The sequence below is a fragment of the Bacillus sp. ChL18 genome, assembly GCF_026241425.1.
GTDB lineage: Bacteria > Bacillota > Bacilli > Bacillales > Bacillaceae > Bacillus > Bacillus velezensis.
In genome coordinates, this window is sequence record NZ_JAPHWE010000004.1 from 1 (window position 1) to 57671 (window position 57671).

Annotated in this window: 53 protein-coding genes, 1 tRNA gene and 2 riboswitches (1 of these 56 running past the window's edge); of the genes, 41 read left to right on the top strand and 13 right to left on the bottom strand. The window is 45.4% G+C overall.

Annotation, left to right across the window (positions count from 1 at the left end; all coding sequences use genetic code 11):
* Nucleotides 1-47: 47 nt before the first annotated feature.
* The 6 genes from OQ477_RS18450 (at nt 48) to tsaD (ending at nt 3944) form a co-directional block, all read left to right on the top strand.
* Nucleotides 48-124, top strand: a tRNA-Asp gene (locus OQ477_RS18450).
* Between the two features lie 181 nt (nt 125-305).
* The gene (gene thiL / locus OQ477_RS18455; RefSeq protein ID WP_239033872.1) at nt 306-1283 is read left to right on the top strand and encodes a thiamine-phosphate kinase; all 978 of its coding nucleotides are present in this window, start codon (nt 306-308) and stop codon (nt 1281-1283) included.
* Nucleotides 1284-1298: 15 nt separating this feature from the next.
* Complete coding sequence (tsaE, locus tag OQ477_RS18460; protein ID WP_088461566.1) at nt 1299-1775, top strand: tRNA (adenosine(37)-N6)-threonylcarbamoyltransferase complex ATPase subunit type 1 TsaE; 477 nt, start codon at nt 1299-1301, stop codon at nt 1773-1775.
* On the top strand, nt 1756-2445 hold the full coding sequence (gene tsaB, locus OQ477_RS18465; protein ID WP_265973446.1) for a tRNA (adenosine(37)-N6)-threonylcarbamoyltransferase complex dimerization subunit type 1 TsaB: 690 nt from the start codon (nt 1756-1758) through the stop codon (nt 2443-2445). Before tsaE ends, tsaB begins: the two co-directional genes overlap by 20 nt.
* A 10-nt stretch (nt 2446-2455) precedes the next feature.
* Nucleotides 2456-2911, top strand: coding sequence for a ribosomal protein S18-alanine N-acetyltransferase (gene rimI / locus OQ477_RS18470; protein ID WP_003155993.1), 456 nt, complete (start codon nt 2456-2458; stop codon nt 2909-2911).
* Nucleotides 2904-3944 (top strand): tRNA (adenosine(37)-N6)-threonylcarbamoyltransferase complex transferase subunit TsaD, encoded by a 1041-nt coding sequence (gene tsaD, locus OQ477_RS18475; protein ID WP_007408855.1) that lies wholly within the window; start codon nt 2904-2906, stop codon nt 3942-3944. The genes rimI and tsaD overlap by 8 nt, the downstream gene beginning before the upstream one ends.
* 222 nt (nt 3945-4166) lie before the next feature.
* On the opposite strand, the gene OQ477_RS18480 is transcribed toward tsaD, so the two are convergent.
* Nucleotides 4167-6095: an ABC-F family ATP-binding cassette domain-containing protein gene (locus tag OQ477_RS18480; protein WP_020953910.1), complete on the bottom strand. Its 1929-nt coding sequence runs from the start codon at nt 6093-6095 to the stop codon at nt 4167-4169.
* A gap of 139 nt (nt 6096-6234) precedes the next feature.
* On the opposite strand from OQ477_RS18480, the gene moaC reads away from it, so the two are divergent.
* From moaC to tatC, 4 genes are read left to right on the top strand one after another with little or no spacing between them, the layout of a single operon-like run.
* Nucleotides 6235-6747, top strand: a complete 513-nt coding sequence (moaC, locus tag OQ477_RS18485; RefSeq protein ID WP_003155986.1) for a cyclic pyranopterin monophosphate synthase MoaC — start codon at nt 6235-6237, stop codon at nt 6745-6747.
* Nucleotides 6744-7391 carry a redox-sensing transcriptional repressor Rex gene (locus tag OQ477_RS18490; protein WP_265973447.1) on the top strand — a complete coding sequence of 216 codons (648 nt, stop codon included), beginning with the start codon at nt 6744-6746 and terminating at the stop codon, nt 7389-7391. The genes moaC and OQ477_RS18490 overlap by 4 nt, the downstream gene beginning before the upstream one ends.
* A gap of 18 nt (nt 7392-7409) precedes the next feature.
* Nucleotides 7410-7580 (top strand): twin-arginine translocase TatA/TatE family subunit, encoded by a 171-nt coding sequence (locus OQ477_RS18495; RefSeq protein ID WP_003155981.1) that lies wholly within the window; start codon nt 7410-7412, stop codon nt 7578-7580.
* Nucleotides 7581-7586: 6 nt separating this feature from the next.
* The gene (tatC, locus tag OQ477_RS18500) at nt 7587-8345 is read left to right on the top strand and encodes a twin-arginine translocase subunit TatC (RefSeq protein ID WP_007609791.1); all 759 of its coding nucleotides are present in this window, start codon (nt 7587-7589) and stop codon (nt 8343-8345) included.
* Nucleotides 8346-8383: 38 nt separating this feature from the next.
* On the opposite strand, the gene OQ477_RS18505 is transcribed toward tatC, so the two are convergent.
* Together OQ477_RS18505 and OQ477_RS18510 are read right to left on the bottom strand one after the other, a co-directional pair.
* Nucleotides 8384-8575 carry a YdiK family protein gene (locus OQ477_RS18505; RefSeq protein ID WP_003155975.1) on the bottom strand — a complete coding sequence of 64 codons (192 nt, stop codon included), beginning with the start codon at nt 8573-8575 and terminating at the stop codon, nt 8384-8386.
* Nucleotides 8572-9306, bottom strand: a complete 735-nt coding sequence (locus OQ477_RS18510) for a CPBP family intramembrane glutamic endopeptidase (protein ID WP_224181491.1) — start codon at nt 9304-9306, stop codon at nt 8572-8574. The genes OQ477_RS18505 and OQ477_RS18510 overlap by 4 nt, the downstream gene beginning before the upstream one ends.
* A 236-nt stretch (nt 9307-9542) precedes the next feature.
* Between OQ477_RS18510 and groES the strand changes: the two genes are divergently transcribed.
* The 3 genes from groES to OQ477_RS18525 all read left to right on the top strand — a co-directional run bounded on the left by groES (nt 9543) and on the right by OQ477_RS18525 (nt 15077).
* Complete coding sequence (gene groES, locus OQ477_RS18515) at nt 9543-9827, top strand: co-chaperone GroES (protein WP_003155970.1); 285 nt, start codon at nt 9543-9545, stop codon at nt 9825-9827.
* Between the two features lie 41 nt (nt 9828-9868).
* A complete protein-coding gene (groL, locus tag OQ477_RS18520) occupies nt 9869-11503 on the top strand; it encodes a chaperonin GroEL (protein ID WP_003155941.1) in 1635 nt (544 codons plus the stop codon).
* 577 nt (nt 11504-12080) lie between these two features.
* The gene (locus OQ477_RS18525; protein WP_265973548.1) at nt 12081-15077 is read left to right on the top strand and encodes a DEAD/DEAH box helicase; all 2997 of its coding nucleotides are present in this window, start codon (nt 12081-12083) and stop codon (nt 15075-15077) included.
* A gap of 169 nt (nt 15078-15246) precedes the next feature.
* Here the strand turns inward: OQ477_RS18525 and OQ477_RS18530 are convergent, their stop codons facing one another.
* The gene (locus OQ477_RS18530; protein ID WP_265973448.1) at nt 15247-17718 is read right to left on the bottom strand and encodes a tetratricopeptide repeat protein; all 2472 of its coding nucleotides are present in this window, start codon (nt 17716-17718) and stop codon (nt 15247-15249) included.
* A 201-nt stretch (nt 17719-17919) separates the two neighbouring features.
* Here OQ477_RS18530 and gutB point away from each other — a divergent pair, with 201 nt between their 5' ends.
* From gutB to OQ477_RS18570, 8 genes are all read left to right on the top strand, one after another.
* Nucleotides 17920-18981 carry a sorbitol dehydrogenase gene (gene gutB / locus OQ477_RS18535; RefSeq protein ID WP_045206910.1) on the top strand — a complete coding sequence of 354 codons (1062 nt, stop codon included), beginning with the start codon at nt 17920-17922 and terminating at the stop codon, nt 18979-18981.
* Between the two features lie 73 nt (nt 18982-19054).
* Nucleotides 19055-20431: an MFS transporter gene (locus OQ477_RS18540; RefSeq protein ID WP_265973449.1), complete on the top strand. Its 1377-nt coding sequence runs from the start codon at nt 19055-19057 to the stop codon at nt 20429-20431.
* Between the two features lie 101 nt (nt 20432-20532).
* Nucleotides 20533-21495, top strand: coding sequence for a carbohydrate kinase family protein (locus tag OQ477_RS18545; protein WP_265973450.1), 963 nt, complete (start codon nt 20533-20535; stop codon nt 21493-21495).
* 232 nt (nt 21496-21727) lie between these two features.
* Nucleotides 21728-22045, top strand: coding sequence for a YjdJ family protein (locus tag OQ477_RS18550; protein ID WP_038463695.1), 318 nt, complete (start codon nt 21728-21730; stop codon nt 22043-22045).
* 113 nt (nt 22046-22158) lie between these two features.
* Nucleotides 22159-22845 carry a PspA/IM30 family protein gene (locus OQ477_RS18555; RefSeq protein WP_007609806.1) on the top strand — a complete coding sequence of 229 codons (687 nt, stop codon included), beginning with the start codon at nt 22159-22161 and terminating at the stop codon, nt 22843-22845.
* 50 nt (nt 22846-22895) lie between these two features.
* Nucleotides 22896-23921 carry a TFIIB-type zinc ribbon-containing protein gene (locus tag OQ477_RS18560; protein WP_007609808.1) on the top strand — a complete coding sequence of 342 codons (1026 nt, stop codon included), beginning with the start codon at nt 22896-22898 and terminating at the stop codon, nt 23919-23921.
* Nucleotides 23921-24682 carry a TPM domain-containing protein gene (locus OQ477_RS18565; RefSeq protein WP_072588855.1) on the top strand — a complete coding sequence of 254 codons (762 nt, stop codon included), beginning with the start codon at nt 23921-23923 and terminating at the stop codon, nt 24680-24682. Before OQ477_RS18560 ends, OQ477_RS18565 begins: the two co-directional genes overlap by 1 nt.
* Nucleotides 24683-24708: 26 nt before the next feature.
* Complete coding sequence (locus OQ477_RS18570; protein WP_029973761.1) at nt 24709-25713, top strand: SPFH domain-containing protein; 1005 nt, start codon at nt 24709-24711, stop codon at nt 25711-25713.
* A 42-nt stretch (nt 25714-25755) separates the two neighbouring features.
* Here OQ477_RS18570 and OQ477_RS18575 read toward each other — a convergent pair whose 3' ends face one another.
* The 4 genes from OQ477_RS18575 to OQ477_RS18590 all read right to left on the bottom strand — a co-directional run bounded on the left by OQ477_RS18575 (nt 25756) and on the right by OQ477_RS18590 (nt 30545).
* Nucleotides 25756-27687, bottom strand: a complete 1932-nt coding sequence (locus tag OQ477_RS18575) for an acyltransferase family protein (RefSeq protein WP_265973451.1) — start codon at nt 27685-27687, stop codon at nt 25756-25758.
* Nucleotides 27688-27958: 271 nt separating this feature from the next.
* Complete coding sequence (gene rsiV / locus OQ477_RS18580) at nt 27959-28819, bottom strand: anti-sigma-V factor RsiV (protein WP_265973452.1); 861 nt, start codon at nt 28817-28819, stop codon at nt 27959-27961.
* Nucleotides 28819-29316, bottom strand: coding sequence for an RNA polymerase sigma factor (locus OQ477_RS18585; protein WP_003155802.1), 498 nt, complete (start codon nt 29314-29316; stop codon nt 28819-28821). Before OQ477_RS18585 ends, rsiV begins: the two co-directional genes overlap by 1 nt.
* Before the next feature lie 188 nt (nt 29317-29504).
* Nucleotides 29505-30545: a 2,3-butanediol dehydrogenase gene (locus OQ477_RS18590; protein ID WP_007408876.1), complete on the bottom strand. Its 1041-nt coding sequence runs from the start codon at nt 30543-30545 to the stop codon at nt 29505-29507.
* Nucleotides 30546-30908: 363 nt separating this feature from the next.
* On the opposite strand from OQ477_RS18590, the gene OQ477_RS18595 reads away from it, so the two are divergent.
* Entirely contained in the window at nt 30909-31277 is a 369-nt protein-coding gene (locus OQ477_RS18595; protein WP_014417081.1) for a septal ring lytic transglycosylase RlpA family protein, read from the top strand.
* Between the two features lie 65 nt (nt 31278-31342).
* A complete protein-coding gene (locus OQ477_RS18600) occupies nt 31343-32389 on the top strand; it encodes a TolB family protein (RefSeq protein ID WP_265973453.1) in 1047 nt (348 codons plus the stop codon).
* Between the two features lie 30 nt (nt 32390-32419).
* Here OQ477_RS18600 and OQ477_RS18605 read toward each other — a convergent pair whose 3' ends face one another.
* From OQ477_RS18605 to gabP, 4 genes are all read right to left on the bottom strand, one after another.
* Complete coding sequence (locus OQ477_RS18605; protein WP_003155794.1) at nt 32420-32578, bottom strand: hypothetical protein; 159 nt, start codon at nt 32576-32578, stop codon at nt 32420-32422.
* 98 nt (nt 32579-32676) lie between these two features.
* Nucleotides 32677-32886, bottom strand: coding sequence for a cold-shock protein (locus OQ477_RS18610; RefSeq protein WP_007408879.1), 210 nt, complete (start codon nt 32884-32886; stop codon nt 32677-32679).
* Between the two features lie 204 nt (nt 32887-33090).
* On the bottom strand, nt 33091-34629 hold the full coding sequence (gene cotA / locus OQ477_RS18615; protein ID WP_014417082.1) for an outer spore coat copper-dependent laccase CotA: 1539 nt from the start codon (nt 34627-34629) through the stop codon (nt 33091-33093).
* A 108-nt stretch (nt 34630-34737) separates the two neighbouring features.
* Nucleotides 34738-36123 carry a GABA permease gene (gene gabP / locus OQ477_RS18620; protein ID WP_088461576.1) on the bottom strand — a complete coding sequence of 462 codons (1386 nt, stop codon included), beginning with the start codon at nt 36121-36123 and terminating at the stop codon, nt 34738-34740.
* 333 nt (nt 36124-36456) lie between these two features.
* On the opposite strand from gabP, the gene OQ477_RS18625 reads away from it, so the two are divergent.
* From OQ477_RS18625 to guaA, 4 genes are all read left to right on the top strand, one after another.
* Nucleotides 36457-37419, top strand: a complete 963-nt coding sequence (locus OQ477_RS18625; RefSeq protein ID WP_265973454.1) for an AAA family ATPase — start codon at nt 36457-36459, stop codon at nt 37417-37419.
* Nucleotides 37419-38603, top strand: a complete 1185-nt coding sequence (locus OQ477_RS18630; protein ID WP_265973455.1) for a DUF58 domain-containing protein — start codon at nt 37419-37421, stop codon at nt 38601-38603. The genes OQ477_RS18625 and OQ477_RS18630 overlap by 1 nt, the downstream gene beginning before the upstream one ends.
* Before the next feature lie 18 nt (nt 38604-38621).
* Nucleotides 38622-40829, top strand: coding sequence for a DUF4129 domain-containing transglutaminase family protein (locus tag OQ477_RS18635; protein ID WP_265973456.1), 2208 nt, complete (start codon nt 38622-38624; stop codon nt 40827-40829).
* A gap of 163 nt (nt 40830-40992) precedes the next feature.
* Nucleotides 40993-42534 (top strand): glutamine-hydrolyzing GMP synthase, encoded by a 1542-nt coding sequence (gene guaA, locus OQ477_RS18640; RefSeq protein WP_007408887.1) that lies wholly within the window; start codon nt 40993-40995, stop codon nt 42532-42534.
* A gap of 87 nt (nt 42535-42621) precedes the next feature.
* Here the strand turns inward: guaA and OQ477_RS18645 are convergent, their stop codons facing one another.
* Entirely contained in the window at nt 42622-44367 is a 1746-nt protein-coding gene (locus tag OQ477_RS18645) for a retron Ec67 family RNA-directed DNA polymerase/endonuclease (RefSeq protein ID WP_265973457.1), read from the bottom strand.
* 542 nt (nt 44368-44909) lie between these two features.
* On the opposite strand from OQ477_RS18645, the gene OQ477_RS18650 reads away from it, so the two are divergent.
* The 14 genes from OQ477_RS18650 to purL all read left to right on the top strand — a co-directional run.
* Nucleotides 44910-45443, top strand: a complete 534-nt coding sequence (locus OQ477_RS18650) for a sigma-70 family RNA polymerase sigma factor (protein ID WP_265973458.1) — start codon at nt 44910-44912, stop codon at nt 45441-45443.
* Entirely contained in the window at nt 45425-46864 is a 1440-nt protein-coding gene (locus tag OQ477_RS18655) for a DUF4179 domain-containing protein (protein WP_265973459.1), read from the top strand. The genes OQ477_RS18650 and OQ477_RS18655 overlap by 19 nt, the downstream gene beginning before the upstream one ends.
* A 123-nt stretch (nt 46865-46987) precedes the next feature.
* Nucleotides 46988-47089, top strand: a riboswitch (purine riboswitch).
* A gap of 131 nt (nt 47090-47220) precedes the next feature.
* Nucleotides 47221-48543, top strand: coding sequence for an NCS2 family permease (locus OQ477_RS18660; protein WP_007408891.1), 1323 nt, complete (start codon nt 47221-47223; stop codon nt 48541-48543).
* Nucleotides 48544-48740: 197 nt separating this feature from the next.
* Nucleotides 48741-49523: a hypothetical protein gene (locus tag OQ477_RS18665; protein WP_105938011.1), complete on the top strand. Its 783-nt coding sequence runs from the start codon at nt 48741-48743 to the stop codon at nt 49521-49523.
* A 138-nt stretch (nt 49524-49661) separates the two neighbouring features.
* Nucleotides 49662-49835: a Fur-regulated basic protein FbpA gene (locus OQ477_RS18670; protein WP_265973460.1), complete on the top strand. Its 174-nt coding sequence runs from the start codon at nt 49662-49664 to the stop codon at nt 49833-49835.
* 121 nt (nt 49836-49956) lie between these two features.
* On the top strand, nt 49957-50511 hold the full coding sequence (locus OQ477_RS18675; protein WP_007609840.1) for a DUF2179 domain-containing protein: 555 nt from the start codon (nt 49957-49959) through the stop codon (nt 50509-50511).
* Nucleotides 50508-50705, top strand: a complete 198-nt coding sequence (locus OQ477_RS18680) for an NETI motif-containing protein (protein WP_007609843.1) — start codon at nt 50508-50510, stop codon at nt 50703-50705. Before OQ477_RS18675 ends, OQ477_RS18680 begins: the two co-directional genes overlap by 4 nt.
* Nucleotides 50706-50783: 78 nt before the next feature.
* Nucleotides 50784-50885, top strand: a riboswitch (purine riboswitch).
* A 132-nt stretch (nt 50886-51017) separates the two neighbouring features.
* On the top strand, nt 51018-51506 hold the full coding sequence (gene purE / locus OQ477_RS18685) for a 5-(carboxyamino)imidazole ribonucleotide mutase (protein WP_007609846.1): 489 nt from the start codon (nt 51018-51020) through the stop codon (nt 51504-51506).
* On the top strand, nt 51460-52641 hold the full coding sequence (purK, locus tag OQ477_RS18690) for a 5-(carboxyamino)imidazole ribonucleotide synthase (protein WP_050585493.1): 1182 nt from the start codon (nt 51460-51462) through the stop codon (nt 52639-52641). The genes purE and purK overlap by 47 nt, the downstream gene beginning before the upstream one ends.
* Complete coding sequence (gene purB, locus OQ477_RS18695) at nt 52641-53933, top strand: adenylosuccinate lyase (protein WP_007408896.1); 1293 nt, start codon at nt 52641-52643, stop codon at nt 53931-53933. The genes purK and purB overlap by 1 nt, the downstream gene beginning before the upstream one ends.
* A gap of 75 nt (nt 53934-54008) precedes the next feature.
* A complete protein-coding gene (gene purC, locus OQ477_RS18700; RefSeq protein WP_101670761.1) occupies nt 54009-54728 on the top strand; it encodes a phosphoribosylaminoimidazolesuccinocarboxamide synthase in 720 nt (239 codons plus the stop codon).
* Nucleotides 54728-54982 carry a phosphoribosylformylglycinamidine synthase subunit PurS gene (gene purS, locus OQ477_RS18705; RefSeq protein WP_003155758.1) on the top strand — a complete coding sequence of 85 codons (255 nt, stop codon included), beginning with the start codon at nt 54728-54730 and terminating at the stop codon, nt 54980-54982. The genes purC and purS overlap by 1 nt, the downstream gene beginning before the upstream one ends.
* Nucleotides 54979-55662, top strand: a complete 684-nt coding sequence (gene purQ / locus OQ477_RS18710) for a phosphoribosylformylglycinamidine synthase subunit PurQ (RefSeq protein ID WP_265973461.1) — start codon at nt 54979-54981, stop codon at nt 55660-55662. Before purS ends, purQ begins: the two co-directional genes overlap by 4 nt.
* On the top strand, nt 55646-57671 hold the 5' portion of the coding sequence (gene purL, locus OQ477_RS18715) for a phosphoribosylformylglycinamidine synthase subunit PurL (protein WP_265973462.1). It continues 203 nt past the right edge of the window; the window shows 2026 of its 2229 coding nt (coding positions 1-2026); it begins with the start codon at nt 55646-55648; its stop codon lies beyond the right edge, outside the window. Before purQ ends, purL begins: the two co-directional genes overlap by 17 nt.

A 57671-nucleotide genomic window follows, 5' to 3' on the forward strand; every position in this document is an offset into this window, starting at 1 on the left:
AACCCGAAGGTCGCAGGTTCAAATCCTGCCCCCGCAACCAAAAAAATGGTCCGGTAGTTCAGTTGGTTAGAATGCCTGCCTGTCACGCAGGAGGTCGCGGGTTCGAGTCCCGTCCGGACCGCCATTTTTATTGTAAACGAAACGATCATGTTTTCGTTTTTTTTGTGTTTTCTTTTAAATGCTGGCAGCTTGGTATCTAACCAAGCTTTCTTTATATCGTTAAAGTCTTGGATATTGAAACATAATCCGATACACTAGAAAGAGCTGTATTTCACAAGAGCGTCAGAAAGGGAGACGGGAGATATATGGATGAGTTTGATTTGATTCACAGTATTACGCCGCATTCGCATTATCATCCTTCTGTCGATGTAGGGATCGGTGATGATGGTGCGGTTTATACAGCGTCACCCCATATGCAGCAAATTGTCTGCCTTGATACAATGGTGGAGAATGTCCATTTTAAATTAGAGTATTCCTCTCCTCATGATATCGGTTATAAAGCGCTTGCTGTTAACATTAGTGACGTGGCGGCGATGGGAGGCATTCCGAAGTTTTATTTGGTGTCTCTAGCGGTTCCTTCTTGCTGGCAGAAAGCTGACGTCCAGGCAATGTATGAAGGAATGGCGGAACTGGCGAAACTATATCAAATGGATTTGATCGGGGGAGATACCGTCTCCGCTTCCGGTCAAGCTGTTATTACCGTTACTGTCATCGGAGAAATTGAGAAGGATCGCGCTTGTCTGCGAAGCTCGGCAAGACCCGGGGATGTTGTGTTTGTTACGGGGGATATCGGTTCGTCTGCAGCAGGACTGTCTCTTTTATTGGGAGAAACACTCCCTTCTGCTTTTCATACGAGTGATTATTTTATCCGAAAACATAAACGGCCCGTTCCGAGAGTTCAGGTCGGCCGCTTCTGCTCTCAGCTTCAGCGCGCGGCTCTGAATGATATCAGTGACGGATTGGCCAGTGAGCTGCATGAAATAGCTGCGGCAAGTTCAGTTACGATAGAAATTGAAGAACAACTTCTGCCGGTGCATCCGGATTTGCCTGAGGCAGATTCTGAGTGGAAAAAATGGGTGTTATTCGGCGGTGAAGATTTTGAATTGGTTGGAACGGTTTCTCAGCAAGAGTGGATTTCTCTGCTTGATTACTGCACTCAATCAGGCATTCCGATAGCGAAGATAGGGGCGGTGTCTGAACGGAAGGAAGCATGTGTTCTTTTGACAGCCAATGATCAGAGACAAATCGTCCTTGAGAAAAAAGGATACAATCATTTTAAATAAGACGGGTGACTCACTTTGAAGACATTACAATGGAGAACGAAAAACCCCGAAGAAACGAAAGCCGTAGCCAAGCTTGCCGCTTCTTTGGCAAAGCCGGGAGACATTTTGACACTGGAAGGCGACTTAGGCGCGGGAAAAACGACTTTTACAAAGGGTTTTGCCGAAGGACTGGGAATCACGAGAGTGGTAAACAGCCCGACTTTTACAATTATAAAAGAATACCATGACGGTTCGCTTCCTCTATATCATATGGATGTGTATCGTATGGAGGATGAAAGCGAAGACTTAGGGCTTGAAGAATATTTTGAGGGACAAGGCGTCTGTTTAATTGAATGGGCTCATTTAATTCAGGATCAGCTGCCTGCTGAACGGCTGCAGATCGTCATCACAAGAGCCGGTGATGAGGCAAGGGACATTACCTTTATGGCTTGCGGAACACGGTATGAAACGCTTTGTGAGGAGATAAATAAACATGACAATACTGGCAATTGATACGTCAAATTACACGCTGGGTGCCGCGCTCGTTCGTGACAAAACGGTGATGGCGGAGTATATTACATATTTAAAAAAGAATCATTCCGTGCGGGCCATGCCTGCTGTCAATTCATTGCTGAAGGATTGCAGCCTAACACCGCAGGACCTTACAAAAATAGCGGTGGCGAAAGGACCGGGATCGTACACAGGTGTCAGAATTGGTGTGACGCTGGCAAAAACATTGGCATGGTCGCTGAAGCTTCCGGTTTCCGCTGTCTCGAGTCTGGAGGTGCTGGCGGCTAACGGACGGCACTTTCAAGGACTGATCTGCCCGTTATTTGATGCCCGGCGCGGACAGGTATATACGGGACTTTATGAATATCAGGATGGCCGATTACAATCCGTTCTTCCTGATCAGAATGTCCTTTTGACTGATTGGCTCGGCATGCTGAAAGAAAAAGCGTCTCCGGTTTTATTTTTAGGACACGATACAGCCATTCATGAAGAAACCATTCTTCATGAGCTGACATCTCAAGCAGTGATTGGAACGGCTGCACAGCATAATCCGCGGCCGTCAGAGCTGGCGTTTTTAGGCTTGGAAAAAGAAGAAGCGGATGTCCACAGCCTTGTTCCGGATTATTTGCGTCTGGCAGAGGCTGAAGCGAAATGGATGGAATCTCAAAAATAGGGTGATAGGGATGAAAACGAAAACGGCGATTCGAAGCATGCGGCCGGAAGATATTGATCAAATTTATGAAATTGAAACAGCATCCTTTACTTCTCCGTGGACGAAGGATTCATTTTATCATGAGCTTTTGGAAAATCCGTATGCCCACTACCTTGTCATTGAAAAGGACGGCTGTCTGGCGGGGTATTGCGGAATCTGGATTATTATAGATGACGCGCAGATTACGAATATAGCCATTAAGCCGGAATATCGGGGCCAATCATTGGGAGAAGCGCTGTTTCGCTCTGCGATAGAATTGTGCAGAGAAAAAAAGGCAAGAAGGCTCTCTCTCGAAGTCAGGGTCTCAAATCATCCCGCCCAATCCTTATATAAAAAATTCGGTCTTCAGGCCGGAGGAATCAGAAAACAATACTATACAGATAACGGGGAAGATGCGTTATTAATGTGGGTGACATTACATGAGTGAAAAACAAGATATTTATGTATTAGGAATCGAAACAAGCTGTGATGAAACAGCGGCCTCAGTCGTAAAAAACGGGAATGAAATTATTTCAAACGTTGTCGCTTCTCAAATTGAAAGCCATAAACGTTTCGGCGGGGTCGTGCCTGAAATAGCGTCCAGACATCATGTGGAGCAGATTACCCTTGTGATTGAGGAAGCTCTTTCAAAAGCGGAGATGGGCTTTGATGATCTTGATGCGATTGCCGTAACGGAAGGACCCGGACTTGTCGGAGCCCTGTTAATCGGAGTCAATGCGGCAAAGGCTTTAAGCTTTGCCCATCAAATACCGCTAGTCGGCGTCCATCACATCGCGGGTCATATTTATGCAAACAGGCTGATAGGAGAGCTTCAATTCCCGGCGCTTGCTTTGGTTGTGTCAGGCGGACATACGGAATTGGTTTATATGAAAGAGCACGGTTCATTCGAGGTTATCGGTGAAACGCTGGATGATGCCGCAGGCGAAGCTTACGACAAAGTGGCAAGAACGATGGGGCTTCCTTATCCGGGAGGGCCGCAGATTGATAAGCTGGCTGCTGTGGGAACGGATTCCATTCCGCTTCCGCGTGCGTGGCTGGAAGAAGGGTCTTACAATTTCAGCTTCAGCGGCCTGAAGTCAGCCGTGATTAACACGCTTCATAACGCCTCGCAAAAAAATGAGGTGATTCCTCCGGAGGATCTTGCCGCAAGCTTTCAGCAGAGTGTCATTGATGTACTGACGGCAAAAACCTCTAAGGCCGCGAAAGAATACGGGGTTAAACAAGTGCTGCTGGCAGGGGGCGTAGCCGCTAACAAAGGGCTGAGAGCCGCACTGCAGCAGGAATTCAGCCATTCGGGAGATCCCGAGCTTATCATCCCGCCGCTTTCCTTATGCACGGACAATGCAGCGATGATTGCGGCTGCCGGAACCGTTGCTTTTGAAAAGGGGATTCGGGGCTCATATGATATGAACGGACAGCCCGGTTTGGAATTAACATCCTTTGATCGTCTCACGTTGTAAAACGTGAGGCTTTTTTTACTTATTAACAGACAATTCTAACATATCCACAGGGTTGTGAATATATCCAGAAATCCAGGCTGGATAAGGGACTATAAGTTGTTAGTAAAGTGGATAAAGTCAGAAAATTTTGTGGATAGTGTGTATAAAACGCTTGCTTACATGGCTGACAAGGAGGATAGCTGTGGATAAAAAAGCACCCCTTAAAGAGGTGCTTGACTTTTTCTATTCTTCTGAGGAGAGTTCCTCCCATTCTGCTAATAAGTTCTCGAGCTCTTGATTCAGAGCTTCATTCTCCGCGTGAATGGTCTGTACCTTTTCATGATCCTGATACACGTCAGGATCGCACAGCAGCTCCTCATTGGCGCTGATTTTCTCTTCGGCGGATGAGACGGCCGCTTCGATTTCTTCAATGCGTCTCAGGCGCTGCCGTTCTTTCTTCTTCCATTCTTTTTCTTCCTCGTAAGTTCTTTTCGTATCCTGTTTGACCTTGCCGGCAGGCTGAGCCTGCTCCTTTTCCTGCCGCTTCATTTCTTCCAGTTCCAGCTGCTGGGCTTTTTTCTCAGTGTAATAGTCATAGTCTCCCAAATATTCTTCTGCATGATCAGGTGACAGCTCCAGCACTCTTGTGGCGATCCTGTTAATAAAGTAGCGGTCATGCGATACAAATAACAGTGTTCCCGGGTAGTCGATCAGGGCGTTTTCCAGCACCTCTTTACTGTCCAGGTCAAGGTGGTTTGTCGGTTCATCAAGGATGAGAAAGTTTGCTTTTTGAAGCATCAGCTTGGCAAGCGCGACTCTTGCTTTCTCCCCGCCGCTTAACGAGCGGACCGGTTTCAGGACATCGTCTCCGCTGAACAGGAAGTTGCCGAGGCATGTCCTGATCTCTTTTTCCGGCATGTCCGGATATTCATCCCACAGCTCGTCCAGCACGCGTTTGGACGAGGTCAGTTCAGCCTGCTCCTGATCGTAATAGCCGATTGTGACATTGGAACCGTACGTGATCGATCCGGATTCCGGACTGATTGTATTCATAATGGTTTTCAGCAAGGTTGATTTGCCGATTCCGTTCGGTCCGACGAGAGCGGCGCTTTCGCCTCTTGTAATGCCGAAGGTCAGGTTTTTCAAGAGCGGAGGCTGGCCGTCATAGCTGATAGAAACATCCTGTACGCGCAGGACGTCGTTTCCGCTCTGTTTTGTAATGTCAAAACGGAAGGCGGCTGATTTTTCATCCCCGAGCGGCTTTGCCATGACGTCCATCCGTTCAAGCTGTTTTCGTCTGCTTTGAGCTCTTTTCGTTGTAGAAGCTCTGGCCAGATTGCGGTCGACAAAATCTTGAAGCTTGGCGATTTCGTCCTGCTGTTTTTCATACAGCTTCAGGTCTTTCTCATACTGCTCGGCTTTTTGTTCTAAATAGGCGCTGTAGTTGCCGAGGTATTTTTTGCTTTCTGTCCGTGAGACCTCGTACACTTGGCTGACGACTTTATCAAGAAAGTATCTGTCGTGGGAAACGATCAGGATTGCGCCTGAATATCCCTGTAAATAATGCTCAAGCCATGTAAGCGTGTCGATGTCGAGATGGTTCGTCGGTTCATCCAGAATAAGCAGATCAGGCTGGGTCAGCAGCAGCTTTCCGAGCGCAAGCCTTGTTTTCTGACCGCCGCTCAGGCTTTGCACTTTCACGGAATCGTCAAATTTTCCGAAGCCGAGTCCGTGAAGGATAGATCGGACGTCCGCTTCATATTGATAGCCGCCTTTATCCTTGAAATCCTGCTGAAGCCTGTCATAGGTTTTCATCAGCGTCTCAAGCTCCGCCGGGGCGGCCGTGGCCATCTTTTCTTCAATAGAGCGCATCTCTTTTTCCATTGCTTTCAGGAAATCAAAAACGCTCAGCAGTTCTTCTTTTATGGTAAGCTGGGATTCCAATCCTGTGTGCTGGGCAAGATATCCCATCGTTAATTCTTTCGGTTTGATTAATTCACCCTTTTCATATGAAAGGTGACCTGCGATAATTTTAAGGAGAGTTGATTTGCCGGCTCCGTTTCTGCCTACTATGGCGATGCGATCCCGAGATCTGACTTCAAGCTTTATATTGTTTAAAATAGGATCAGCGCCAAAAGATTTGGATAGCTGATTAATTTGTAAGATCATCATATTATTTCACCTCTGTTATAATAAGTTAAGTGTAGCTTATCAACCTGCTGTCAGCAAACAATACATCAGAATTGGAACATTATAGGATAAGACATCAGGGAGAAAATAGTGTATGATCAGAAGTAAGGAGAGTTTAAATATGAATGGATTTTCTCATTTTAATGAAGAAGGCCGTGCCCGCATGGTGGATATAAGCGATAAATCTTCAACAGTCCGTACTGCCGCTGCGATATCCAGCGTACACATGAAGCATGACGTGTACAGCAGAATCAAAAACCGCGAGATCGGAAAAGGAGACGTGCTGGCTGTCGCACAGGTGGCAGGAATTATGGCCGCAAAACAGACGTCAGCGATTATCCCGATGTGCCACCCGCTTTCTTTAAGCAGCGTCGACATTTCATTCGGCTGGGAGGAAAAGGATTCCGAAGCCGTTCTTCATATACAGGCAAGCGTAAAAACGAAAGGGAGTACAGGTGTGGAAATGGAAGCGCTAACTTCCGCTTCAGTCTGCGCTTTGACCGTTTATGATATGTGCAAGGCGCTGGATAAAGGAATGGTCATCGGCCCGACCTGCCTCATGGAAAAAACAGGAGGCAAAAACGGTGATTTTAAAAGAGATGCATCTGAGTATAAAGTGGAGGACCAATCATGAACAAGGATCAATCAAAAATTCCACAGGCGACGGCAAAACGGCTGCCGCTTTATTATCGCTTTTTAAAGAATTTACACGCGTCAGGAAAGCAGCGTGTTTCATCAGCTGAACTGAGCGACGCGGTAAAAGTCGATTCGGCCACGATCCGCCGGGATTTTTCCTATTTCGGGGCGCTCGGCAAAAAAGGATACGGCTATAATGTGGATTACCTGCTGTCATTTTTTAGAAAAACGCTGGATCAGGATGAAACGACGAACGTCATTTTGATCGGTGTCGGGAATTTAGGGACGGCGTTTCTTCACTATAATTTCACAAAAAATAATAACACAAAAATATCTATGGCTTTTGATGTGAATCAGAGTAAAATAGGAACTGAGGTAGGCGGTGTGCCTGTCTTTGATCTTAATGATTTAGAGCTTCACATTAAGGATGAACCCGTGGCGATTCTTACCGTTCCGGCGGTTGCCGCCCAGCCAATCACCGACAGGCTCGTGTCGCTCGGAATCAAGGGAATCCTTAACTTTACGCCGGCCCGTTTGAATGTGCCGGATCACATTCGAATTCATCATATAGATTTAGCTGTAGAGCTTCAATCATTGGTTTATTTCTTAAAGCATTATTCTGTTTTGGAAGAAATTGAATAGCGAAAGGAGGAGCTGCACATGATCGGTCCTGGAAGCCTGGCGGTTATCGGTGTGGTGGCGGTGATTATTTTCGGTCCGAAGAAGCTTCCCGAATTAGGAAAAGCGGCGGGGGACACGCTTCGTGAATTTAAGAACGCTACTAAGGGATTAGCCGGTGAAGAAGAGGAAAAAAAGAAAGAAGAACAGTAAGATAGGATGACGCGTATGAGAGTGAATCAAATGACGCTTGTGGAGCATATTGCCGAACTTCGGAAACGATTGCTGATTGTGGCGTTATCCTTTACGGTTTTCTTTATTGCCGGCTTTTTTCTGGCAAAACCTATCATTGTGTATCTTCAAAAAGCCGATGAAGTAAAAGAGCTCACCCTTAATGCTTTTAACCTGACGGATCCGCTGTTTATCTTTTTGCAGTTCGCGTTTATCATCGGCATCATTTTGACTTCGCCGATTATTCTCTATCAGATTTGGGCGTTTGTCAGCCCGGGTCTGTACGAGAAGGAGCGCAAAGTAACACTCAGCTATATTCCGATTTCGATCGTGCTGTTTGTCGGCGGTGTGTCGTTTTCTTATTATATTTTATTTCCGCTGGTCGTTGATTTTATGAAGCGGGTCTCGAATGACCTCGATGTCAACCAGGTGATCGGGATCACCGAGTACTTTCATTTTCTGCTGCAGCTGACGATTCCGTTCGGACTGCTGTTTCAGATGCCGGTGCTGATCATGTTTTTAACGAGACTCGGTGTTATCACGCCGAGGTTTTTATCGAAGATCAGGAAGTATGCGTATTTTGTGCTGCTTGTGATTGCCGCGATGATTGCGCCGCCTGAGCTGCTGTCTCACTTGATGATTACCATCCCGCTTTGCATTTTATACGAGATCAGTATCCTGATTTCAAAAGCGGCGTACCGGAAAAGGCAGACCGGCAGTGAATCTGACCAGGACGTATCAGCATAAAAAAAGCCATTTCTCAATGATGAGAAATGGCTTTTCTTTTATTTTTGATTTTTTTTCACTTTAAATGAGAAGGCGAACATTTTAAACGAGATGCTGATATTATAAGCGGCGAAAACCATCAGCAGTATGGAATAAAAAGACCACATGCTTCCCGGAGAGCTTGCGGCCAAATACGTAAAGATACAGCCGACTGCGAAATAAATCAAGCCCCAAGTCATTGGGTTCCTCATACAAACAATCCTCCAATAATTAATTGCATTTGCTCACTATGCTGTTCAATATATTTTTGGGCGGGGCCGAGCTGCATGACCACGACAATGGTATTCATCATGACATGGGCGAATATCGGCACAATAATCCGTTTCGTCTGCACATACAAGAACGCAAAGGTAAAGCCCATGGCCGTATACAGCAGCAGGTGCGTGAGGTCTTGATGCACAATGCCGAAAATGACGGAACTGATCAGTCCGGCGATAAAGAAATTCGTTTTTTCATATAATACACCGAAGATGATCTTCCGGAAAATGATTTCTTCAAGAATCGGCCCGACGATAGAAGAAACGATAATCATGAGCGGCATGGCTTTAATAATGTTGAGAATGGCTTTCGTGTTTTCGGAACCGCTGCCCACATGAAAGACATACTGCTCAATCATCCCGGCGATTCCCTGAGAAAATAAAGCGAGCCATATTCCCGCGACCGCCCAGAGAACGGACATGCCGGCGGATGCTTTCTTCCCGTTTCTTAATGTCTGCTTCGGCGCGGTTCTCAAAATCAAGAGAACGATAATCAGGCAGATAAAAAAGCTTACGACGGAATAAATCCCCTGAGCCATGGTGAGATTCTCATTCGTAGGGTGCCCGCCCGCATAGCCGAATTTGTACATTAAAGGAATGCCGATCAATGCGGAAAGCTGCATGATAACATATGTCAAAATGATATACCAATACTGTTTTCTCAAATGATATGTACTCCTTTATCCTATAAAATCAACTTATTTGTTCTTATTGTAACACAAGTGAACTTGACGTGAAAAAAGGAGAAAATCAGTGCGAGAGAGAATCATGTAAGCGTGAAAATTTTTTATTCTTATGACTTGAAATTGGAAGTGAGATTCTTTATTATAATAACTGTGTTAGCACTCTTTAGAGCTGAGTGCTAAAATTACATATTCATACTATTGAGGAGGTTATTACATTGTTAAAGCCATTAGGTGATCGCGTTGTCATTGAACTCGTAGAATCTGAAGAAAAAACTGCCAGCGGAATCGTATTACCGGATTCTGCAAAAGAAAAGCCGCAAGAAGGCAAAATCGTGGCAGCCGGTTCAGGTCGCGTGTTGGAAAGCGGAGAGCGCGTTGCTTTAGAAGTAAAAGAGGGCGACCGCATTATCTTCTCAAAATACGCCGGTACTGAAGTGAAATACGAAGGTACTGAATACTTAATCTTACGTGAAAGCGACATTTTAGCTGTAATCGGCTAAGCAAATAAATATTTTTAAAAATTCGAGGAGGTTTCGTTAACATGGCAAAAGATATTAAGTTTAGTGAAGAAGCACGCCGCGCTATGCTTCGCGGTGTCGATGCGCTTGCTGACGCTGTAAAAGTAACTTTAGGGCCAAAAGGACGCAACGTGGTTCTGGAGAAAAAATTCGGTTCTCCGTTAATTACAAATGACGGTGTGACAATCGCAAAAGAAATTGAACTTGAAGATGCGTTTGAAAACATGGGTGCGAAGCTTGTAGCTGAAGTAGCCAGCAAAACAAACGACGTTGCCGGTGACGGTACGACGACTGCGACTGTACTTGCGCAGGCTATGATCCGCGAAGGCCTTAAAAACGTAACTGCGGGGGCTAACCCTGTCGGTGTGCGTAAAGGTATGGAACAAGCCGTGACTGTAGCAATCGAAAACTTAAAAGAAATTTCTAAGCCGATCGAAGGCAAAGAGTCTATCGCTCAGGTTGCTGCGATCTCTGCTGCTGATGAGGAAGTCGGAAGCCTTATCGCTGAAGCAATGGAGCGCGTAGGAAACGACGGCGTCATCACAATCGAAGAGTCTAAAGGATTCACAACTGAGCTTGAAGTTGTTGAAGGTATGCAATTCGACCGCGGATATGCGTCTCCTTACATGGTGACTGACTCTGATAAGATGGAAGCGGTTCTTGACAATCCTTACATCTTAATCACAGACAAAAAAATCACAAACATTCAAGAAATCCTTCCTGTGCTTGAGCAAGTTGTACAGCAAGGCAAACCATTGCTTCTGATCGCTGAAGATGTTGAAGGGGAAGCTCTTGCTACACTCGTTGTCAACAAACTTCGCGGCACATTCAACGCTGTTGCTGTTAAAGCTCCTGGCTTCGGTGACCGCCGTAAAGCAATGCTTGAAGACATCTCTGTTCTTACAGGCGGAGAAGTGATCACAGAAGACTTAGGCCTTGACCTGAAATCTACTGAAATCGGACAATTGGGACGCGCTTCTAAAGTTGTGGTAACGAAAGAAAACACAACAATTGTAGAAGGCGCAGGCGACACTGAAAAAATCGCTGCACGCGTCAACCAAATCCGCGCTCAAGTGGAAGAAACAACTTCTGAATTCGACAGAGAAAAATTACAAGAGCGTCTTGCGAAACTTGCCGGCGGCGTAGCTGTCATCAAAGTCGGCGCTGCGACTGAAACTGAGCTGAAAGAGCGTAAACTTCGCATCGAAGACGCCCTCAACTCAACTCGCGCAGCTGTTGAAGAAGGTATCGTATCCGGCGGTGGTACAGCGCTTGTCAACGTATACAACAAAGTCGCTGCAGTTGAAGCTGAAGGCGATGCGCAAACAGGTATCAACATCGTGCTTCGCGCGCTTGAAGAGCCGATCCGTCAAATCGCGCACAATGCAGGTCTTGAAGGATCTGTCATCGTTGAGCGCCTGAAAAACGAAAAAATCGGCGTAGGCTTCAACGCTGCAACCGGCGAATGGGTAAACATGATCGAAAAAGGTATCGTTGACCCGACAAAAGTTACACGTTCTGCTCTGCAAAACGCAGCTTCTGTAGCAGCGATGCTCCTGACAACTGAAGCGGTTGTCGCTGACAAACCGGAAGAAAACGCCGGCGGCGCAGGAATGCCTGACATGGGCGGCATGGGCGGTATGGGCGGAATGATGTAAACATTGCCCAAAAACCCAGTGAAAAATGGGGTTTCTAGACTCTTATCTACTTTGAAAATAACCGAAGAGTAACAAATGGGTGACATTTTCTTGAATAAGGGTCTAATTTAGAGGTTTTCCATGAGTTCTTTGAACTTTTGGGAAGCCTCTTTTTTATATAATTATAGTGCCAGTAGTTCCATTATTTGGGGAAGGCTCTCACTTCTGTTTGAGTTAATAAGGATATTTTAAAAAAGATTCTATTGCTTTCCAACTTTATGATGGATGGTGTGCTTAAGGAACCTGAGTATACTCTATTGTGATATATGTGTTTCTAATTTTCCGAGAGATCTTTTGGAATCTAAAATTAAGGAAATGGAACTTCATATTCTGATCGCACAATATACGTCCTGTAGGATTACAAATGCTAATGAGAATTTATATATCTTATTTATTTAAAGAAATTATTATGGATTTCAAAAATGTTTCCTTTTCTTGTGGCTGGCTATTTTGTTCGGTATAATCATAATAGGAATAATTATGTAAAATCATTAGGATTTTACACCTATTATTGGTTTGGGGTGATAATTTGAATATTGTGGAGCAAAGGTTAGGGAAAAATAAATTTTCTGGTTACCAGGTTAAGTCTAAATTTTTAGAAGCAGACGTAATAGTATCTAGTTGGAGTAACGGAGTAAGAGAGGTTGTTTCTAATGAAGTTGGTAGTATAGGTTTAAGAGCACCGCAATTTGGGGCAATGAGTGCTATTCGTTCACACTGGACTGTTAGTAAAAAAGCAGCAACAATTGTTATGCCGACCGGGACAGGCAAAAGTGAGACTATGTTAGCCACTATTGTTACTGAAAGAATACCTAAGTCATTAATAGTTGTACCATCTGATTTATTAAGGAGCCAAATTTATGAGAAAGCTAAGTCATTTGGTATCCTCTACGAAATTGGCATGCTTAATTGCGATATCCTGCCTCCAAATGTCTTTTTATACGGAGAGGGTATAAAAGAAAAAGAAAAGTTCGAAGAGTTTATCAAAAACTCTAATATAATTGTTACAACTATGGCATTAGCCTCTAGAATGCCTGATCAATATATCTCATATTTATCGGAAAATATAGATGTTATATTTGTTGATGAGGCGCATCACATAGGTTCAACAACATGGACAAAATTTAAAGAATCATTCAGTAAAAATAAAATATTACAATTTACTGCAACACCGTTTAGAGAAGATGGCAAGAAAATAGAGGGTAATATTTTGTATAACTTCCCCCTACGTTTAGCGCAAGAACAAGGGTTTTTTAAAAAAATAGAATTTATCCCCGTTGAAGAATTTGACGAACGAAAAACTGATTTAACTATAGCAGAAAAAGCAATAAAAATTCTTGAGAAAGATATTAAAAATGGTTATAAACATATTTTGCTGGTTCGTGCAAATAAAGTGAATCGTGCTGAAGAGTTATTTAATGAAATTTATGGAAAATTATATAAAAAGTTTAATCCCGTCTTAATTACTAATAGACAAACTACAAAAGAAAAACAAGCACGTATGGAATCCTTGAAAAATTATTCGTCAAAAGTTGTAGTTTGTGTAGATATGTTTGGGGAAGGGATTGATATTCCAAATTTAAAAATAGCAGCAATTCACGACAAATATAAATCGATCCCTATCACACTTCAATTTATTGGTCGATTTGCAAGAAGTAAAAAAGGCCTAGGTAACGCAAAATTAATCACTAATATAGCTGACGAAGATATAGCAGAAGCTTTACAGGACTTGTATGATAAAGATACAGATTGGAATAGGTTGTTACCAAGAAAATCGAATGAGTATATTGAAAGAGAAGTTTCTTTGCAGAAACTTATCGAGGGATTTAACACTGATAATATTGAAGAAATCAATTTAGTACATTTAAAACCAAAGGTTAGTATGGTTGCCTATCAAATAAATGATAAAGTTTGGGATTGGAGAAATTGGGAAAGTGAATTTAACCCGGAAATTTGCAGATGCTTTGCAAATGATGAAGAAAAAATCTTAGTTGTTATTGAACCTAGAGAAGTAGGAGTAAAGTGGACTACGCAACAAAATTTAAACAATTTAGAATGGAATTTTTATATCGTCTACTGGAGTCAGAAAAGGGAAACAGTTTTTCTAAATGCCTCAGATTTGTCGAAAGGACATCGATTAATTAAGAGTATTTTCTCTTCGGAACCTTTTACTATTAAATCCGAGCAAGTATTTAAATGTTTGTCTGGAATCAAACGTTTAATGTTGGGTACCGTTGGATTAAATAGCGGAATAGATGGTCCTATTAGGTATAAAATGTTTGCGGGTATTGATGTAGGAGAGGGTATATCGGAATCCAACAAAATAAATTCTTACAAATCAAATGTATTTGGGCATGGTTATGGAGGAAATGGTAAGGTTAGTATTGGTTGTTCTTATAAAGGGAAAATTTGGTCGAGGTGGGTTGAAAACATAGAGTATTGGAGAGAATGGTGTAATCAAATATTAGATAAACTTTTAGATCCTTCTATTGAAGTAAAAGATATTATGGAGGGGGTTCTGATTCCACAAATAATAACGAGTATTCCTAAAAAGCATCCATATAGGATAGACTGGCCAAACGATTTAGAATTCGAGATAGACCGTACAATTTTTCTATCGAATGTTTCTGGTGATTATAGTATTTTAGATGTTGATATATTGTTGGATGAAGTACAAACCGCTCCAAACCAAATTCATTTTTCAGTGAAAAATGGACATTTTAATGAGAGATTTAGCTTTGAAATAATAGATAACAAGCCATTGTTTCGCTCTAAAGGGGATTTTACCACAGAAATAAAAATTGGAAATGGATCAAAGGTTAGTTTAATAGATTTCTTTAATGAAAATCCCCCAACAATCTGGTTTGTTGATGGTTCATCAATTCAAGGCAATATTTTGGTTGAATTAAATAAAGAGGGAATAACAAGATTTCCAAAAACCTCAATTTCTTCTTGGGATTGGTTAGGTTTAGGTGTAGATATAAAAATAGAGTCTCAGCTTGAAAAGAAAACCTTTAATAAGAAAGAAAACTCGATTCAATACAATGTAATTAAAAAATTAAAAAATGAAGGTAATTACAGTATTATATTTGATGATGACGGAGCAGGAGAAATCGCAGATATAGTGGCTATTGCTGAAAAGGAAAATAAAATTCTCATTGATTTTTTCCATTGTAAGTTTGCGCACGGGGATAAACCAGGTAAACGTGTAGGAGATTTATACGAAGTTTGTGGTCAAGCTGATAAATCTGTTTTCTGGAAGCAGGATCCAATGGGCATGATAGAACGGATGATGTATAGAGAAAAACTACGAATTAGGGAGCAAAAACCATCGAGGTTTGAGAAAGGTGATATTGAGAAATTGAAGGCTATTAAGAATAAACTCTTAATTCAATCAATCGATTTAAAAATAATAATTGTGCAACCAGGTGTTAAAGCATCTGAAATTACAAACGATATGCACAGTATCTTGTCTACTTCTTATTCCTATTGCCTTGATACATTTTCAGTTCCCTTAAAATTGATATGTAGTTAATGAAAATAATTTAGAGAAAACACATGAAGAGGCAAAGTCTTAAATATCAAGGCTTTGCCTGTTTGATATCACTTTAAAATGTATATAGCACGCACTCTTTCAGGATTATTTACTCTAACTCTAAAATCGACGGTAAACTATGCTAACTACATATATTTTTGTAAGTTCTTCAATTATTTAGTCGTTCCACCTCACCCCGAATCCCAATCCCAGGCTCCCTCGAATCAATCAGACGAATTGCCTTTTGATTAGCTTCCATCGCTTTCTTATTTTCTCCTTTACGATACAACAGCTGTGCCATCCCGTAATAATAGTAGATCAGTTCAACTTGATTGGCGTTATGTTTGTCATAGAGCATTTGTTCAAAGGCTTTTTCCGCTTTTTCGAGCTGATCACACTTTACGTAAGCCATGCCCAGGTTGAAATAGGCTTCTATCGTTTTTTCGCCGCCGTATGCGGCGCTGGTTGTGTTTGCCGCTTCGTATAATGTGATGGCTTCTTCGTAGTGAGAGCGGGCGAAACTCAGGTCGCCGCGGACCAGAAGAACCCTGTGCCGGATAATGGGGGAGACGGGCTGATCTTTGATGCCGTCCAGCATTGCTGCCGCTTTTTTCGGTTCTCCGATTTTTAACAGCAGCCTCGATTGCAGGGCGGTTCCCCATACTTTCAAGTCGTCGTGATCCGGCGCGCCTGATTGTTCGAGTATCTTCAGGCCGGCTTCTATTTGCCTGAGAGCTCCGTCTGAATCGTTGACTTCCATTAGCGCCCAGCCTGCCGTGTCGATGCGAAAGTAAGCTTCCCGCGTGTGTTCGCCTGATTGACGGGCGGCATCGGCGGCTTTTAATCCGTATTCGATTCGCAGGGGCAGGTTGATTCTGCTAAGAAAATGGCTGATGCGGATGATGAGTTTAATCAGGATGTCATGTTGTCCGGTTTCGCTCGACCATTCGATGACCTTTAGGATGTTCGGCCATTCCTTTTTCATTTGCTCTAAATTCCGTCCCAGCAGATAGCTCCAATAGACAGAATTGGGCTGTTCCCGCTTTATATGGGTGTCCGCATAATCAATATAATAATGCGCCCAGCGGCTGCGGGCTTCTTTTGCAAATTCGTGATTTTCGGATAAGTGCTGTTCTCCGTAAGCGACAACGGTTTGATGGGCTGCATATTGAATTCTTCCTTCGCTTCGTTCCGGCTGTATTAAAGCATATGACCGCATTTGCTCAATGGCGTAATGAAACCGCCGGACGTCTAATCCGGCCGCTTGAGCCAAGCTTTTTTCATCAGGAGGCTTAGCGAAAAAGCAAAGCGTCTGCCATAGTTTTCGTGTGTCTTCATGACATCTGTCCCATGTGCGGCCAAAGAGAACCTCAAACAATTCCAATAATGAGTAACCCGCTTGTTTAAGCTCTTGAATGAGCTGCGGAGCGGGGATGTCGTCGTCTGACATGTATGCAATGCTCAGTGCCATGGCCTTCGGGTTGCCGGCGGCTGCCGAGACGAATGCATTCTTAAGGTCAGGTGATAGCTGCAACAGCTGCTCCAGCTTTTCCCGTTTATGCGGAAGGTTGCATGTTTGCAGACAGCGGTGCACTTCTTGATGGAAAAATTCAAGGGCATCCGTTTGTTCAAGGCCGCTCAGCTGGATGGCCGCCAGTTCCCCGAGGCCGTCCCGGTATGTCTGTTTTACGTTTTCCCGTGCCGTAAGGAGGACTTTTACGCCTTGCGGAAGGCCGATGATAAATTCGTGAATGTCACGTTCCGCTGTATCAATGCTGTCAGCGATCAGCAATACCGGTGTTTCATTTGAATGAGCGGCTAATGCATTGCGGACGACGAACCGTTTTTCGTTGATTGATTTGTCGATTTGTTCGGTGCGTCCGAGCTGATAGGCGATCGTGTTTAAAAAATCGCTGAAGCTCAATCCTTTCCAGTCAGCGCTGATCCAGATGATGCTGTTGAATGCCGGCCAATCTGGTGAACCGCCGGCACAAAGGTAGGCTGCTTCAAGAGCGATCGTTGTTTTTCCCATGCCGGCCCAGCCTGTGATTAAACAGACCGGTGACGGAGACAGCATCCATTGCCGGATTGCTTCCATATCAAAGCCGCGTCCGATAAAGTTCCCCGTCCGGCGTGACGGTAAGTTATGCGTGACGGACTTTCTTGTAAGCGCATTCGTTTCGTGGCTTGGTCTGTCATGAAACAGCCGCTTTACTGCTTTTTCAACATCTTCATCACTCGGCGCTCCGAATGATCCGTCTTTCCGGAGTATTTTTGCTTTTTTTAGACAAGACGCCGTCCAAACGGGCAATGCGGGTTTGATGACGGGAATGGTGGTGGTTTCCAGAAGGCCGGTCAGCCATTCAGGATCCATATCAGTCTTTTCTATAATGATCCAGATCATGCCGAACAGCTTTCCGTCATCAATTCGTCCGGGAATGTAGTTTGCGCCCATCTGTCCGATCCAGCTTTTGATCGTGTTAGAGGAAACGCCTATTCGGAGTGCGATTTGATCTATATAAGACTGTCCGGATTTTACGTTCTTTGTCCTTTTAATTTTGAAATCAGGATGATGTTTCAGCGATTTGACGGCAGGTGCCAGCAGTTCTGCAAATTGTGTCCGGTTTTCAAGTTCAGCCATAAAACCTGCACCTCCTATTAGTACTATTTTATCAATTCAGTGTTTTTTGTATATGAAAAAATAAAAAGTACAGTGCCGCTGTCCTTTTATACAGCAGGAAAGGCTGTTGTACGTCTTGAAAAGCAGATAAAATAGGGGCAGTAATAGAGAAAACAAAAATGTATGCACTTACATTTCAAAGCAGAGAAAGGATTTTGCCAAATGACTCACACAGTGCCTCAAAATATGAAAGCGGCGGTTATGCACAACACGAGAGAAATCAAAATCGAAACATTGCCCGTGCCTGAGATCAATCATGATGAAGTGTTGATTAAGGTGATGGCTGTCGGAATTTGCGGATCTGATCTGCATTACTATACAAATGGCAGAATAGGCAATTATGTAGTGGAAAAACCATTTATCCTCGGTCATGAATGCGCGGGAGAAATTGCCGCTGTCGGATCGTCTGTCGATCAATTCAAGGTGGGAGACCGTGTCGCCGTCGAACCCGGTGTCACATGCGGACGCTGTGAGGCGTGTAAGGAGGGGCGTTATAATCTTTGCCCGGATGTACAGTTTTTGGCGACACCGCCGGTTGACGGCGCGTTTGTCCAATATATCAAAATGCGCCAGGACTTTGTTTTCTCGATTCCGGATTCACTATCCTATGAAGATGCGGCTTTGATCGAACCGTTTTCTGTCGGCATTCATGCGGCCGCGAGAACAAAGCTTCAGCCCGGATCAACAATTGCGATTATGGGAATGGGGCCTGTGGGGCTGATGGCCGTTGCGGCAGCGAAAGCATACGGGGCAGGGACAATCATTGTGACCGACTTGGAGCCGCTGCGGTTAGATGCCGCGAAAAAAATGGGCGCGACTCATGTCATCAATGTCCGGGAACAGGATGCCGGTGAAGAAATCAAAACGATCACGAATGGCAGAGGTGTTGATACTGCTTGGGAAACAGCGGGGAATCCGGCGGCATTGCAATCCGCACTGGCTTCCGTGCGCCGGGGCGGAAAACTGGCGATTGTCGGTTTGCCTTCTCAGAACGAGATTCCGCTCAATGTGCCGTTTATTGCAGATAACGAGATTGATATATACGGAATCTTCCGTTATGCGAATACGTATCCGAAGGGAATTGAATTTCTCGCTTCCGGCATAGTGGACACGAAGCACCTTATAACGGACCAATATCCGCTGGAGCAGACGCAAGAGGCGATGGAACGGGCCTTTCAATACAAAAATGAATGCTTAAAAGTGATGGTGTATCCAAATCGCTGAGTGAACGGGGAGGATCTTTGCATTCTCCCTCTTGCTTATCAAAAATGAAAACGGATTCTTGGGGTGGGAAATGATGATTGAAACAGAAAAAGCAGCGGCAGTAAAGACGAAATATCGCGGCCTGTCCTGGATGGAACGGATCGGCTACGGATTCGGCGATATGTCGTACAATATTATCTTTCAGTTTGTAAACGCATACTTATTATTCTACTATACAGACGTCGGGGGCATTAAGCCTGCGGTCATTGCAGCTTTGTTTCTTATCGTAAGGGTGCTGGACGCTATTTTTGACCCGATTATGGGCGTGATTTTAGACAAGACGAATACAAGATGGGGAAAGGCAAGGCCGTATCTTTTGTGGGTGGCGTTTCCTTTTGCGCTATTTACGTTCTTATGCTTCACGACCCCCCATTTCGGCGAGACGGGGAACATGGTTTATGCGTACATCACTTATATTCTGCTTGGGATGTCCTTCAGCATGCAGACGATTCCGGTCAACAGCTTAACGGGTCGGATGACGAATTCCGTGGAGGAACGGACGGTTCTGACGACGACTCGGATGATTTTGGTTTATATCGGAATTCTGTTATCGATTTCCTGTGCGACACCGCTTGCAGATCTAATCGGCGGGAAAGATCAGGCGTTTGGATTCCAGATGACGGCGCTTATCTATGCGGCGGTGAGCATCGCATTGAATCTGTTCAGTTTCTTTACTGTGCGGGAGCGGATTCAGCCTGAAAAAAGAAAAAAACAAGGAATGGAAAAAACGTTGTCTGTTTTATTCCGAAACAAGCCTTTGCTCATTTTGGTTTCTGCATTTTTGGCGTTTGCGATTGGGTTTAACATTAAGCTCAGCACGATGGTGTACTATTTTACGTATAACGTCAGCCATAAGGAATTTGTGTTTTTAGGAACCGTGTTGTTTTTCGGCGCAGCGCTGATCAGCAATCTGTTTATTCCTTTCTTTTCTGAGAAGCGGGGCCGAAAGCAGGTTATGATCATCACGGCGGCGCTATCGCTGATTTCTTATGCGGGCCTTCAGTTTACATCGTATTCTTCGCTTCCGCTTATTTTCTTTTGGCTTTTCGTTTCGGGATTTTTTACGACGCCTTTAAATACGCTTGCTTGGGGAATGGTTGCCGATTGTGTCGATTATGCGGAATGGAAAACCGGAGTCCGGGCTGATGGCGTGGTGATTTCGAGCATGAGTTTCATCAATAAGCTCGGAGTTGCGTTAGCCGGGTCATTTTCGGCCGTTTATCTCGGAATCGCCGGATATGCCGCGAATACCGATCAGACGGCCTCGTCATTGAATGCGATTAAAAATATGAATGCGCTCATCCCGGGATTGTTCATTCTGCTGTCTATTATTCTTATTTCTTTTTATCCTTTAACTGAAAAAAAATATCAGCAGATGATGTCTGATCTGGAACAAAGGGCTGCCAGATAAGTATACGTAAAATTTAAAATATTCTATGTAAACGGTTGTATTTATGACAGAAAGCACTATACTGAAACTATAATCGAGAATTGATAAATGAGTGTGATAATGTGGGAAGCCAATCTGTTATTTGTATTGGAGAATTGTTAATTGATTTCTTTTGTACCGATGTGGATGTTGATTTGACGGAAGGGCGCAATTTCTTAAAAAGTGCCGGCGGCGCACCGGCGAATGTGTCGGCAGCGATTGCTAAGCTGGGCGGAGACGCGGCTTTCAGCGGAAAAACAGGCAAAGATCCGTTCGGGTATTTTCTGAAGCAGACATTGGACGCCGTACACGTCGATACCTCTATGCTCGTCATGGATGAGAAAGCGCCTACAACGCTTGCGTTTGTTTCATTAAAACAAAACGGGGAGCGTGACTTTGTGTTTAACAGAGGAGCGGACGCTTTGTTTACGCTGGATGATATTGATCAGGAAAAGGTAAACGATGCCAAAATCCTTCATTTCGGATCAGCGACGGCATTGTTATCTGATCCGTTTTGCTCAGCCTATTTACGGCTGATGTCGATTGCGAAAGACAATGGACAGTTTATTTCCTTCGATCCTAACTACCGTGAGGATTTATGGAAAGGAAGAGTTTCAGAGTTTATAAATACCGCAAAAAAAGCCGTTGCCGTAAGTGATTTTGTGAAAGTCAGTGACGAAGAGCTTGAGATCATCAGCGGTGCGAAGGATCATAAAGAAGGTGTTGCGGTTCTTCATGAGCTCGGGGCCGGTATTGTGGCGGTGACACTCGGGAAAAGCGGGACCCTTCTTTCAAATGGGAAGGATATTGACATCATTCCGAGCATTCCGGTGACATCAATAGACTCAACGGGAGCGGGAGATGCGTTTGTCGGCGCGGCGCTGTATCAGCTGGCACGCACCGATGAGATTCAGACAGCAGCCGAAGATTTTGCGAAGCTGCGTGATATTGTCTCATTTGCCAATAAGGTGGGGGCGCTCGTGTGCACCAAAATCGGTGCGATCGATGCTTTGCCGAGTTTAAAAGAGGTTGAAGTATCACTGTAAAATATCGAGGATGCTTCTTGAAAGTCATCGGACTTCGGGAAGCATCCTCTTTATTTAGGTCTGAAACCCTTTTCGATATACGGTATACTTTAGAAAGGCATCCAGTAAATTGAACCGCTGTGAAGTACATACAATAACTTTTTTATCAGTTCTGAGTAAAACCAAGTTTCTGCTGCTGCCGTCATGTATAGTGTGACGGCCTGTGATATTGAACCGCGGAGGAATGTTTTTCATGAAACATGTTTTTCTTATTGTGCAATGCGCGTTTTCTGTTTTTTGTTTTCTTTGTCTCGCCGCTGTCAATTGGTATCAGGGGAGTGAGCTTGTTTCTGATTCGTTTGATTGGAATTATACGGCTAAATTCTCAAAACTTTTGAATGGGACGGATACGATTACAAGTCCGGAACAGATTTCGCAGCTGGATTTCTTTGTGTATGCGGCGAAGCATTACCCGTTAGTGAGCGGGTTGATGATCGGGCTTTTTATTTATTTTTTGTTCTCACTGTATCTGGTCATAAAGAATTTCCGCCGGCACAAATGGGCTGAATGAGACTATTTTCATATAAAATACATAAATTCATGAGAAAATGAAACTTTTTTTGAAAAAAACAGTATATATAACTATGAACTTGTTACTATTTAATTTTGGGAGGAAAATGAAAAATGAGTATTTTAGGAAGATTTAAAGACATCATGTCAAGCAATATCAATGCGCTGCTGGATAAAGCTGAAAACCCTGAAAAAATGGTTGATCAATATTTGCGGAATCTGAACAATGATTTAGGAAAAGTGAAAGCGGAGACGGCTTCTGTCATGGCTGAGGAACAGCGGGCGAAAAGAGCGTTAACAGAATGCCAGGCTGATGCCGAAAAGATGGAAAGTTATGCGATGAAAGCGTTGCAGGCCGGCAATGAAGCCGATGCGCGGACATTTTTGGAAAGGAAAGCGGCTGTTGAATCAAGACTGACTGAGCTGCAGACGGCTTATCAGCTCGCTTCTTCCAACGCGTCTCAAATGCGCAAAATGCATGACAAGCTTGTCGCTGATATCGGAGAGCTTGAGTCGCGCCGAAATGCCATCAAAGCGAAGTGGTCTGTGGCAAAGACGCAGGAGAGAATGAACAAATTGGGGTCCTCTGTGTCAAATGCGGGCCAATCGATGACAGCTTTCGGCAGAATGGAAGACAAGGTCAACCAAGCGCTTGATCATGCCAATGCGATGGCTGAGCTGAACGCGTCTCCGAAAGACGATATTGACGATCTGACGGCTAAATATGACAGCAATCAAAGCAGTGTCGATGATGAATTGGCGGCGCTCAAGCAGAAAATGCTTTTCAGTAAAGATCAATAGACAGCGGGCTGCAGTTTTGTCCGATATAAAGAGAAAGTGAGAGAAACAGAATGATCATTTCTTATAAATGCCCGAACTGCGGCGATGATATGGTCTTTGACAGTTCATCCGGCATGCTGACATGTCACAGCTGCGGGCGGCAGGATCAGATTGAGAGCCTGCCAAAAGAGTATATAACGACGAGATTTTCCGAAAATGAGGCGAACGAGTACCGGTGTGAGAATTGCGGCGCGGTATTAATGACTGAGGCGGAAACGACGGCCACGACGTGCGGGTTTTGCGGAGGAGCCGCCGTTCTCGCCGACCGATTATCGGGAAATCTCGCGCCTTCGATGGTGATTCCTTTTACGATCAGTAAAGAAGAAGCCATGAGCGCTTTTAAAAAGTGGTGCCGAAACGGCCGTCTGACACCGAAAGGATTTATGTCTGCTGATCGGGTGAAGAGCATAACGGGCATGTACGTGCCATTTTGGATGTTTGATTTAAACAGCAAGGTTCAGGTCAATGCCGTTTGTACGAGAGTGCACCACTATGATGATGGAGAATACCGGGTGACGGAGACCGAGTATTACAACGCGTACCGCGATATCAATCTTGATTATCTCAAAATTCCGGTCGACGCTTCAGAAAAAATGAGTGATGAATTAATGGACAAATTGGAGCCTTACTCATACAGTGAGCTGAAGGAGTTTAATACGGCCTATTTAGCGGGATATATAGCGGAAAAGTACAATTATACCGATGACGATCTCTTTCCGCGGGCGAAGGATAAAATCAGCCATTATATTGATTCTTATATCAGATCCACCTTCTCCGGATATACGACGGCTGACATTACGGATGAGCAGATTCAGACCGATAAAATCAGCAGCTTTTACGTACTGCTTCCGGTCTGGATGGTCAGCTACGACTATGAGCGGGCTGAACACATTTTTGCGATGAACGGGCAGACGGGCAAGGTTGTCGGCAAACCGCCGATCAGTGCCGGAAAAGTGGCCGCGTGGTTCGGCGGCATAACCGCCGGTGCGTTTTTAGCATTAAGACTCGTCTCACTTATGATAGGAGGCGGTTTTTGATGAAAGTATCGATAAAAAAAGCGTGTCTCTTCTGCTTCGTCCTTTTTCTGATGCTGTCTTTTGGTTTACATACATCGGCGTCCGCCGCGGAACAGAAGCAATATGTTTATGACAATGCTCATTTATTAACGAAGGATGAAACGAAGAAACTTGAGGAATTGGCCGGGAAGCTCGGGGCAAAGCGCCATACCGATTTTATCATTCTTACCGCAAACGGAACGGGCGGTAAGGACATCGAGCAGTACGCCGGTGATTTTTATGACAGTCATTTTAGCGGAAGCACGGCGATTTTGACCATTGATATGAAAAATCGGGAAGTATTTATCTCCGGATATAAAAAGGCGGAGACGTATTTGAATAACAGCCGGCTGAATACGATCAGAAATACGATCTCGTCAGATATTTCCGCAGGCCATTATGAAAAGGCGTTTCAGACCTACATCAAGTTGGCTTATAAAGATATGGGGAAAAGCCCTGACGACAAGTCTGACAATCTGCTGCTCACATGGTGGTTTCAGCTCATTATTGCCGCAGCCGCGGCCGGAATCGCCGTCACTGTGATGGTGTACAATTCCGGCGGCAAGGTCACCGTCACCGGCAGCACGTATATGGATCATGATACGTCTGAAGTGCTGAGCCAGCACGACACATATATCCGAACCGACGTTACAAGAGAAAAAAAGCCTGATAAAGATAATGACAATGACGGCGGAGTCACGAGGGGCGGCACGAGTTACAGCGGAAGCAAGGGAAGTTTTTAAATTATATGTAAAGGATTTGAGCATACATGGGTTTTTTCAGAAATCAGTTAGCAAATGTGGTGGAATGGGAAGAATTCAGAGACGACATGGTTTTCTATAAATGGAACAACCGTGAAATTAAAAAAGGCAGCCGTCTGATCATCCGGCCGGGGCAGGATGCCATCTTTTTATACAACGGGAAAATTGAAGGGATTTTCCGTGATGACGGCGATTATGATATCGAATCAGAAATCATTCCGTTTCTATCTACACTAAAAGGGTTTAAGTTTGGCTTTAACAGCGGCATGCGGGCTGAAGTGCTGTTTGTGAATACGAAGGAGTTCACCGTGAAGTGGGGCACAAAAAACGCTATCAACATTCCGGCGGCAGGTATGCCGGGCGGTATGCCGATCCGCGCAAACGGCACATTTAACTTCAAGGTCATTGACTACATCGGATTGATTGATAAGATTGCGGGTGTCAAAGACAGCTATTTAGTGGAGGACATTAAAATCCGGATTACGTCTATTCTCGATCAGCTTTTGATGAAATGGATCACCAGAGAAGGAAAAGACATGTTCAATCTGCAGTCGAATTCCTTTGAAATCGGAAAAGGGATTCAAGAAGATCTTGATATGCAGCTGATCGGAGACGGCATGTCGATTACGGGCTTCAATATTATGAGCTTTAACTATCCGCAGGAAGTTCAGGATATGATTACGAAAAACGCTTCTTACGGCATGGTGGGCGATGTGAACCGCTATCAGCAGATTTCCATGACGGACGGAATGTCATCCGGCAAAATGAACGGAAGCGGCGCCGCCTCAGACATGGCGGGCATGATGATGGGAATGAATGTGGCAAATCAAATGATGAACCAAATGAACCAAAATCAGCAGAACCAGCCGCAGCAAGATCAAAGTCAGCAGAATCAGGGGACGGCACCGGCAAACGGCTCGGAAGGAGCGGCTAAGCCGAAATTCTGTCCGAACTGCGGAACGAAAACGGAAGGCGCGAATTTTTGTCCGAATTGCGGACAGAAGCTTGCCTGACGATATACGAAAAAGAGGCCTTTTTTGGGCCTCTTTTTTTTGTCATGATTTCATTGTTTGGACGATGAGGGATGTCAGCGCTTTTGATCCCTCAGGTATGAGATGGACGCCGTCCGGTGTGAAGTATTCAGGGTGCTGCAATGCTTTTGCGTGCCAATCGACAAGCGTCACATTTTTCCGTGATTCGGCCTGCCGGCGCAATGAATCGTTTACTTTGCTTTCCCACTGCCGCGGCACACGCGTGTTGACAAGATAGATATCGGCTTTTGAAAAGGAGCTGATCAGTGATTCAATTTGGCTGTTTGTGAAATAGCCGTTCGTCCCTAACTCGATGATGACCGCTTTGTTCGGCTGATTAAATGACGCATATTCCGAAGTGAGCTGGAGTGCTTGAGAGACTTGTCTTCCTACCTTTCCGTCGATGGTGACATGAGGGAGGGACTGCCGCAGGTATGACGCAATGTCCAGCATCACCGAGTCACCGATGGCCAGTACGTCTTGCTGAGGCTGTGTTTGTTTTGAATCAGCCGTTTTTTGAGATGACCGTTCCTTTTTCTCTTCATTTTTCTTTGTTTTTGATTTGTCTGCTGGTTTTTTCTTGTTTGTGTCTGACGCGGTGTCCGTTTTTTCGCCGCCGTGTTTTTTCTTGCTGTCTTCTTCTTTTGCAGGCTGATCGTGATCGGCCGTTTTGTGCGAAGAGGCGGCGGTTTCTTGCTGATCATTTTGCGCGTACGTCCATTGCGGCTGTTTTTTCTCTTCGGCTATTCCTGACAGCCCGCCCGCAAATACGAGAATGGCGGCAAGAATAAGGCCGAGCGACATTCTGCTGATGACAGAGGACGTCTTCCATTCCAGAAAGCGGTTCAGAAACACGCGGCGTAAAAATGGCCGGAAGCCCGCAGTGCGGATCGGCTGTTCAATGAAATGGTAAGACAGCTCGGCAAGAATAAAAGTGGCGCCGATTCTGACGGCGCAGTGCCAATAAACCGGATTTCCGATTTCCTGCACGGGTGTGCTCAGCACGAAAACCGGGTAATGCCAAAGGTAGATTCCGTATGATCTCGTTCCGATCCAGCGAAGCGGCTTCCATGAAAGAACATGTCCCAAAAAGCTGCTCGGATGGCATAAACATGCGACAAGAACCGCTGCGGTGATGCTGATCAAAAGCATGCCGCCCTTGTACAGGAAGGGTTCATATTCATCTGTGTAAAAGACGCAAAGCAGCAGCGCGGCAAAAGCGGCAAGCTCCGTCCCGTGAAGCAGGTGTTTCATGCTGCTCGGCAGCCGTTTGGAAGATAATCGTTTCATCGGCCACACTAAAGCTAAAGCGCAGCCGATCAGCAATTCAAATGAGCGGGTATCCGTCCCGTAATAAACGCGGCTCGGATCTCCGCCGGGCACATACATCATACTCATTACGACTGCCGAACATAACGCGAGGAACATGACCGCGGCCGCAAGCCGGGCCCGTGTTTTACATATGTACATCCCCGCAAGCAGCAGGAAGGGCCATATGATATAAAACTGTTCTTCAATCGCCAGCGACCAAAGGTTTTTTAATGGCGAAGGGGAGCCGAAGCTGTCGAAATAAGAAAGTTGATGAAAGATAAACCACCAATTGCTTATGTAAAAAAGTGAGGAGACCGCATCTCCGCGTACGGTATGCAGGAGCTCGCTGTTAAACAATACGACCCAAATGACCGTCGTGATAATCATGAGATAAGCCGCCGGCAGAAGCCGCCTGATCCGGCGCACCCAAAAATCACGCAAATCAAGGGTGATGGCATTGCCTTGGGCAGGCAATATAATAGATGTAATTAAATACCCCGATAAAACAAAAAAGATATCAACACCGATGAAACCGCCGTCGGCCCAGTTAAAATTCAGATGATATGCGATAACTGCGAGGACGGCAAAGGCGCGAAGTCCATCCAGTCCGGGAATATAGCGGTGATGCAGTGACTTGTCTGACATGGTATTCCTCCAATAATGTGCGCGGAAATTCTCGCTGTTTTGCGGATGGCTATGGCAGATTTCTGTACAGTCTTCCATTTGTTCCGTTAATTAGACGCATTCGGAAGGGGATTTTGTTTCAGAAAAAATGAATGAAATGCTGTGATTTTCTTAAACTTTTCAGCCCCCGTCCGGCGTCTGTTATATGAAAAGGGTCCCTTGTGCATCTTGGCTGTTGCGGGACGAAAGAAAAAATCCATGATCTGCGGATATCATGGATTTTTTTCTTTCTTTATCTGATGTAGCGGTCTCCGACAAGCAGCTTGGAGATGACGGAGGTCGGTATTGTAAACTCTGTAACGCCCATATATCCGGGTGCTGCTTCATATTCGTCAAATGAGATGACAAGTTTGTGCTTATCTGTAATATAAAAATTCTGGTCGGCGCGGATGGCTTTAAAAGGCTCCGTCATATCATCATCTTCGACCCAGTATATTTTATTCGGATCTTCTTTCATCTGTTTTTTCATTTGTTCTTTAATATTTTGGCTGATGACTTTAATATAACGGTCATCTTTAAATAAACTCTTTAATGTAAGCACGGCCTCATTCTTTTTATCAATCGTGATGTAACGGCTTTGTGTATAAGATGAAGCTTGCGTTTTTTCGATATCACGGCGGATTGAGAGCAAATCCGCTGTGTCAGTAACGGTTTCATAATCGCTGTAAATACTGAGGTGGCCTTTTTTGCTTTTTGAGGTCGCCTTCATAAATTCCTGATACAGCTCTTTGCTTTCTTTCATATAATGCCGGTTGATGCTGTCTTCGAGTTTATGATCGGAAAGGCCGGACAGAGCGGGCGTTTTCACATCAATGCTTGATTGGTTCTTTTCTTCCTTCATCTCCGTGAATGTGATGGCTTGGACGACTTTGCCGATGACGGGGATTTTAGACATGGCTTGTGCGGCATCCGGATTGATATTGACAACGGCGGTAAATAAGACGGCCGCAGCGACTGCCGCGGATGTCGGCCACATCACGATTCGTTTTTTCTTCGGTTTTTGCTGAAGGGCTTTTTCGACAATGCTGTCCAGTTCCTTAGGAATGGGCACACTTTTATACTCTTCTCTTAATTGTTCTAATCTCTTTTCCATTAAGAAAGATCCTCCTTCGTCAGCTGAATGCGCATGAGCTTCAGCCCCCTGTAAAGGCGTGTTTTGACGGTGTTGATGTTTTCCCCCGTGATGTCCGCGATTTCTTCTAATTTCAGGTCTTCAAAGAAACGCAGAATGATAATGGTTTTATATTGATGCGGCAGGTCATCGAGCGCTTCGTGAAGGTCTGTGTCCTTGTAGTGATCTTCCTTTCCGCGGCTTAAAAACTCGATCGTTTCATCGTCCATCACTTTCAGTTTTTTCTGTTTGCGGAGAAAATCAATGGCTGTGCGCACTAAAATTTTATAAAACCAGCTTTTGATCACATCGGGGTTTTTGACGGATTCGACCGATGTCAGCGCTTTTTGAATTGATTCCTGAACAATATCTAACGCGTCATCCTTGTTCTTTACGTAACTGTACGCAAGCCGGTAAAAGTCTTCCTTGCGCTCAGTTATGCACGTCACAAGCGACGCTTTGGCTGTTTCGTTCTTCATTGCTTCAAAGGGCTCCTTTTTTAAAAATACGTATCATAGGCTGCTGCCTAAGGATAGACGGGACAGGGTGAAAAATAGTTTGCGCAGAGGGGATCATTTTTAAAAGGAAAAGGAAGGAAAGACGATGAGATGAAAAAAAGAGCCGGAACGGCTCTTTTTCGGATGTGTCTGATATTCAGCTGAACGGTTTAGTTCGGTTTGACTAAGATTTTCACTTGGTTTTTCTCTTTGATTAAAGCGCCGAAGCCTTCTTCAATCAGATCGTCGAGCACGATTTTTTTCGTGACGAGCTTATCTGCTGAGAAGTAGCCCTCTTTCATCAGTGCAAGAACGGAAGGGAAGATGTCACGGTATCCGATAATGCCTTTTACGGTCCGTTCTTTGATGACGATATCGTTCGGATGAATTTCCGCTCCTTTTTCCCAGATGCTGACGATAACCGTTTCACCGGCAATGTTTGTTGACTGGATCGCCTGGCGGAGAACGACAGGAACGCCTGTTACTTCATAAGAAACATCAACGCCGCCGTTTGTGCGTTTAGCGATTTCTTCAACGACATCGTCCGTTTTTGACGGATCAATGATGATAGCGCCGAGTTCTTTCGCTTTTTCCTGACGTTCCGGTGAAAGTTCAACCGCGTAAATATCTGTGGCGCCGGCCGCTTTCAGGGCTTCAATCACAAGCAGCCCGATCGGTCCGCAGCCAAAAACCGCCGCCTTGTCGCCCGCTTTTAATTTGCTTTGGCGGACGGCGTAAAGCGCTACCGCTGACGGCTCAACAAGCGCGCCCTGTTCGTAAGAAAGCTCTTCAGGAAGCTTAAACAGCAATTCTTCGTCAACGGATACATATTCAGAAAATCCGCCGCCGCCTCCGGCTAAGCCTAAGAATCCCATTTGTTCATCAAGGTTATAGGCTCCCTGATGTCCGTGTGTGGCAAAAATCGGTTCCACGACGACACGGTCGCCGACGCTGTAATTTTTGACGCCTTCGCCCACTTCCACGACTTCTCCTGAGAATTCGTGACCCATCGTGACGGGCGCCATTTCGTTTGTTAACGGATGAGGTTTGCCGACCGGAATAAAGATCGGGCCTCCCAAATATTCATGAAGGTCGCTTCCGCAAATCCCGCACCATTTGACTTTAATTTTGACTTTACCCGGTTCTGCTTTAGGTTCATCAATGTTTTCGATTCGAATGTCTTTTTGATTGTGCCATCTTGCCGCTTTCATTGATTATCACTCCTAGTCTGATTGAAACGAGTATAGGTACATGATCAATATGAACCACGGTTAAAAGGAATAAAGTGCCTGCTTCCTAAAGCCTGATTTCTCAAAATATATCATATTATGCAACTATCAATAGGCCTTATAAAAAGTCCATATTGAATGCAGAAATACTCTATGAATATTATAACGCTAATGAATTAAATTTTGTAGTATAATTTACCATGGAATTATATAGAACAGGAAATTGTGCCGTCGTTATGTGCATGTCTCATCACGTTGTAACGAACATGTAAAGTGATTGAAATATTATAATCGTCTTCTTGGTGTATAATTTTGCCTAGAATAAAGAATCAGGAGGACGAAAGCTTGAAGAAGTTATTCTTAGCCTTATTGATTTTAGCAGGAAGCACGCTGGGAGCGATCAGTTACTCTTCTGATGCAAGTGCTAAAAAAGTGAACGGAAATATTACATGGTATAATGGAGTCGGTAAAAAAGGATCTTCCGGTAAAAAACTGGGACACTGGGATTGCGCGACAAAATTAGGATTTGACGTTCCGAGAAACGGAACGAAAATCAGAGCTTATGCAAAAGCAAAACCGAAAAAGGTTATCACCGTATACAAAAATGATGTAGGCCGTATGCCGAATGCCGTATTGGATGTCAGCCCGAAAGCGTTCAAAGCGCTCGGATATCCATTAAGCAAAGGAAGAGTATCCGGACACTACAGCTATTAAAATAGACCATCTTAAAAAGCAAGGACACTGATTCTTGCTTTTTCTGATTGACGGAGAGATTGATAATGAAGAAGAAACGATGGATCTGGATGTTGCTGGCCGCCGTTTTGGCGGCGGCGGTCATCGCGGCCGTTTTACTGATTAAAGGAAAAAGCGACGGCGGAGGAAAAGCCGTTGTTTCCGGCGGCCATGACAAGCTGCTTGTTTCCATTACAGACAAAGATCTGATGACGAAATATTACGAGGACGGCCGCGTGCTGTACGAAGAAAAGCTTTCGGCATATCCGGCGTTTGCGCTGGATGACGCCCATCAGGTGCTCTATTTTGTCGGGAATAATGACCAAAATGAGATGCGTCTGTATAAGCTTGATCTGAAGACGAAAAAGAAGACGGTGCTTTATAAAGGAACGGCAAGCGCTGACAGTCTGTTTTTATCAAAGGATCTGACGCACATTTATTTCCGTCTCGGAAAAGCGGATGAAGATATTTTCCGTCTCGCATCTTTTGATTTGAAAACGAAACGTTATGAAAATCTGTATCCCGCCGCCGATGAGAAAGACGACAGTGTGAGCAGCTTCTTTTATAACCGCAGCCAAAACGATTTTGCGCTTCTGCATTATTCCGTGAAAGAGGATTATCAAAAAACGGATGAGGCAAATGAGAAGGGGATTGACCCTGAACCGACGAATATCCGGTTTGCAGCAGGAGCGGGAGAACACCTTCAGGATCTGACAAACCTTGAACAGTTTATCAGCGACGTGGCGGTGTCACCGGACGGAAAGAATCTTGTCTTTACATCTTATACCCAAAAAGGGACGGAACAAAAAGCGTCCATCCGTCTGATGAATGTCAAAACGAAAAAAGATGAAACGATTATCTCAAACGGGAAGGACTTCACTCCGCTGATTGATGCCCAGCCTCAGTTTTCTAAAGACGGCAGCATCATTTATTTCATGGCGGAAGCAAAAGACGCTAAGCGTCTGAAGGATGAAACGGGGCGGAATGCGAAGGTCCGGACCATTTATGCTTATCATTTGGATACGAAAAAATGCGAAAAAGTCTGGGAAAATGACAACGGCATTATCAACAGTTTTTCCGTCATCCAATCATGAAAAAAACACTCAGCGCCCGCTGGGTGTTTTTTAATGAACAAAGCTGGCTGCGGCTGAGGCGAGCCATTTGAAAAAACGGAGAATCGGAACGGCAAAATGAAGCGTTTCGATGAATGACTGTGCGGCAAGGTTCATTTTCCGCCGTTTTGCCATTTCCTTCAGATCTTTCTGCTGCCGATCGTTTTTCATGTTCATTGCTCCTTTGCATCATAAAAGGACATGATAACGCAAAGGCCTCTCATGAGACATGGAGGCCTTCTCTATGTTGAGACTCGTAAAAGGGAGGTCTAACTTGATGCCGTTTGGTTATTGTTTTGGAGATTTACCAACGAACGGACGCCGTCGATCATTTTACTGCCGCAAAGGGGGCAAGTCGGGGTATCACTGCCGGCAAAATTCTTTCTGCTCCAGCCGATACAGTCCTCTTTTGTGCATTCCCACGTACTGACATCTTCTTTAGGCAGCGGTTCCTGATTACGTTTGTTGTAGTAAGACATAAAGTCACTTCTTCCCTTATGAATTTTCGTGCACTCCTTCATTGTCTCATACTTTTCCCTAATCTCCTAATTCCTTTTTCTATCCAGATTTCCAATGAGGGTGCATCGTCTTCCTGCTATTACAGTATATGCAAATAAGTGTCTTCTTATTTTTTCTTTTTGGATAAATAAAAAAGCCCCTTCTCTAAAAGGGGTGATATTTGTTTACTGCTTATCCGTGACGTCCATCGGTCTCATCATGTCGTAATCTTCGTGCTCTAAAATATGACAGTGCCATACGTAGCGTCCGCTGTAAGGAGCGAAGGTCGCCGCGATTCTGATGACCTCTCCCGAGTGCGCCTGCACGGTATCTTTCCAGCCTTTTTCACTTGGAGGAGGCGGGACGGCTGGCCCTGTATACACAATGTCGCCGAATTTGTTATAACGCTCTAAGTCAAAAGGACGCCGGTCAAGGATTTGGAAGGAAACAAGGTGCAGGTGTATCGGATGGGTTCCCCCCATCGGATTGATAATCGACCAGATTTCCGTTGTGCCGAGCTTCGGCGCTTCTGTCACAGGATCATGCCATCGCTTGTTATTCAGCGTCAAAACGGGCCGGCCGTATTTGTCTTGCGTATTTGTGAGTTTAAGCGTCCTGATATTGTGTATTCTCTTTGATGTCACATTAGGCATTGTTGAAAGATATTTAGGCTTCCGGCTTGTGTCTTCTCCCTTCAGCGGTTTTGTGACGCGGAATTGCATCACATTGGCGTCTGTATCCGGATCGGCGTCGCCCCCGCAGCCGGTGCCGTTCGTTAAAATGATATGTTCTCCGTCAAAGGCGGAGAAATCGATGAGCACATCATACCGCTCTGCCGGGGCTAAGCTGATAGATTGTGTTTTGACAGAGCGGGGAAGCAGTCCGCCGTCAGAACCGATTTGGATAAACTTGCCGCCGTTATTGAGCGAGAGAGAAAATGTTCTCGTATTGGAGGCATTAAGGATGCGGAAACGATATGTCCGCGGTTCAACTTCCATATACGGCCACGCTTTACCATTAACGAGAATGGTATTTCCGCAAAAAAACGGGACGATGGAAGGGTCGGGCAGCGTTTCGGAAGGGTTAGCAGGTCCGCTCGGATAAGACAAGGAACCGTCGTCATTTAACGTGCGGTCCAAAATCATAAGCGGTACGTCGTACTCTCCGGAGGGAAGCTTCAGCTGCTTTTCTTTTCGCTCGCGAATGATATACATCCCGGCAAGCCCGGCGTACACATTGAGCCTCGTAATCGCCATGGCGTGATCGTGATACCATAACAGAGCCCCGCGCTGTTTGTTTGGATAATGGTATACCTCTTTCTCAAAATAAGGACCCGTTTCCTTAAAATCCTTTGTGAACCATGCTTCCGGGTAGCCGTCGCTGTCCGGCGGGGTTGCTCCTCCGTGTAAATGGACGACGGTTTTGACATCGGGTTCCTGATGGCCGCTTTCTGAATGGTGAATGGTATGATCCACAGGCAGAAAATGCTTATCCGGAAGGTCATTCATCCATTTAATATAGACGTTCTCATCTTGGTTCACGTCGATCGTCGGACCGGGAAATAAACCGTTATACCCCCACAGCCGGGTCGGCGGGAGATCGCGGTGCAGCTTGTGAAAGCATTCCTTCATGGTGACTTCATAATACGTGCTGCCGTCTGATTTCTTCTGCGGCTGGAGTGTTTCGATGATCGGCAGTTCATCTGCAAATTTTTCTAGTGCCATTTTTCATCCTGTCCTTATCATTTATTGAAATCCTGTACTACAGTTAATGCTGCCTTGAACAGGTTGGTTAAAAAAACACCCGCCCTTTTTTGAGGGGGGTGTTTGCGGTTATTGCGCAACCCGGCTTTCGGAAGCGCTCTCTTTCGGTTTTTGTTTTTTGCGGAATACATATGAGGCAAGTACCAGCAGAGTAATAAATCCTGTCAGCAGAAATTCAGACCGCATTGAACTGATAAACAGCATAGATAACAAGATGGCGCAAATGGCGATGATCGTCAGGTAGGTTAAGTACGGATAGAACCACATTTTGATTTTAAGAGATTCAGGGTTTGTCCGTTCGATTTTCTTTCTCATTCTCAGATGTGAGACGGCGATGACGAGATAGACGAGCAGTGCGATCGCCCCTGATGAATTGACCAGGAACAAAAATACGGAGTCGGGAGAAAAGTAGTTCATAACAACGGCAATATAGGAGAAAAAGGTGCCGGCGATAATGGCTTGAACCGGTACGCCTCTTTTACTCAGTTTCATAAAACGCCGCGGCGCTTCATTTCGCTCTGCCAGTGAATACAGCATCCGTGACGTCGTATAAAGCCCGGAGTTCAGGCAGGACAGAACGGCTGTCAGGACGATGAAATTCATGATTTGAGCGGCTGCGGGAACCCCGATATGGCTCAAAACGGCAACGAAGGGGCTTTCCAAAATATTGGCTGAATTCCACGGCAGCAGTGTGACCACAACCGCAATGGAGCCGACGTAAAAAATAATGATCCGCCAAACGACTGAGCGGGTCGCCTTTGTGACGGATTCGACCGGATTTGACGTTTCTCCCGCTGCGATTGCGACGATTTCAGATCCCATGAAAGAAAAAATGACAACGACGATGCCGAGCAGAACGGAACTTGGACCTTTAGGGAAAAATCCGCCGCTGCCCGCCAGATTTTCCAGCCCGACCGGCTTGCTGCCGGGAACGATTCCGAAAATGAACGCAAATCCCGCGATTAAGAAGACAACGATCGTCGCTACCTTCACTAAGGAAAGCCAGTATTCAAATTCGCCGAACGATTTAACTGAATAAATATTCGTCAGTGTTAACAGCACGGTCAGAAGCAGACTCGTCAGCCATAACGGAATGCCCGGGAACCAGTACTGTATGATTCCGGCGCCTGCAATGGCTTCAATGGCAATGACGATGACCCAGAAAAACCAATACAGCCACCCGATCGTAAAACCGGCCCAAGGACCGATGGCGTCATGCGCGTACTGTGAAAACGAACCGCTTGTCGGGTTGACGGAGGACATTTCCCCCAGCATTCTCATAATAAAAATCACTAATAGTCCTGCTAATGCGTAGGAGACAATCGCTCCGGGTCCGGTGGAATGAATGACGGATCCGCTTCCGACAAATAATCCGGCGCCGATCACGCCGGCAATTGAAATCATCGTCATATGCCGGGTTTTTAATCCCTTTGATAAAGAGTTAGGCTGATTCATTCTTTGCCTCCTTTTGGTTTGTTTATGCTGAATATTCCGACAAGTATTATTCTATCATAAATGCCACAGACAGTTGAAAATGATGTAAGAAAATATGACATTTTTTCTCGTCCGTACAGCAGAAGGTGCCGGAAGGAAAGATGAACATGCCATTGACCATTCACACGTTCATATGGAGCCTCTCCAGCTGAAATAAAGCTTCCTTTCTAAAGGGAGCTTTTTCCTTTTAGGGCTGGAAACAATTCGCTGGAAACGTTTTTTTATACTGTTTATATTTTGTGGTAAAGTTAGGTTACGATAATTGAAATTTGAGAGATGACTAGGAGGAGAAGAATGGCTTATAAAGAAGAGCTGCATCCGCTGCTGGAGAAAGCCGTTGAGCATATTGAAAACATCATCATAGGAAAACGGGATATCGCCATACTCAGTCTGGCCGCCATTCTCGCAAAAGGGCATGTGCTGCTGGAAGACGTGCCGGGAGTCGGAAAAACGATGATGGTCCGCGCTTTGGCCAAACTGATCGGAGCTGACTTTAAGAGGATTCAGTTCACGCCGGATCTTCTGCCGTCAGATGTGACGGGTGTCTCTATTTATAATACGAAAACGATGGAATTTGAATACCGCCCGGGACCGATCATGGGGAATATCGTGCTGGCTGATGAAATTAACAGAACCTCTCCGAAAACACAGTCTTCTCTGCTTGAGGCAATGGAGGAAGGGAATGTCACGATTGACGGAAAGACAATGCGGCTGGCTGAGCCGTTTTTCGTCATGGCCACACAAAACCCGGTTGAATATGAAGGAACGTATCCGCTTCCCGAAGCCCAGCTTGACCGGTTTTTATTTAAGCTGCGCATGGGCTATCCGACTGCCGAGGAAGAGCTTCGGGTTCTGTCTTTGCAGGAAGGGCGCAATCCGCTTGACACAATCGAGCCCGTCATTTCTAAAGAACAGTTTATCAGCCTTCAGCAAAAACTGGAGCAGGTGCGGGTGGATGATGGAATAAAAGCGTATATCGTCGGCATTACTCAGCATACCCGCCGGCATCCGTCCGTACATCTGGGCGTAAGTCCGCGCGGTTCAATCTCATTAATGAAAGCCGCGCAGGCGTACGCGCTGCTTCATGACCGCGATTACGTCATTCCTGATGACGTCCAGTATTTGGCTCCGTATACGCTGCCGCACAGAATGATCTTGACCGCCGAGGCGAAATTTAACGATGTGACACCGGAAGCGGTTATAGAAGACATCATGCAAACGGAAAAAGTCCCCGTCCAAAGGATGTCGGTCCGCTAATGAGAAAGAAGATGCATTGGCTTCTATATGGCTGGAAGCTGCTTATGTTGGCCGTACTGACGGCGGCTGTCTTTTCTTATGCCATGTTTCAGGGCGGATTTGTGAGCTGGTTTTTATTTTACGCGTTTTTGCCGTTTACCGTTTACGCCGGGCTGGTCGCTGTGTACCCGCTGCGGGCGTTTCAGGTGGCGCGTGACGTGTCCTCCGCCCAGTTAACCTCAGGCGACAGGCTGTCTGTCACCATCAGGCTGACGAGGCGCCTGCCGTTTCCGCTGACATATATGGTCATTGAAGATGTGATGCCGGAAACGCTTGGCGAGAGGCGCAGTGCGAAACAGCTCGTGTTTCCATGGTTTCAAAGGAAGCTGACGTTACAATATGAGCTGCCGCAGGTGCCGCGCGGAGAGCATCATTTACATACGATAAGAGTGCGCACGGGAGATGTTCTCGGGCTTTTGGACAAGACGGCGTCGTTTTCCGTTACGGATACGGTTCTGGTTTTCCCGGCGTACGGGTCTGTTCACTATAAGCCGCAGGCCGCATCCGGAGAAGAGGGTACGGCTGCCGGCGCTCCGTTTCAGGTACACCGCTCCGCAATGGCTGCGAGCGTCAGAAATTATCAGCCGGGCGACCGGTTTTCCGCACTTGACTGGAAAACATCGGCGCGGCGAAATGAGCTGATGACGAAGGAATTTGACCCGCTGCAGAGTGTGAATATGATTCTCCTTTTGGACTGCAGACCGTCCCCATCGTTTGAAGCCGCGGTATCAGCTTCGGCATCCCTGCTTTACACGGCGCTTGTGAAGGGCTCTCCCGCAGGATTTATTTCATTGGGGAGCGACCGGACCGTATTTCCCGTCCGGGAGGGAGACCGGCATTTCAGAAAGATGCTGCGTTACCTGGCATCAGCTTCAGAATCGGAAGAAGCCGATGCAGGCAGGCGTTTAGGAAAAGAGCTGGCGGATCCGCGCGTCCGCAAAGCTTCCATTGCCGTCGTGACGGGCAGTCTTACAGAAGACCTTCTCAAACAGGCTGAGCCCGGCCGTGCTGACATGACGGTGTTTTTGGCGAAAGAAACGAATGCCGCGCTTTCGGAGAAAGAACGGAAACTCGCTCTCATCTTCGCTCAAAAAAATATTAAGGTGCAAATGATCAGGGACAAACGGGTGTCCCATGTTGTTTAGAAAGAGAGGTGGCGCGCCATGCCGCACGACGAGAACCAGGGAAGCAGGCTGAGTCTGCTGCTGTTTTATTTTCTCGCTTTTTTATTGTTATGGGAATGGCTCAGGCCGCTGCACAATTTTACGGATACAAAACATACCGGTTTTTTCATCGTTTTTATCGGTTTGGCATTTCTGCTGTCATTCTTCCGGATGAGGTGGTACGTCACCGTGCCGTCCTGCATTCTGTTTACGTTGATCAGTATTCACATCCTGTTTTATAAAGGTTCGGTTTTTCAGCCGGAATGGCTCGTTTCTTTTTTGCGGGACGTGATGCAAAATGCCCGCCACATCGGGTCCGGCAGATGGAATGACATGAACCCGTCATTTCGCACGTTGCTGTTTTTTGTGCTTTTATGGCTGCTCGTGTATTTGCTGCATTACTGGGTGATCTATCAGCGGAAAATATTATTCTTTTTTATCATGACGGTGGCGTATATCACCGTGCTTGATACGTTTACTCCTTATGATGCCGCGTACGCCGTCATCCGGATCGTCTTTATCGGCTTTTTGATGATGGGGCTTTTGTATATGGAGCGCATCCGGCTTACGGAACATATAGCGTTTAAAAAAAGATTGATACTCAAATGGTTTCTGCCGCTGATGCTGTTTATCTGCGCTTCCGTCGTGTTCGGTCTGGCGGCTCCGAAATCAGACCCGAACTGGCCGGACCCCGTGCCGTTTCTTAAAAAAATAACAAACCACAAAGAAGTGCCCGCCGCCGAAAGCAAAATCGGCTACGGCAATCATGATGAAACATTGGGCGGCCCTTTTCAGCAGGATGATACGCCGGTTTTTACATGGAAGGGAAAAGAACGGGCGTACTTCCGGGTGGAAACGAAGGATACATACACGGGGAAAGGCTGGGTGGAGACCGATCAGGGCATGTCCTATAAACTGAACGGCGGCAACGTGGAAGATATATGGTTTGACCGGAGTGTGCAGACGAGACGGTATACGGCACAGGTGTCCATTGATGAGAATTATCTCTATAATCACGTCATGTATCCGATCGGCGTCTCCAATATTAAACCGAAGCACTCGATTCAGCTTGAAATGAACGGAAACACCGAGCAAATTACGCCGGTCAGTGAACAAGTGGGCAACATCCGCAATATGGGACGGTACACGGTGACCTTTCAGGCGCCCGTCTTTAAGCTGAATGATCTCAGAAAAGTGAAAGTGAAACGATACCGTGAGCAGAATCAATTCAATGACCGGTATTTACAGGTCCCCGACAACCTTCCGAAAAGAGTGAGACAGCTTGCGGACAGACTGACACGGGATCATCATAATATGTTCGATAAAGCGAAGGCGATCGAGGATTATCTCGGATCTTCCGCATTTTCGTATAATACACAGGATGTCGCGGTTCCGGAGCGCAATCAGGATTATGTCGATCAATTTCTGTTTGAAACGAAAAGAGGATATTGTGATAACTTTTCATCGGCAATGGCGGTGCTGCTCCGCTCCGCGGGAATTCCCGCCCGTTGGGTGAAGGGCTATACATCCGGCGAATATAAAGGGGCAGGCGACCATAACGGCCACATTTATGAAGTCACAAACAACAACGCCCATTCGTGGGTAGAAGTGTATTTTCCCGATCAGGGCTGGGTGACGTTTGAGCCGACAAAAGGCTTCACCAATCCGACGGAGTTTACGTCAGAGCAAAATCATACCGCGGCAAAAGACAGCGGAGGCTCAGCGGGGAATTCGGATTCACCGTCTGACAAGCAGCGTCAGGAAACAAAACCGGAAAAAGAAGAAACACCGAAAAAGCGGGATCACAGCGCGGCACCGCAGCCTGTGATCCGCAACAAAACCGCGGCACACCTGTGGCCGTATGCAGCCATTGTCATCGTGATTTCAGCCGCGGCGGCACTCGCCTGGCTGTTCCGGGCGCGCTGGATTCCGCACGTTACAGCAGCCAGATTGAAGCGGCGTACGGATGAAGACGTCTTTTTCGACGCATATGCCGCGCTGCTCCGCCAGCTGAAACGAAAAGGATTCAGCAGGGGAGACGGAGAAACACTGCGCGATTTTGCTGCGAGGATTGACGAGGCGAACCATACAAACGACATGTCCGAGCTGACGCTGCGCTATGAGCGGGCCTTATACCGCAGGGATAATGCCGCAAAGCTTTGGAATGAATCGGGACAGTTGTGGGAAAATATAATTAAAACAAGATAGTCTTGACCGCATATCGTCCTGTTGTTAGAATAAATGAATGTTAAATGGGAGCCCGGGAGCGTTAAAAAGCCGGGCTTCCGTACAAGTCTTGCGCGACAGAGGGCTGAACGTTTGTCCTCCGTTTTTTCTGTGTCAAAAACTTAGAGGAGATTAGGTGACAACCATGACGAAGTTAGTGAATGAAATGATTCTTGTTCTTGATTTCGGCAGTCAGTATAACCAGCTGATTACCCGCCGGATCCGTGAATTTGGCGTATATAGCGAGCTGCACCCCCATACGTTGACAGCTGAGGAAATCAAAGAAATGAATCCAAAAGGAATTATCCTTTCAGGCGGACCGAACAGTGTATATGATGAAGGATCTTTCCGCTGTGATGAAAAAATCTTTGAACTCGATATTCCTGTATTGGGCATCTGCTACGGCATGCAGCTGATGACTCATTACCTCGGAGGGAAAGTCGAGGCGGCAAGCCAGCGCGAATACGGAAAAGCGAACATTCAGATTCAAGGAACTCCTGACTTGTTCAAAGATCTTCCGGAAGAACAGGTTGTGTGGATGAGCCACGGCGATTTGGTTGTAGAAGTTCCTGAAGGCTTCACTGTTGACGCAACAAGCCATCACTGCCCGAATTCAGCGATGAGCAAAGCGGACAAGAATTGGTACGGCGTTCAGTTCCACCCGGAAGTGCGCCACTCTGAATACGGCAATGATCTTCTGAAAAACTTTGTATTCGGCGTTTGCGATTGTGAAGGCAAATGGTCAATGGAAAACTTTATCGAAATCGAAATGCAAAAAATCCGTGAAACAGTCGGAGACAAACAGGTTCTTTGCGCGCTAAGCGGCGGTGTTGATTCCTCTGTTGTGGCTGCTTTAATTCATAAAGCGATCGGCGACCAGCTGACTTGTATTTTCGTCGATCACGGCCTGCTTCGTAAAGGCGAAGCGGAAGGCGTCATGAAAACGTTCAGCGAAGGCTTTAATATGAATGTCATTAAAGTTGATGCGAAAGACAGATTCTTAAACAAGCTGAAAGGTGTTTCTGATCCTGAGCAAAAACGCAAAATCATCGGCAACGAATTCATTTACGTGTTTGATGATGAAGCGGACAAGCTTAAAGGCATCGATTACCTTGCGCAAGGAACGCTTTACACGGATATTATCGAGAGCGGTACTGCAACGGCGCAAACGATCAAATCGCATCACAATGTCGGCGGACTTCCTGAAGATATGCAGTTTGAACTGATCGAGCCGCTGAACACCCTTTTCAAAGACGAAGTGCGCGCGCTCGGCACAGAGCTCGGCCTTCCGGATGATATCGTATGGCGTCAGCCGTTCCCGGGCCCTGGACTTGGCATCCGCGTACTCGGTGAAGTAACGGAAGAAAAACTTGAGATCGTTCGTGAATCAGACGCGATTCTTCGTGAAGAAGTGGCGAACCACGGCCTAGAGCGCGACATCTGGCAGTACTTCACGGTTCTTCCTGATATCCGCAGCGTAGGCGTCATGGGAGATGCGAGAACGTATGATTACACAATCGGTATCCGTGCCGTAACATCAATTGACGGCATGACATCTGACTGGGCGCGTATCCCTTGGGATGTGCTTGAAGTGATTTCGACACGGATCGTCAACGAAGTGAAACACATCAACCGCGTCGTGTATGACATTACGAGCAAGCCGCCTGCAACGATTGAGTGGGAATAGTCAAAAGAAAGCCTCAAACTCTTATTTAAAAGGGTTTGAGGCTCTTTTTTAAGCGTGTGCAAACAAATATTGCAAACAAAAAAATCATTAATCATTATAATTTGTTACAATTTGATTGATGTTATCTAATAGAGGTCTAAAGTTTTCGAAATTTATATCCTCATAGTTCTTCCATACATATTTGGAAAAAGCTCTTTTTCCATAGTTTTCAGAGGGATTATACTTTTTTTCACATCGTTCAAATGTTTTCCCGTTAAGTTCTGTTTTTAAGGTATCTAATTCGAATAAATCTTCTATTTCACATTCTTTTAGGTCGTTATCCAATGGATTAGTAACGATATAAAGGTTCGAAGTAATCTTTAAATAATTTTTATCGCATAACTCATCAATTTTTTCATTTTTTAAATTCATATAGTTTGTTAGAGTTTTTAATGGTTTCTCTTTATTATTAAGTTCATTATCTAGTATAAATATACAGGGATTTTTAGAATTCACATTCATGTTTTTGAAAATTTCACTATAGTTTGGACAAGTTCCTTCTTTATTAGAATAGAATTTATAGATTTGTTTCATGGTATCCGCACCATCTTTCTCTAAACCAAAGAAGTATTGCAATTTTGATGTCTTCTGCCCTTTTATTTTTTTGTGTGCTTTTGATGCTTTTGGATCTTCTCCTCTCTTTAAAAAAGAAATTTTGAATATAAAATCATCATTTACTTTTTTAATTAGTTTTGGATAATCTGTATAAAGATTTTTAAGGGCACTCTTTAAGTAAATAATATCTGTAGGACCCTCTGTTAAAATACAAGGTTTTTCATTATTGAAGAAATATTTATAAAACAGAAATTTTTGATATTCTTTTTCCTGTCCATTTAAATTTCTGAAACCTAATTTCGAATTTTTATCAATTTTTTTCTTTTCTTTATTATTCTCTTTGTTTATATGATTTATAAATGAAAAACGACCTTCAAGCTGTTTTAAACTACCCTCTACCCCATTTATAGTGAATGATCCATTTTTATATAAAGAGTTTGCCATTGCTCGAGTGTTTTTATAGAAATTTCTGGGCACATTCACTTTTTTATTTACGACTAGCCCAGTCACAACTTGTCTAGATTGCTTATATTGAAGTCGAGTTTTTTTTCGATTAATTTTAAAGCCAGATTGTTTAATAATCATTTCTAATTGACTTATAAATTCTTCTGATTTTTCATCGAAACCTTTATTGTTTGTTGAAAAAGTTAAATCATCAGCATATCTTGTGTAATCTAATTTATATTTTTTAGCAATTTTTAATATTTTCATATCTAAAATATTGCAAATTAGATTAGTTATTATAGGGGAGGAAGGAGCACCTTGCGGTAAAGAACCGTTATAACAAGTTAATTGAGCTAATACTGTTGCTATATTTTTGGGAAACAAATAATTTTTGTTTTTTTCAAAGTACCCTTGTACTCTTCCAAAATGAAAACTTTCAAAGAAATTTTCTAAATCTATATTAAGAACAAAACGTTTGTTTTTATGTATTTTAGCGTTTGTTATAATACTTTTTTCTTTGGTAAAAGCATGAGCAATGTTCAGCCTAATCTTATTTTCATAATAGAATTTTTTTTGTTGATTTAATAACATATTCACAATATTTCTTTGAATATCCTTTAAATCTTTAGATGGAGCGTTAATAATTCTCTGTCCACCACTTTTTTTGGGAATTTGGAAAGTTGTATATGAATTTTGAATCTTCTTAATATATAATATGTAAGTTAACTTTTTTTTCGGTGTTCTCAAAATATTTGAGAGATTGTCTATTGATGTTATATCTTCAAAAGTGTTCATAGTTATTGCCTCCAAAAAAAAATAGAACGTGTGGTTACTCATTACGTTCTATAGGAATCGAAACTATACGATACAATACAATTATACGAGTAATAAGGAACAAATCTCCCTACCATTTTTGTCAAAACTTGCGAAACACAAGTTAAAAAATCTAACCACACGTTCTTAATCATTATAATACTATATGTCTAATTATTAAAGTTTATATATTTCTTTTTACGTACTGGTTTGAAACCATCTTTCTATTAGCAACTTTATTATGTTGCACGTTAATAACATTTTTAAGCCTATTAGATTTAGACCCTCCCATAATATTCAGAACACGGGGGAGCAATATTTTTAATGGTAACTTCTAAATCAAGGAACTACAAACCCCAAAAGGCTTGATATTCAATAAATTAATTCTTATAATGTTTAGAAAGCATTGAATGGGAATAAATCAAGATAAAAAAACGTCTCTTTTAAAAAAGAGGCGTTTTTTTTTCATCTTTTTGAAACCGTTTTGCCCTGATTCATATCTAACAGCATAGGAGGTGGATAAGGTGAAGGAAGAACGATTGATCAAAAAGGCGAAAAAAGGTGATGCCTCAGCCTTTGAAAAACTGATCACAGCACACCAGGATACTTTATATAAAACAGCTTATCTCTATTTGCATCACAAAGAAGATACGTTGGATGCAGTGCAGGAAACGGCTTACAAGGCTTTTCTTCATATCGCGCAGCTGAAGGAGCCGAAATATTTTAAAACGTGGCTGATCCGGATTTTGCTTCATACGATTTTTGCGATGAGGAAAAAGCACGGAGACATGATTCCGTTTGAGCCGCAACATGATACGGGCGCGGAGAATAAGAACATTGAAGAATACATAGATCTTCGGAATGCCCTGGAAACGCTTGACGAACATATACAGCTGACCATTCAGCTTTATTATTTTCAAGATTTCTCGATTGCTATGATCGCTGAACAGACCGGTATGGCGGAAGGCACTGTAAAAACGCATCTCCACAGGGCGAGAAAAGCATTGAAGCAGGAGCTGGAAAAGGAGGATAAACATATATGGAAAAGCATCAAATGAAGCAATTGTATCAGGACATTGACGTGCCGAAAGCTGAATTGAAAAACGTGATACATAGCGCCGCTGTCCGTGCCGGAAAAGAAGGCGCCGTCAGACGGAGATGGGGACGAAAAGTGATAAACGGACTCGCGGTTGCTGCTGCTTTGTTTATTCTGTATTTGTCCTCAGGCTTATTCATGCCCTCCGTTAATACGGCTATGGGAAACATCCCTGTTGCCGGGCAGATTTACAGGGTATTTCAGGATAAGGCAGGTTCTGCGCTGTTTAAAAGCAATTTGGTGACAAAACTGAACGAGAAAGCGGAATCGCGCGGGATTACGGTTACAGTGAAAAGTGTGTATTACGACAGCGGACAGCTCGTTTACAATTTTACCGTTGACAATTTGAGATCAGATGAGGAGAGCATCTCTTTTCAAGTTGATTATAAAGATCCACGGAATATGTTAGCAGAGGATTATGACAGCAGTGATATGAAAAAAATGAAAGACGGGCAGTACGGGGGGCAGCTTCGCTTTTTTGCGGACGGCCCAAAGCTGAAAGACGGTGATAAGCTTCCGCTTGTCATTACAAAAATTAAGGATATTCCCGGAAACTGGCGCTTTACACTCCCGATTAAAAAACAAAAGTCCGTTTCTCTTGAAGGAACGAAAGCTGTGAATGTAAACGGGTTATACCGCTTTTTCGATATCCGGGCGGAAAACGGAACGATGGGATCGGCTCTCCTGTATTCAGTCGACTTTCAAGATGCCGCTAAAAATGATGCCATCTCGATTGACGAGGCATCGGATGATGCTGGAAACCATTATGAAATGACGATGTCGAATATTGAACTTGGCGACAGGAAGAACCTTCACGGCGGCGGGAAAAGAGTACGCGGCCAAACTCAATTCAGCAAACCGATAGACCCGAAAGCGAAAACACTTTTCATAACGGGCGATGTAAAATCAGAATCAGAGCCTGGAGAAATCGTGCCTCTGAAAACAAAACTGCCCGCCAGCTATAAAACGAAACATCATCATGTCGGCATTACCATCAAAAAGATCAAACAGCAAGGCAGACGGGTAATCGTTGATTATCAATTCACCGGAATCAATTACAGCAAGGCGGATGAAGATCAGCTGATGAATATCGGTGAGTCTATCGGTCTCGGCAATACGAAAAAAATGAAAACCTGGCCATCGCTTAATGAGTATGAAAAAGGCTATTATCTGAAAGGAAATAAGGCGAAAGTCACGAATCTTAAAACGGGTGAAATGGAATCCGTTTTTGAATTAGATGATTCATCCGATAAAGACTATTCGTTGCGCGATTTCTCATTCGATTCATACGCTTTGTACGTCAATCAAACGGTTATGAACTTGCTGGCGGATGACAAGGGGATCACATTCGCGGTGCCGGTTCGGCCTGCTGACGGAAAATGATGTCGGGAAGGCGGCTTTTGCCGTCTTCCATTTTTGGTCAATTAACGAATAAACCAAATTTTTTTAACGGGATTGTTCGTTTTTTTTATTGAGTTTTCAAAATTGAATTGATACAATAGACTCAGAAATCAAATATGCAGATATCGTATAATGGCGGGGATATGGCCCGCAAGTTTCTACCAAGCTACCGTAAATGGCTTGACTACGGATCAATCTCAATCGTTTGATATAAATAATCCATTCTTATTTATTCAGACTGAACGTATGTAGTCAAGCGTCCCAAATGTATTTGGGGCGTTTTTTATTTGGCGGATATCGGGCAGAATAAATGGGAGAGAATGAAGGAGGCAATTGGCTTGAAGCAATTTTTTCAGTTTGATGAGCTGGGGACAAGCTATCGTAATGAAATCATCGGCGGTTTAACGACCTTTTTGTCAATGGCGTACATTCTGTTCGTCAATCCGCTGACATTGTCTTTAAACGGTGTGAAAGGATTTCCCGAAGCATTAAAAATTGATCAGGGCGCGGTGTTCACCGCTACAGCCTTGGCATCTGCGGCCGGCTGTATTTTAATGGGGCTCATTGCAAAGTATCCGATCGCGATTGCGCCGGGTATGGGATTAAATGCGTTTTTTGCTTTCTCTGTCGTACTCGGCATGGGGATTTCATGGCAGGCTGCGCTTTCCGGCGTCTTGATTTCCGGAATTATCTTCGTGGCGCTTTCGCTGACGGGATTGCGGGAAAAAATCATTAATGCGATTCCGCCTGAGCTGAAATTGGCGGTCGGCGCGGGTATCGGTTTGTTTATCACATTTGTCGGTTTGCAGGGTTCGGGCATTATTGAAGCGAACTCATCGACTTTGGTGTCTATCGGCAATATTCACAGCGGACCTGTGCTGCTGACGGTTTTCGGTGTTATTGTGACGGTCATTCTGATGGTGCTTCGCGTAAACGGCGGCGTATTTATCGGAATGCTTCTGACGGCGGTTGCCGGCATGGTCTGCGGACTGATTCCGGTTCCGACGCACATTGTCGGCAGCGTGCCGAGTCTTGCGCCGACTTTCGGACAGGCGTGGATGCACCTTCCGGATATCTTCTCCGTACAAATGCTGATTGTCATTTTAACGTTCCTGTTCGTCGGGTTTTTCGATACGGCCGGAACGCTGGTAGCTGTAGCGACACAGGCCGGACTGATGAAGGAAAATAAACTTCCGCGTGCGGGAAGAGCGCTTCTGGCGGATTCGACATCAATCGTTATCGGAGCCGTACTCGGTACGTCTACAACGACTTCTTATGTTGAATCCAGCTCAGGCGTTGCGGCGGGGGCGCGCTCCGGCTTCGCGGCTGTTGTGACGGGCATTCTCTTTTTGCTGGCGATGTTTTTCTCGCCGCTTCTGTCAGTTGTCACCACGAATGTGACGGCTCCGGCTTTAATTATTGTCGGCGCGCTGATGGTGGCGCCGCTCGGTAAGATCGCCTGGGATAAATTCGAGGTGGCTGTGCCGGCATTCTTAACGATGATTATGATGCCGCTGACGTACAGCATTGCGACGGGGATTGCGATCGGTTTTATATTCTACCCGATTACAATGATCTGCAAAGGAAAAGGAAAAAGCGTTCATCCGATTATGTACGGGCTGTTCGTCATCTTTATCCTGTATTTTATCTTCTTAAAATAACGGAAAAACCGGCTGAGTTCAGCCGGTTTTTTGTTTTTGTCCTATTCCGTAAAACCAATACATACTATAAAACGTCATGTGGGTGTCCGGGTGAAGAAAACCGCTTGACTGTTTAAGGACGCTTCGGTACCTTATATAAGTGTTTTATTTTCTTGTTTAACAAATTCCGCCGTATTTTTTTGATAGGAGTTGCTGACATGACGGAAGAAAGAAAAGAAACGTTGGAAGAAGAAAAACAGCATCAGGGAACTGATGAAGAACCGCTGTCGAGAATGTCCAGAAATGCGGGACGTTATCAAAAGCAAAAGAAAAAAGATAAGGAACGGCGCCCGGCTCCGGCTTTTACGGAAAAACTCGCTTCTGCATGGGCCGCGGTCAAACGTTATTGCCGTTTCGCGCTGCGCATTTTGACATCACCGGTGAAGGTCGTTGGGGAAGACGGCTTTTCCCGCTTTAAATATGCTCTTATTTCAATGCTTGTATTCAGTATCTTTTTCTCAATCGGAAATTGGTTTCAGCTGAGGGCAAGCCAGCAAAGGCCTCTCGGATACGGAGAGCGGCATCATACGTTTTTTGACGGCTTTACCGTCGTTCTCGTGTATACGCTCGTCTTTTTTGCCGCTGCGGCCGGCGCGGTCTGGCTTGTATCACGTTATATGATGAAACAGAAAATCACGATGCGGGATGCGGCCGCGGGGGTCGGATCGCTTTTGGTTCCGGCTGTCGCCTGCTCTATCGTGTGGATGATTTTCGCGATATTGAATCTGCCGGTCGTCACCGTGGTGTTTACGGCGCTGACCTTGTTTCTGGCCGCCTCGGCGATGGTGCAGTTTGTGCAGATTCTTTACAAATCGGCTGAAAAGCCTGCGGCTGACGTGATGTACTGTATTTCCGCGGCGGTCATCATCATGCTCATTTTTACGGCTGTGACATGGCCGCTCATTTCAGAGTACTTTACTGCTTCGCTGATCCCTTTATAAGTCGAAATTTGTCTTTCACAATGTTTACAAATATTTCTAATAAAGCGTGTTGTTTTGAAGACCCGGCCGAGATATGATGAGAGCAACAGCAATTCGAAAGCGGCACTACTCTTTATGATTCGGAAAGGGATGATGAAGATGGCCCCGTTGTTGCGAGAAGCCATTAAACGGAAAAAACAGCATCTGAGGACAAAGCTGATCCGCTCAGGGTTTTACCAAAACCATGTTCAGGAACTGTCCGGATACACGCTGAGTGAGCTTGAGAAGGAATATGAAGCCGTCAAACGATTGAAAAAAGCCGAGCTTCACTGATAAGAGCTTGAAAGTCTGCCTTACGGGGCGGGCTTTTTTTTCTTTTGAAAATGATCAAAAGAGGGTAAACTATCCTTAATTGAAAGATTGGCTTTTCAAATTATCAGAGGAGGGGGAATCAATGATGCAGACGATTTTATCCAACAGTATAGGTATGGTTCTCATTATTCTCATCATTAACATTATATATGTCTCTTTCTTTACGATCAGGATGATTCTGACATTAAAGGGACAGCGCTATTTCGCCGCGGGCATCAGTACGATTGAAATCCTTGTGTATGTGACCGGCCTGAGTCTCGTGCTCGGCAATCTGAATCAAATTCAAAACGTCATTGCCTATGCACTCGGCTACGGCCTCGGCGTCATAGTGGGAATGAAAATTGAAGAAAAACTGGCGCTCGGCTATATTACAGTCAACGTCATTACGAAGGAGCTTGATCTGGACCTGCCGAAACAGCTCCGGGAAAAAGGATACGGGGTTACAAGCTGGGTTGCGGGCGGACTTGAAGGAGACCGGACCGCCATGCAGATACTGACACCGCGCAAATATGAGCTTCAGCTTTATGATACGATTAAAACGCTTGATGAAAAAGCGTTTATGATCGCCTTTGAGCCGAAAACGATCCATGGCGGATTCTGGGTGAAAGCAGTGAAGAAGAGGAGAATTAAGGAATGACAAAGCCAAAAAAGAAACGGTTTGAAGTAACGGAAGATGAAACGATTGACACCATTCTCACTTTAATGAAGGAAGAGGGCTATATGCCCGTCCGGCGGATGGAAGAGCCGATCTTTACAGAAAAGAAAGAAAATGGATCAATTCAAGTCGTTCCTTGCGGGAAAAAAATCGTATTTGAAGGGAAATTGATCTAAACACGAACATTAAAAGAAAGAATTTTTATATCGTTCGATAATGTCGTTGACATTATCCAAGTCCGTTGTTAAGATAAACATGAAATCAAAACACGACCTCATATAATCTTGGGAATATGGCCCATAAGTTTCTACCCGGCTGCCGTAAACGGCCGGACTATGCAGGAAAGTGATAAACAGCTGACATGGATATCGCAGAAGCGAACGACTGACGATACGCGCGCCATGCCCGGTTTGTATTGCTTCCTCATAGTTGCAATACGAGCCGGGCTTTTTTTTCTGAAAAACAAAGCATGAGAAGGTGGGAACAGAATGCAGCCGCTAGCAGGAATCATCATGGGAAGCACCTCCGATTGGGAGACAATGAAACATGCATGCGACATACTTGACGAACTTCACATTCCTTATGAAAAACAGGTGGTATCCGCGCACCGGACGCCTGATTTGATGTTTGAATATGCAGAAAGCGCAAGAGACAGGGGTTTAAAAGTCATTATTGCCGGAGCCGGAGGAGCGGCGCATCTGCCGGGAATGACGGCGGCCAAAACGACGCTGCCGGTGATCGGCGTACCGGTTCAGACGAAATCGCTTAACGGGCTTGATTCTCTTCTGTCTATCGTACAGATGCCCGGCGGCGTGCCGGTCGCGACGACGGCGATCGGGAAAGCGGGCGCAGTGAACGCGGGTCTGTTAGCCGCGCAAATTTTGTCGGCATTTGACGATGACATTGCGGATAAACTAGAGGCGAGAAGAAATGCGACAAAACAAACGGTGCTGGAAAGCAGTGATCAGCTTGTCTGATAAAAAAACGATTTTTCCCGGCGCCGTCATCGGCATTATCGGAGGCGGACAGCTCGGAAAAATGATGGCTGTCGCCGCAAAACAGATGGGCTATAAAGTCGCTGTCGTCGATCCCGTGAAAGACTCGCCATGCGGACAGATCGCCGATATTGAGATTACCGCCCAGTACAATGACCGTGAAGCGATTCAAAAATTGGCCGGAGTCAGTGACATCATTACCTACGAATTTGAAAATATCGATTACGAGGCGCTCAACTGGCTCAAAGAACATGCATATCTTCCCCAGGGAAGCGAGCTGCTGCTCATCACCCAAAACAGGGAAACGGAAAAAAAGGCGATCCAGTCAGCAGGCTGTCAAGTCGCTCCTTATCGGATCGTAAACAGCGGACGGGAGCTTGAGGAAGCCGTTCAGGCACTGGGGCTCCCGGCGGTGCTGAAAACATGCCGCGGCGGATATGACGGCAAAGGCCAATTTGTCATTAAGGAAGAAGGACAGACAGATGAAGCGGCTGCGCTGTTAGAAAACGGCACGTGCATACTTGAAAGCTGGGTATCGTTCCGGATGGAGCTTTCCGTTATCGTGACGAGATCGGTGCACGGTGAGATTTCAACCTTTCCGGCTGCTGAAAATATCCACAAAAATAATATTCTGTTCCAAAGCATCGTACCCGCGAGAGCGGAGGAAACGGTTCAAAAGCGGGCAGAGGCGCTTGCCGTTCAGCTCGCGGAGAAATTGGAACTTGTCGGGCCCCTTGCGGTGGAAATGTTCGTCACGGAAGACGGAGATCTTTTGATTAATGAACTGGCGCCGCGTCCCCACAATTCAGGGCATTATACGCTCGACCTTTGTGAAACGAGCCAATTCGAACAGCACATCAGAGCGGTCTGCGGACTTCCTCTCGGCAGAACCGATCTTCTCAAACCGGGAATGATGGTGAATCTGCTCGGTGATGAAGTGAAGCTTGCGGAGGAGCATACGGAGCTTTTAAAGGAAGCCAAACTGTACCTGTATGGGAAACATGAGATAAAAAAAGGCCGCAAAATGGGACATATGACATTTTTGCGGAAGCCTGATGAAACATGGATTAAGGACATCACGAACATATGGATGAAAAGAGACGGAGGACGAGCATAATGATCGAACGTTATTCAAGACCTGAAATGTCCGCGATCTGGACGGACGAAAACAGATACCAGGCATGGCTGGAAGTCGAGATTTTAGCCTGTGAAGCCTGGGCTGAGCTTGGCGTCATTCCGAAAGAAGACGTCAAGGTCATGCGCGAAAACGCGTCTTTTGACATCAACCGCATTTTGGAAATCGAGCAGGATACGCGCCATGACGTCGTTGCATTCACCCGTGCGGTTTCAGAATCATTAGGTGAAGAAAGAAAATGGGTTCACTACGGCCTGACGTCAACAGATGTCGTGGATACCGCTCTTTCCTATCTATTAAAACAGGCGAATGAGATCTTGCTCAAGGACATTGAGAGATTTGTTGACATTATAAAAGAAAAAGCGAAAGAACATAAATACACGGTCATGATGGGCCGCACGCACGGCGTACACGCGGAACCGACGACATTCGGCCTGAAGCTCGCGCTTTGGCACGAAGAAATGAAACGCAACCTTGAACGTTTCAAGCAGGCAAAAGAAGGGATCGAGGTCGGGAAGCTTTCCGGCGCGGTCGGCACATATGCGAATATTGATCCGTTCGTAGAGCAGTATGTCTGTGAAAAACTCGGTCTGAAAGCGGCGCCGATTTCCACTCAGACATTACAGCGCGACCGACATGCGGATTACATGGCGGCACTGGCTTTGATCGCGACGAGCATTGAAAAATTCGCAGTGGAAATCCGCGGTCTGCAAAAGAGTGAAACACGTGAAGTGGAAGAGTTTTTTGCTAAAGGACAAAAAGGCTCATCGGCTATGCCTCATAAACGGAATCCGATCGGGTCGGAAAATATGACGGGCATGGCGCGCGTAATCCGCGGGTACATGCTGACGGCATACGAAAATGTACCGTTATGGCATGAGCGTGATATTTCTCATTCATCAGCTGAGCGCATCATTCTTCCTGACGCGACAATCGCGCTGAATTACATGCTGAACCGATTCAGCAATATCGTCAAAAACTTAACGGTATTCCCGGAAAATATGAAACGCAACATGGACCGCACACTCGGTTTAATCTACTCTCAGCGCGTGCTGCTCGCTTTAATCGACACGGGTCTGCCTCGTGAAGAAGCATATGACACGGTTCAGCCGAAAGCGATGGAAGCGTGGGAAAAACAAGTGCCGTTCCGCCAGCTTGTCGAAGCGGAGGAAAAAATCACGTCCCGTCTCACACCGGAACAGATTGCCGATTGCTTTGACTACAATTATCATCTGAAAAACGTCGACTTGATCTTTGAGCGTTTAGGTTTATAGAAGAAGCCAGCCGGAGGCGGCTTCTTCAGCCGCCATAGATTGAATATTCCCAACATTCGGGTTAGGAGGCCTTCCGTGAATATTGTGAACAATAATCTTCTTTATGAAGGAAAAGCGAAACGAATTTATCAAACAGAAGACGAACAGATTCTCCGCGTGGTCTACAAGGATTCCGCAACAGCCTTTAACGGTGAGAAAAAAGCGGAGATCAGCGGAAAGGGCCGTCTGAACAATGAAATTTCAAGCCTGATTTTCAAACATCTGCACGCCAAAGGAATTGACAACCACTTTGTGGAGCGTGTTTCAGAATCAGAGCAGCTTATCAAAAAAGTGAGCATCATTCCGCTTGAAGTCGTGGTCAGAAACATTGCCGCCGGAAGCATGTCGAAACGTCTCGGCATCCCGGAAGGAACTGAGCTTCCGCAGCCGATTATCGAATTTTACTATAAAGATGACGCGCTGGGTGATCCGCTCATCACAGAAGATCATATCTGGCTCTTGAAAGCGGCGGCTCCTGAGCAGGTCGAAACGATCAAATCGATTACAAACCAGGTGAATCAAGAACTGCAGCATATTTTTGAAGACTGCGGCGTCAGATTAATAGATTTTAAGCTGGAATTCGGCTTAGACGCAGAGGGACGGGTGCTTTTAGCGGACGAAATTTCTCCTGACACGTGCCGTCTGTGGGACAAAAACACAAACGAAAAGCTCGATAAAGATTTGTTCAGACGGAACCTGGGAAGCTTAACCGACGCATATGAAGAGATTTTCAAAAGACTGGGAGGCATTTCATAATGTATAAAGTGAAAGTTTATGTCAGCTTAAAAGAAAGTGTGCTCGATCCTCAAGGAAGCGCGGTGCAGCATGCATTGCACAGCATGACCTACAATGAAGTGCAGGATGTGCGCATCGGAAAATACATGGAGCTGACGATTGAAAAATCTGACCGCGATCTTGACGCGCTCGTGAAAGAAATGTGTGAAAAGCTCCTTGCCAATACAGTCATTGAAGACTACCGATATGAAGTTGAGGAGGTTGTCGCACAGTGAAATTTGCGGTGATTGTGTTACCCGGCTCCAACTGTGATATTGATATGTTCCACGCCGTAAAGGATGAACTTGGCGAAGAAGTCGAGTATGTCTGGCACGAGGAAACAAGCCTTGACGGATTTGACGGCGTGCTCATCCCCGGCGGGTTTTCATACGGCGACTACTTGAGATGCGGCGCCATCGCCAGATTCGCAAACATCATGCCGGCCGTGAAAAAAGCGGCTGCCGAAGGAAAACCGGTTCTCGGCGTCTGCAACGGATTCCAGATTCTGCAGGAGCTCGGACTTCTGCCAGGCGCGATGAGACGCAACAAAGATTTAAAGTTCATCTGCCGCCCGGTTGACTTAATCGTGCAGAACGGCGGCACGTTATTCACATCTTCATATGAAAAAGGACAATCGATTACGATTCCGGTTGCCCACGGCGAAGGCAATTTCTACTGTGATGACGCAACGCTTGAAAGATTAAAAGAAAACAATCAAATCGCCTTCACATACGGCGGCGATATTAACGGAAGCGTCAGCGGCATTGCCGGCGTCGTGAATGAGAAAGGCAACGTATTAGGCATGATGCCTCACCCTGAGCGCGCAGTCGATGAACTGCTCGGCAGCGCAGACGGTCTTACATTGTTCCGGTCTATCGTGAAAAATTGGAGGGAAACTCATGTCGCTACTGCTTGAACCAAGTAAAGAACAAATAAAAGAAGAGAAACTCTATCAGCAAATGGGTGTCAGTGATGACGAGTTCGCACTCATTGAATCTATTATCGGAAGATTGCCGAACTACACGGAAATCGGGATTTTTTCCGTCATGTGGTCAGAGCACTGCAGCTATAAAAACTCAAAACCGGTTTTACGCAAATTCCCGACTAGCGGCGAACGCGTGCTGCAGGGTCCCGGAGAAGGCGCGGGAATCGTTGACATCGGTGACAATCAGGCGGTCGTGTTCAAAATTGAATCTCATAACCATCCGTCAGCGCTTGAGCCATACCAAGGTGCTGCGACGGGAGTGGGCGGCATCATCCGTGATGTTTTCTCAATGGGCGCCCGTCCGATAGCTGTATTAAACTCTCTTCGATTTGGTGAGCTCACTTCACCTCGTGTGAAGTACTTGTTTGAAGAAGTAGTGGCGGGAATCGCGGGATACGGAAACTGTATCGGAATTCCGACGGTCGGCGGAGAAGTGCAGTTTGACGCAAGCTATGAGGGCAATCCGCTTGTCAATGCAATGTGCGTCGGCTTAATTGATCATAAAGATATTAAAAAAGGCCAGGCGAAAGGTGTCGGCAACACGGTCATGTACGTCGGCGCTAAAACGGGCCGCGACGGCATACACGGCGCTACTTTCGCATCGGAAGAAATGTCAGATTCATCTGAAGAAAAACGTTCCGCGGTGCAGGTCGGCGATCCTTTCATGGAAAAGCTTCTCTTGGAAGCATGCCTTGAAGTCATCCAATGCGACGCCTTAGTGGGCATTCAGGATATGGGGGCGGCCGGTCTGACAAGTTCGAGTGCTGAAATGGCAAGCAAAGCCGGCTCAGGCATTGAAATGAACCTTGATCTCATTCCGCAGCGGGAAACAGGTATGACCGCTTACGAAATGATGCTTTCTGAGTCTCAGGAACGCATGCTTCTCGTCATTGAACGCGGACGTGAACAGGAGATTGTCGATATTTTTGATAAATATGATCTTGAAGCGGTTTCCGTAGGTCATGTTACGGATGATAAAATGCTCCGCCTCCGCCATAACGGAGAGGTTGTTTGCGAGCTTCCGGTCGACGCGCTGGCGGAAGAAGCGCCTGTATACCACAAGCCGTCAGCAGAACCCGCGTACTACCGCGAGTTTCAGGAAACGGAAGTTCCCGCGCCTGAAGTGAAAGATGCGACCGAGACGCTTTTTGCCCTGCTGCAGCAGCCGACAATCGCCAGCAAAGAGTGGGTGTACGATCAATATGACTACATGGTGCGCACAAATACGGTGGTCGCTCCGGGCTCTGACGCGGGAGTGCTCAGAATCCGCGGCACGAAAAAAGCGCTGGCGATGACGACGGATTGTAACGCCCGTTATCTCTATCTTGATCCTGAAGAAGGCGGGAAAATCGCAGTTGCCGAAGCGGCGCGCAACATCGTATGCTCCGGCGCCGAACCGCTTGCGGTCACGGATAATCTGAATTTCGGAAACCCGGAAAAACCTGAAATTTTCTGGCAGATCGAAAAAGCGGCCGACGGCATCAGCGAGGCGTGCAATGTTCTCAGCACACCCGTCATCGGCGGAAACGTATCACTTTATAATGAATCGAACGGAACGGCGATCTACCCGACGCCTGTTATCGGCATGGTCGGCTTAATTGAAGATACCGCTCATATTACGACACAGCATTTCAAACAAGCGGGGGATCTTGTATACGTGATCGGCGAAACAAAACCTGAGTTTGCCGGAAGCGAACTGCAAAAAATGACAGAAGGCCGCATTTACGGCAAAGCGCCGCAAATCGATCTTGATATAGAGCTGTCACGTCAAAAAGCATTACTTGACGCGATTAAAAAAGGCTTCGTTCAATCCGCGCATGACGTATCAGAAGGCGGCTTAGGCGTAGCGGTTGCAGAAAGCGTCATGACGACGGAAAACCTTGGCGCCAACGTAACTGTTGCAGGGGAAGCGGCATTATTATTCTCTGAATCTCAATCCC

Coding starts and splice junctions, on each gene's coding strand:
- thiL (WP_239033872.1), top strand. CDS start 306: ATGGATGAGTTTGATTTGATTCACAGTATTACGCCGCATTCGCATTAT.
- tsaB (WP_265973446.1), top strand. CDS start 1,756: ATGACAATACTGGCAATTGATACGTCAAATTACACGCTGGGTGCCGCG.
- rimI (WP_003155993.1), top strand. CDS start 2,456: ATGAAAACGAAAACGGCGATTCGAAGCATGCGGCCGGAAGATATTGAT.
- tsaD (WP_007408855.1), top strand. CDS start 2,904: ATGAGTGAAAAACAAGATATTTATGTATTAGGAATCGAAACAAGCTGT.
- OQ477_RS18480 (WP_020953910.1), bottom strand. CDS start 6,095: ATGATGATCTTACAAATTAATCAGCTATCCAAATCTTTTGGCGCTGAT.
- moaC (WP_003155986.1), top strand. CDS start 6,235: ATGAATGGATTTTCTCATTTTAATGAAGAAGGCCGTGCCCGCATGGTG.
- OQ477_RS18490 (WP_265973447.1), top strand. CDS start 6,744: ATGAACAAGGATCAATCAAAAATTCCACAGGCGACGGCAAAACGGCTG.
- OQ477_RS18495 (WP_003155981.1), top strand. CDS start 7,410: ATGATCGGTCCTGGAAGCCTGGCGGTTATCGGTGTGGTGGCGGTGATT.
- tatC (WP_007609791.1), top strand. CDS start 7,587: ATGACGCGTATGAGAGTGAATCAAATGACGCTTGTGGAGCATATTGCC.
- OQ477_RS18505 (WP_003155975.1), bottom strand. CDS start 8,575: ATGAGGAACCCAATGACTTGGGGCTTGATTTATTTCGCAGTCGGCTGT.
- groL (WP_003155941.1), top strand. CDS start 9,869: ATGGCAAAAGATATTAAGTTTAGTGAAGAAGCACGCCGCGCTATGCTT.
- OQ477_RS18530 (WP_265973448.1), bottom strand. CDS start 17,718: ATGGCTGAACTTGAAAACCGGACACAATTTGCAGAACTGCTGGCACCT.
- gutB (WP_045206910.1), top strand. CDS start 17,920: ATGACTCACACAGTGCCTCAAAATATGAAAGCGGCGGTTATGCACAAC.
- OQ477_RS18540 (WP_265973449.1), top strand. CDS start 19,055: ATGATTGAAACAGAAAAAGCAGCGGCAGTAAAGACGAAATATCGCGGC.
- OQ477_RS18550 (WP_038463695.1), top strand. CDS start 21,728: ATGAAACATGTTTTTCTTATTGTGCAATGCGCGTTTTCTGTTTTTTGT.
- OQ477_RS18555 (WP_007609806.1), top strand. CDS start 22,159: ATGAGTATTTTAGGAAGATTTAAAGACATCATGTCAAGCAATATCAAT.
- OQ477_RS18560 (WP_007609808.1), top strand. CDS start 22,896: ATGATCATTTCTTATAAATGCCCGAACTGCGGCGATGATATGGTCTTT.
- OQ477_RS18565 (WP_072588855.1), top strand. CDS start 23,921: ATGAAAGTATCGATAAAAAAAGCGTGTCTCTTCTGCTTCGTCCTTTTT.
- OQ477_RS18570 (WP_029973761.1), top strand. CDS start 24,709: ATGGGTTTTTTCAGAAATCAGTTAGCAAATGTGGTGGAATGGGAAGAA.
- OQ477_RS18575 (WP_265973451.1), bottom strand. CDS start 27,687: ATGTCAGACAAGTCACTGCATCACCGCTATATTCCCGGACTGGATGGA.
- rsiV (WP_265973452.1), bottom strand. CDS start 28,819: ATGGAAAAGAGATTAGAACAATTAAGAGAAGAGTATAAAAGTGTGCCC.
- OQ477_RS18585 (WP_003155802.1), bottom strand. CDS start 29,316: ATGAAGAACGAAACAGCCAAAGCGTCGCTTGTGACGTGCATAACTGAG.
- OQ477_RS18590 (WP_007408876.1), bottom strand. CDS start 30,545: ATGAAAGCGGCAAGATGGCACAATCAAAAAGACATTCGAATCGAAAAC.
- OQ477_RS18600 (WP_265973453.1), top strand. CDS start 31,343: ATGAAGAAGAAACGATGGATCTGGATGTTGCTGGCCGCCGTTTTGGCG.
- OQ477_RS18605 (WP_003155794.1), bottom strand. CDS start 32,578: ATGAAAAACGATCGGCAGCAGAAAGATCTGAAGGAAATGGCAAAACGG.
- OQ477_RS18610 (WP_007408879.1), bottom strand. CDS start 32,886: ATGTCTTACTACAACAAACGTAATCAGGAACCGCTGCCTAAAGAAGAT.
- cotA (WP_014417082.1), bottom strand. CDS start 34,629: ATGGCACTAGAAAAATTTGCAGATGAACTGCCGATCATCGAAACACTC.
- gabP (WP_088461576.1), bottom strand. CDS start 36,123: ATGAATCAGCCTAACTCTTTATCAAAGGGATTAAAAACCCGGCATATG.
- OQ477_RS18625 (WP_265973454.1), top strand. CDS start 36,457: ATGGCTTATAAAGAAGAGCTGCATCCGCTGCTGGAGAAAGCCGTTGAG.
- OQ477_RS18630 (WP_265973455.1), top strand. CDS start 37,419: ATGAGAAAGAAGATGCATTGGCTTCTATATGGCTGGAAGCTGCTTATG.
- OQ477_RS18635 (WP_265973456.1), top strand. CDS start 38,622: ATGCCGCACGACGAGAACCAGGGAAGCAGGCTGAGTCTGCTGCTGTTT.
- guaA (WP_007408887.1), top strand. CDS start 40,993: ATGACGAAGTTAGTGAATGAAATGATTCTTGTTCTTGATTTCGGCAGT.
- OQ477_RS18645 (WP_265973457.1), bottom strand. CDS start 44,367: ATGAACACTTTTGAAGATATAACATCAATAGACAATCTCTCAAATATT.
- OQ477_RS18655 (WP_265973459.1), top strand. CDS start 45,425: ATGGAAAAGCATCAAATGAAGCAATTGTATCAGGACATTGACGTGCCG.
- OQ477_RS18665 (WP_105938011.1), top strand. CDS start 48,741: ATGACGGAAGAAAGAAAAGAAACGTTGGAAGAAGAAAAACAGCATCAG.
- OQ477_RS18670 (WP_265973460.1), top strand. CDS start 49,662: ATGGCCCCGTTGTTGCGAGAAGCCATTAAACGGAAAAAACAGCATCTG.
- OQ477_RS18675 (WP_007609840.1), top strand. CDS start 49,957: ATGATGCAGACGATTTTATCCAACAGTATAGGTATGGTTCTCATTATT.
- OQ477_RS18680 (WP_007609843.1), top strand. CDS start 50,508: ATGACAAAGCCAAAAAAGAAACGGTTTGAAGTAACGGAAGATGAAACG.
- purE (WP_007609846.1), top strand. CDS start 51,018: ATGCAGCCGCTAGCAGGAATCATCATGGGAAGCACCTCCGATTGGGAG.
- purK (WP_050585493.1), top strand. CDS start 51,460: ATGCGACAAAACAAACGGTGCTGGAAAGCAGTGATCAGCTTGTCTGAT.
- purB (WP_007408896.1), top strand. CDS start 52,641: ATGATCGAACGTTATTCAAGACCTGAAATGTCCGCGATCTGGACGGAC.
- purS (WP_003155758.1), top strand. CDS start 54,728: ATGTATAAAGTGAAAGTTTATGTCAGCTTAAAAGAAAGTGTGCTCGAT.